Consider the following 57,671-nt stretch of genomic DNA (forward strand, 5'->3'; position numbering starts at 1 on the left):
AGTAGTCACCGGGGTAGCCCAGGGGCTTGTCCACGCAGCGCCGGATGAGGGGGCACTGCAGGAAGAAGGGCTGCACGGCCGAGCGGTGGTGCTCCATCGCCCGCTCCCGCTCCTCCTCCGTCAGCTGCGCGTCCAGCTCGGCGAGCCGCCGGTACCTCGCGTCCAGCCAGGCCGTCACCTCCGGGATGCGCCGCTTGAGCACCTCCTGCTGCTCCTGCTGCATCATGGCCCGCTGCTGGGGGTCTCGCGGAAACCGCGCGAGGCGCTCGGGCAGGCCGTGTTGGAACTCGTTGCTCAGCTCGGTGAGCCCCTTGCGGAGCTCCTCGGCGATATCGATGAAATCGGCGATGGCGGACATTCTGTCAGGGGCCCGGGGCGGTGGGGGAGGACGCACGGGGAACGCCCCATCCTATCAGACAGGTCGGCCGGGAGCAGGGGGCTTGCTTGCTTTCCCGCTTTTTCGGCGAGACGGGGAAGTAAGGTTCAACCCTACATTTCAGGTCAGGCTGGAAAAATCTACGGCTGGCTGCTCGCCGAGGCGACGGACACGGCGTCCAGCTGCTGGGCCAGCGGGGCAATCCTGGTGCGGAAGTCCGGCAGGAGGTTCTTGGGCAGCGGCTCCGTGCGCGGGAAATTCTGGTTGAGCGGGTTGACGTAGCCGCCGTTGCGCTTGAGGGCGTAGTGCAAGTGCGGGCCGGTGCTCCGGCCGGTGTTGCCCGAGTAGGCGATCACCTGCTTCTGGCTGACGCGGGAGCCCGCGCGCACGCCGGAGCCGTACTTGGACAGGTGCAGGTAGCACGTCTCGAAGCCGTTGGTGTGGCGCAGGCACACGGTGTTGCCGCCGGCCCCGGTGTTGTGCGCCACGGTGACGGTGCCGTCGGCCACGGCCCACACCGGCGTGCCGATGGCCGCCGCGTAGTCCACGCCATTGTGCGCCTTCACGTACTTGAGCACCGGGTGCACCCGGCTGCCGAACCGGCTGGTCACGTGCGCGTACTTCAGCGGGCTCTTGAGGAAGGCCTTGCGCGCGCTCGCCCCGTCCTCCTGGAAGAAGCTCGCCCTGCCGTCCGGCAGCTCGTAGCGGAACACCCGCTTGGTGCCCACCGACTCGCCCTCGTACGTGGCCGCCAGCACCTCGCCGTAGCGCAGGATGCGGCCCTTGGACACGAACTTCTCCACCAGCGCCCGCGCCCGGTCTCCCCGCCGCACGTCCCGGTAGAAGTCGATGTCCCAGGCGAACACGTCCGCCAGCACCATGCCGATCACCGGATCCTCGCCCGCCGCCAGCGCCGCCTCGTAGAGCGAGTTGTTGATCTCCAGGGAGACGAGCCCCACCTGCTTCTCCACCTCGATGGAGCGCTTGCTGCCCACGTACTTGTCCCCGTCCCGGCGCACCTGCCACTCGTCCACCGTGCTCTGCCGGTAGTCGAAGAAGTCCAGCTCGCCCTCGCGGATGACCAGGCGGAACTGATCCCCCACCCGCGACTTGCGGAAGTCGAACACGCCCTCGAGCGCCGAAATCAGCGCCGACACCTGCTCCGGCGGCAGTCCCGCCTCCTGCAGCGCCACCGCCATCGGCTGGTTGGGCTCGATGCGGCGGTTCTTCACGGTGTAACGGACGGTCGAGGCTTCGGCGAAGGGCGCGGCCAGCAGCAGGCCCAGGCACACGACGGCAGTGGCGAGTCTCATGGGGCTCGCGCAGTGTAGTGGAGCTACAGGCCTGTGCCTAACTTCTGGCCGGTGTTACGGGCGGCTCGGCCGCCTGGTTGCCCCGGCCGATTCACGGTGACGGTGGTTTTCCGGCACGGGGGGAACCTGGGGGTTACAGGTCGATCTTCTTCTCGGTGTGGTTCTGCCCGTCGAAGCGCAGCAGCACGCCCTTGTTGTCGTAGCGCGTGATGATGCACGTGGGCCGCCGCCACAGGCTCTGCAGGTTGCGCAGCGTCTCCCGCGCATAGTCGCCCTTCAGGTCCTGCCCGTCGTGCTTGTGCGCCAGCAGCAGCTCGCCCCGGTTCTCGTAGTTGCCGTCCACCACCTCGATGATCGGCTGCCCGAAGTTCGTCAGCCCCTGCAACAGCTTGTTCTTCACCTTCCGGAACTCACGGTCCAGGATCTCCCACGAGTTCCTCTTCTCGTTGAAGCCGTACACGAACAGCTTCTGCTCGATCGCGAACTCCGGCGTCAGGAACGTGTCGATGAAGGTGATGTCGTTGTAGTGCTTGCGCACCTCGAAGATCTTCTCGCGCCCCACGCCCAGCTTCTTGTCCCACGAGCGGCGCGCCCGCAGATCATCGCACTCGTCCCACTCCTTGCCGAAGCGGCCCTTGTTCCAGCGCTCTTCGATGTCCCGCCACAGCTCGATGCCCAGCTTGTAGGGGTTGAGCGCCCCGGGCCTCGTCCCCATCGTGCCCGAGTGCCGGTCCGCGTAGTCGATGACCTCGTCATCCTTCAGCGCGCGCCGGGTCATGATGGTGGAGTGCCAGTAGCTGGCCCACCCCTCGTTCATGATCTTCGTCTGGCCCTGCGGCGCGAAGTAGTAGGCCTCGTCGCGGATGATGGACAGGATGTCCGACTCCCACGGCTCCAGCGGCGCGTGCTCCAGCAGGAAGTGCAGCACGTCGCGTTGCGGGCGCTCGGGGAACTTCTTGGCCTTGATCTTCTCGTCCTCGACCTTCTTGCGCTGGCTGTCGAGGAACTCGGCGGGGTTGATGAAGCCGCGCATGTACTCGCGCTCCACCTTGAAGCCCTCCACCCGCTCGTTGGACTTCATCTCGTCCTCGGCCCGCTTGGGGTCCGGGTTGCGGCGGATGTGCGGCGCGTGCTGGTCGATGAGGTTCTCCAGCGACAGCGTCCGGTCGATGAAGTCCTCCACCTTCTCCACGCCCATCTTGTCCACCCACCGGCGCACGCGCGTGGCGTGGTTCGCCATGTCGTCGATCATCCGGCGGTTGGTGTGGCGGAAGCTGAAGTTGTTCTTGAAGAAGTCGCAGTGGCCGTACACGTGCGCCATCACGAGCTTCTGATCCACGTCCGAGTTGCTCTCCAGCAGGTACGCGTAGCAGGGGTCGTTGTTGATGACGAGCTCGTAGATTTTACTGAGCCCGTACTCGTACCCCTTCGACAACTGCTCGTACTCCATGCCCCAGCGCCAGTGCGGGTAGCGCGTGGGGAAGCCGCCGTAGGCGGCCACCATGTTGAGCTCGTCGTAGGTGAGCACCTCGAAGATGGTCTCGAAGAAGTCGAGACCGAACTGGCGGGCGTAGCCCTCGATCTCCTCCTTCAGCTTGCTGAGTCCGGGGGTGAGGCTCTTGGGCATCGCGAGCTCCGAAGGTCCGCCGTCAGCGGCCCTTGCCAAGGAAGTCCTTGATGGAAGTGTAGATGGCGTCCTTGTCCGCGATCTCACTCAGGGCCACGTTGGTGGAGTCGCCGATGGCCTCGCGCAAGTCCTTGATGAACTGGCCGCTGCCGTAGGGGCTCTCCACCTGTCCGTAGGCGAACTGGTTGACGCTGGGGAGGATGTCCTCGCGGAGCATCTCGATGCACTGGCGCGTGTCGTCCGCGCTCCAGTTGTCTCCGTCCGAGAAGTGGAACGGGTAGATGTTCCACGCGCTCTTCGGGTAGTCCGCCTTGATGATGTCCCGGCACAGCTTGTAGGCGCTGGAGATCATCGTGCCGCCGGACTCGCGGGTGTGGAAGAAGGTGTCCCGGTCCACCTCGCGCGCCACGGCGTCGTGGATGATGTAGCGCGCCTCCAGGCCCTTGTACTGGTGGCGCAGCCACGTATCGAGCCAGAAGCTCTCGATGCGGACGATCTCCTTCTGCTCGTCACCCATCGAGCCGGACACGTCCATCATGTAGATGATGACCGCGTTCGTCTCTGGCAGCTCCTGCAGCTTGTAGCTGCGGTAGCGCCGGTCCTCGCGCGTGGGCACGATGATGGGCCGCGCCGGGTCATACGTGCCCATGGCGATCTGCCGCTTCAGCGCCTGTTTGTAGGTGCGCTTGAAGTGGCGCAACGACTCGGGGCCGGTGGTGTTGACCCCGGTGTACTTGATCTTCTGGGTGACGATCTTCTCGTTGTGCCGGCGCTCGATGTGGGGGAGCTGCAGCTCCTCCCCGAGGATCTGCGCCAGCTCGTCGAGCGTGACGTCGACCTCCAGGGAGTGGTCCCCCTCTCCCTGGCCGGCCTGGTGCCCATCCCCGGGCTGCACCGAGCCCGGGGACAGCTGCTGACCCACCTCGCCCTCTCCCTGTCCGACGCCCCCCTGCTCCTTGTGGCCGTACTTGAAGTGGGGAATGTCGATGAAGGGGATGGGGATGGCGATGGTGTCCTTCCCCTTCTTCCCGATCATCTCCCCCTTCTGCACGTACTTGCGCAGGTTGGATTTGATCTTCCCGCGGACGATCTGTTTGAAGCGCGAGTGGTCCTGGTGGATCCGCAGTGACACGACAACCCCCTTCTTGGGTGGCTACTCCTTGGCGTCACCGCGGGCGAAGATGCTCGCCACGAAGTTCAGCACGTCGGTGGAGCAGATCTCGCAGTACCCGTAGTTCTTCATCAGCCGGTCCTTGACCAGGTCGATCTTCTCCTGGGTCTCCTTGTCCACCACGCTGGACACGAGGTTCTTGAGCTTGATGCTGTCCTTCTGATCCTCGAACAGCTTGAGCTCCAGCGACTTGTGGAGCCGCTCGTTGGTCCGGTAGTTGAAGGTCTTGCCCTCCACGGCGAGCGCGCCGATGTAGTTCATGATCTCCCGGCGGAAGTCATCCTTGCGGCTGTCCGGGATGTCGATCTTCTCTTCGATCGACCGCATCAGGCGCTCGTCCGGCTCCTCATAGAGGCCGGTGTACTTGTTCTTGACCTTCTCCTTCTGGGTGTAGGCCTTGATGTTGTCGATGTAGTTGCCGCACAGCTTGCTGATGGCGTCCTCATCGGCGCTGATGGCGCGCTGGACCTCGTTCTTGACGATGTCCTCGTACTCCTGCTTCACGGAGGTGAGCATCTCCTTGAAGCGCTTGCGCGCGTCCTCGCTGTTGATGAGCGAGTGGCCCTTGAGACCGGCCTCCAGCTCGTTGAGCACCATGAAGGGGTTGATGCACCCCTCGCCCTTGTCGCTCACCAGGGCGTTGGAGATCTTGTCCTGGATGTAGCGGGCGCTGATGCCCTCGAGGCCCTCGCGCATGGCCTCCTTGCGCAGCTCCTTGATGTTGTCCTCGGTGAAGTTGGGGAGCGTCTTGCCGTTGTAGAGCTTGAGCTTCTGCAAGAGCGAGAGGTTGTGCTTCTTGGGCTCCTCCAGGCGCGTGAGGACGGCCCACATCGCCGCCATCTCCAGCGTGTGCGGCGCGATGTGCTTGCCCTTGATGGCGCGGGAGTTGAAGTCCTTCTCGTAGATCTTCACCTCCTCGCTCAGCTTGGTGATGTACGGGATGTCAATCTTCACCGTACGGTCACGCAAGGCTTCCATGAACTCGTTGTTCTCGAGCTTCTTGTACTCGGGCTCGTTGGTGTGCCCGATGATGACCTCGTCGATGTCCGTCTGGGGGAACTTCTTGGGCTTGATCTTGTGCTCCTGCGAAGCCCCGAGGAGATCGTAGAGGAAGGCCACGTCGAGCTTGAGCACCTCGACGAACTCGATGAGGCCGCGGTTGGCGATGTTGAACTCGCCGTCGAAGTTGAAGGCGCGCGGGTCGGAGTCGGAGCCGTACTCGGCGATCTTCCGGTAGTTGATGTCACCGGTGAGCTCGGTGGAGTCCTGGTTCTTCTCGTCCTTGGGCTGGAAGGTGCCGATGCCGACGCGGTCCTTCTCGCTGAAGACGAGGCGGTTGACCCGGATGTGCTCCATGACCTTGGCGAAGTCGCCCTTGTACTGCGTCATCAGCTCCTTGAAGACGAAGCGGCAGGCGGGGCACAGCTCGCTGCCATCCGGGATGGTGTAGCCGGACTCGGGAGGGCTCAGCTCGGCGAGCACCTTGGGACGCCACTCGCGAGGGATGAGGTTGAGCGGCTCCTCGTTCATCGGGCACTTCATCTTCTCGCGGACGGTGACGCCGTCCAGGCCCTTCTTGTCGGTGAGCCAGGAGAAGGTGTAGGCGGCGCCCTCGGGCGTCTTGGAGTACTCCTCCAGGCCCTTCTTGAGCAGACGGGCGATGGTGGACTTGGACGAGCCGACGGGGCCGTGCAGGAGGATGACGCGCTTCTCGGTGCCGTAGCCCTGGGCCGCGGACTTGAAGACGTTGACCAGCTTCATCAGCGGGACGTCCAGGCCGAAGATGGCGTCGCGGCCGCCGAACTTCTCGTCACTGAAGAAGTGGTAGCGGATGAGCTTCTTCTTGTTGTCGATGTACTCCGTCTTCCCGTGGGAGAGGATCATGTCGTAGATCCTCTGGAAGGCGGTGCGGGTGACCTTGGGGTTCTTGCGGACGATCTCGAGGTAGTCCTCGAAGGAGCCCTCCCAGTGGAGCTCCGCGTAGGTCTTCGCGTCTTGCAACGCGGCGATCTTCGCGATCCACGAACCCTTGCTCTCTACGTCCTTCATGACGCTCCCTCGGGCCACCCGAAAGCGCGGGATTTCGCGCCTTTGGAGGGCCAAAAAGTGAACCTGGGGGGGTAATGGGCCATTCCAATCCCACCCACGACGGGTCCCAGACGACACGAACGTCCGACCTGCCCTTTCGGGACCCCGCCGCGGGGTGGGACCGCGTGGCCAGCTCGTGTCGGAAGGGCTCGTCGCCGATGCGGCGGGCCCTGCCTCCACGGGGTGAAAAGGCACACTCCATTATAAGGGTGGACGGTCTTTCGGGGAGGTGGGGATTCGATTTCTCCGTCCACGGCGAACGACGGTACGAGAGGAAGGGTGGAAATCGGACGTTCAGCTGTGGGGCAGGGTCCCCGCCTGCTCTACATGTCGGCGCGCGGCGGACAGGGCCACGGCGGCCAGGGGCCAGAGCACGACGCAGAAGATGGACAGCAGGGCCCAGGTGTGCAGCAGCTCGCGGGGCGGGGCGCCGCGCAGGGCGGACTCGCGCAGGCCGTGCAGGGCATGGGTCGCGGGGAGCAGGCGGCCCATCGTGCGCAGCAGCGGGGGCAGCACGTCTGTCGGGTAGAGGACGCCGGCGAAGAGGTAGCTGAGCGCGTCCAGGGCGTAGGTGAAGGGATCGCCCCGCTTGAAGACGAGCACGAAGGCGGCCGACAGCAGGCCGAGCGCGCAGAAGGTGAGGGCGCTCAGCAAGAGAGTCAGGACGAAGGAGACGGGGTGGAGCTGCAACCGGGCGCCGAAGAGGAGCGCACCGAGGGCGAGCAGTCCCACCGCGCGCAGCAGGGCGTTGGCCACGGGCCAGGCGCCCATGAGCGTCACCACGTGCACGGTGGACAGGGGCGCGCCCAGCAGCGGCTCCAGCGAGCCGTCGTTCTGCGCCGTGCGGACCGCGCTGGAGAAGCCCGTCTGCAGCGCGCGCAGCAGGGCCGCGGTGGCCAGCCCCACCAGCGCGAAGGAGAAATAGTCCGCGCCGTAGCGGCCGCGCACCACCGGGGACTCGCCCACCGTGCGGGCGAGGAAATAGAAGAGGGTGAGGGTGAAGAGGCCCCCGGACACGAGCAGCAGCCCGTTGAGCCGGTAGGCCATGAGGGTTTGCAGGTCGCGCCGCAGGAAGGCGAGCAGCAGCCGCATCACGCCTCCTCCCGGGGCACGGTGGCGAAGACGGCCTCGGCGGCGGGCCGTACCTCGGAGAAGGGGCCCGCGGCGGCGATGCGGCCTCCGTCCAGCAGCAGCACCCGGTGGGCCACGGCCTCCACCTCGGCCAGGTCGTGGCTGGCGAAGAGCACGGCCGCTCCCCGTGCGGCCACGTCCGACAGCAGCCGCGTGCGCAGCCGGCGCGCGGCCCCCGGGTCCAACGAGCGCGTCACCTCGTCCAGCAGCAGCACCCGTGGCCGGTGGAGCAGGGCGCGCGTCAGCACCACCCGCGCCTTCTCCCCCGTGGACAGCGTGCGCACCTCCCGCTCCAGCAGCCGCCGGGCCTCGAGCAGCCCGGACAACTCCTCGATGCGCGCCTCCACCTCGCGCGCGGGCACGCCGTAGAGCGCGGCGTAGAAGCGCAGGTTCTGGCGCGCGGTGAGGCGTGGCGACAGGCCCCGGTCATCGGCGAGCGCGGCCCCCACCTCGCGGCGGCACCCGGGCCGCTCGCGCACCACGTCGCGCCCGGCCACCCGCGCCGTGCCCGCGCCCGGCAGCAGCAGGCCCGAGAGGATGCGCAACAGCGTGCTCTTCCCCGCGCCGTTGGGTCCGATGAGGGCCACCACCTCGCCCGCCCGCACCTCGAAGGAGACACCGCGCAGGGCCGTCCGGGGAGCGTCCCGCCCGCGCGCCCGGGGCCACCAGGGCCGTGGGTATGTCTTCTCCAGCGCGAGGGCCTCGATCTCCGGGGGCATCCCCCCATCTCAACCCGAAAACCCCTCGCGGGTGAATGCGCGAGCTCGCCTGGAGGGGGTGGAGGGGATGCGTCACCCGGACTCCTGGCTCCCCGGCGAGAGCACCACGAGGTTGGAGAGGACGGACAGCAGCTCGGCGGGCTCCACGGGCTTGGCCACGTGCATGTTGAAGCCCGCCGTCAGGGCGCGCGTTCTGTCTTCCACCCGGGCATAGGCCGTGAGGGCCACCGCGGGCACTCCGCCGCCCTCCTCGGCCGGGAGCGCGCGCACCTGGGAGATGAGCCGGTAGCCGTCCTCGCCCGGCATGCCGATGTCCGAGACGAGCAGATCCGGCCTTCCCTCGCGCACGGCGCGGAGGGCCTCGGACGCGGAGGCGGCGGTGACGACGTGCGCCCCGTACTCCTCCAGCATCACCTTCAACACCTCGCGGTTGTCCTCCTCGTCGTCCACCACGATGATGCGCCGCCGCGCGAGCACCGCGTGGGCGGGGAGGACGGCGGGCGGCGCGGGGCGCTCGGGTTGCGTCTGCCGGGGCTGGGCGGGGGGCAGGAGGACCGTGAAGGTGGCTCCCCGGCCCGCTCCCTCGCTCGCGGCGTGCACCGTGCCTCCGTGCAGCTCCACGAGGTGGCGGACGATGGCGAGCCCCAGGCCCAGGCCTCCATGTCTCCGGGTGGTGCCGCCCTCGAGCTGGCGGAAGCGCTCGAAGATGTGGGGCAGGAAGTCCGCTGGAATCCCCGGCCCCTCGTCCGCGACCGTCACCTCCACCGAGGCCTCCAGGCGCCGCAGCCGCACCTGGACGCGGCTGCCCCCGGGGGAGAACTTCACCGCGTTGGAGAGCAGGTTCCACACCACCTGCTGCAGCCGGCCCGCGTCCCCCATCACCACGTCCTCGCCCGGCTCCAGCTCCGCCAGGAGCTGGATGCTCCGGGCGTCCGCCGCGGGACGCACCGACTCCAGCGCCGCCTGGATGACGTCCACCAGGTGCACCGGCTGCGTCTCCATCCGCAGCTTGCCGGAGATGATGCGGCTCACGTCCAGCAGGTCCTCGATGAGCTGGGCCTGCGCCTGGGTGTTGCGGTCCACCGTCTCCAGCGCCCGGGCGTGCTTGTCGGGCGGCAGCCGGCCGGTGCGCAGCATCTTCACCCAGCCGATCATCGCCGTGAGGGGCGTGCGCAGCTCGTGGCTGACGGTGGCCAGGAAGTCGTCCTTGAGCCGGTTGGCCTCCTCGGCGCGCTGGCGCTCCTCCTGCGCCAGGGCGAAGAGCCGCGCGTTGTCGAGCGCCATCGCCACCCGGCGCGCCACCTCCTCCATCCGCAGCACGTCCTCCTGCCCATAGCGGCGGCCGGAGGCCTCCGTGGTGAAGAACGTCAGCACGCCGAGCGTCCGTCCCCGCGCCAGCAGGGGCACGGACATCATGGAGCGGCACTTCATCTCCCGGATGGCCACCAGGTGCTCGGCGCCCTGGGCCGAGCGCTCCTCGACGGCGCCGGTCACCTCCGCCACGAGGATGGTCTGGTCCTGGCGCATGGCCCGGGCGGAGGGGTGCTCGGGGTTCTGCACGGGCGGGAAGCGGCGCAACCGGTCCGCCAGCTCCGCCAGGGCGGGGTCCGCGTGGGCCACCTCGACGCGCTCGACGTGGCCGTCCTCTCCCACCAGGTCCACCATGCACCAGTCCGCCAGCACCGGCACGGCCAGCCGGGCCACCTGCGCGAGCGTGGCCGCCTGGTCCAACGAGGCCGCCAACGCCGCGCTCGCCTCCGAGAGGAAGCGCAGCGTCTCCGCCCCGCGCTTCTGGTCATCGATGTCCGTGCAGGTGCCGAACCAGTGCGTGATGCGGCCCGTCCCCTCCCTCAGGGGCAGCCCCCGCGCGATGAACCAGCGGTACGCGCCGTCCGCGGCCCGGCGCAGGCGGTACTCGACGGAGTAGGGCGCGCCCGTGGAGACGGCGTGCCGCCAGGCCTTCTCCGTGTGCGCGAGGTCCTCCGGGTGGACGGCCTGGAGCCAGCCGTCCCCCCGGGCCTGCTCCAGCGTCTGGCCCGTGTACTCGAACCAACCCGGGTTGAAGTACTCGGTGTACCCATCCGCCCGCGTCCTCCAGATGAGCTGGGGGAGTGCCTCCGCGAGCAGCTGGAAGCGTGCCTCGGACTCGCGCTGCTGCTGCTCGGCCTCCTTGCGCGAGGTGATGTCCATCACCACGCCGGCCAGCTTCGTGGGCCGTCCCCGCTCGTCGAACAGGACCCGGCCGCGGCTCTCCTGCCAGCGCACGCCGCCGTCGGCGCGCAGGACGCGGTACTCCAGCTGGTGCTCGCTCTCGCCCTGCTCCCGCGCCGACTGCCCCAGCGTGCGCGCCACGCGCTCGCGATCCTCCGGGTGGATGAGCGCCAGGGCGGCTTCCGCGGTCCCCAGGAAGGTGCCGGGCGCCATGCCGAACATGGGCTCGACGTTGGGCGTCCACACCATGCGCTGGTTGCCCAGGTCCCACTCCCAGGCCCCCACCTCGGCCGCCTTGAGGGTCCGGCGCAGGTGGGCCTCGCTCTGGCGCAGCGCGGCCTCCGCCCGCTGACGGTACGACAGGGCCTCCTCCGCCGCCTGCCGGGCCCGCACCTGCTCCGTCACCTCCACCGCGAAGAGCAGCACGGCCTCCACCTGGCCCGCCTCGTCCAGCAGGGGCTGGTAGGTGAAGTTGAAGTAGCCCTCCACGAGCTGGCCATCGCCGTTCTGGTCCAGCATCAACCGGCGCCCGGCGGCCGAGTAGGGCTGGCCGGTGCGGAAGACATCGTCGAAGACGTCGAAGAGGCTGGTGCCCACGAGCTCGGGGTGGGCCTCGCGCACCGTCCGGCCCAGCAAGGTCCGGCCTCCGTGCAGCCGCTGGAGGGCCGGGTTGGCCAGCTCGCACCGCTGAGCCGGCGCCCGGTAGACGCCCACCGCGGCGGGCACCTGCGAGAGGATGCTCTGGAAGCGGGCCCGCTGCCGCTCGGCCTCGGCCCGCAGCTGCTCGGTCTTCTCGCGCTCCCGCGAGCGCATGTCGCGCACGAAGGAGGCGGCGGTGAGCCCGATGAAGGCCAGCAGGAAGCCACTGCCCGAGAGCACGAGGAGCTTCGCGCTCCGGGCGGCCTCCGCGAGCCCGGCGTTCTCCCGCTCCAACCTCCCCTTGGCCTCCTCGCGCAGCTCCCGCTCGAGCACGCGCAGCTCATCCATGAACCGCTGGCCCTCGCCGGATTGGACCGTCTCTCGCGCGGCGGCGGACTGGCCCTCCTGCTCGAGCCGCACGGTCCGTTCGATCAGCGCGAGCTTGCGTTGGATGCGCGACTCCATCGCCTCCAGCCGCCGCCGCTGGTGGGGCTCGTCCGCGGTGAGGGCGCGCAGGCGCTCCAGCGAGGGGTGGATGCGGCTCCGGGCTTCCTCATAGGGGGCGAGGAAGTGCCGCTCGCCGGTGAGCAGGTAGCCGCGCTGGCCCGTCTCCGCGTCCTTCATCAAGGACAGCAGCAGCTCCGCTTCGTTGATGACGTCCAGCGTGTGCGCCACGCGGCCCGAGCTCCAGGCGAGCTGCCGGGTGGAGCGCAGGAAGAGGGTGGCGATGAGGACCACGGCGAGCCCGGCCGCGAGCAATCCGGCGAGCACCGGCAGGGGCAGCCGGCGGGAGCGCCTGGGGGCGGGAGTGCTCGGGGGGGAGGGATCCATTCAGGCGGCCTGTCGGACACGCTTACCCCATGGCCCGCCTGTACCTCGGGCCATGTGCGAAGGGACAGCGCGTCCGCGTCGGATCGGTAACACATCACCGGAGCCAGTCGTTCGATGGTTCCTGCTCGGGTCTTCAGGTGCGGTGGCGCTCGGCCTCGCGGTAGAGCTGGGTGAGGGAGCAGTCCAGGAGGGACTGGCGCGAGCGCATGTAATGGCGGGCCCGCGCGAAGGGGAACCAGACGCGGTTGCCCACGCGCACCTGGGCCTCCTCGAGGTTCCTGCGGGGTATCCACTGGCCGCCCAGGTGGCGCACCAGCACCTCGCCCAGGTAGGCGCCGATGGAGGGGACCGCGCGCTCCTCGATGACGTCGCGCGGGTACCGGGTGGGGAAGTCCCGGCGCCAGAAGTGGGAGTCGGCGTCCGTGAGGGACTCGGGCGAGGTGTCGAAGATGGAGGGCACCTGGGTGTGCAGCAGGGCCACGAGGAGCTCGGCGAGGTAGCTGTAGTGCTCCCGGGCGCGCTCGATGTCTTCCACGTCCGGAGGCAGGGCGGACTCCGCGGGGCGCCACTCCTCGGGCTCGGGGGGCCGCCAGGTGTTGAGCTCGGCGATTTTGCGCTGACGCTCGTGACTGGGGACCGCCTCCACCACGCGCGAGAGGAGTGGCGCCAGGTCCGGGGGGAAGTGGGGCTCCACGGGGGCGAGCATGGCGCTGCGCTCACGCAGGGTGCGCAGCAGGGTGGAGAAGTCGAGGTCCGGCCGGAGGTGCGCATGCGCGCGGGCCTGGGCGAGGCGTGCCTCCTGGCTGGCGAAGTCCGCGAGCGTGGGCCACGTCACCAGCAGGACACAGCCGTTGGGCAATTCCTCCACCCGCCAGGCGGGCGTGGACAACATGCGCTCGCGGCCCACGGTTTCCACCAGCTTCGGGCCGAAGACGTTGAGCCAGCACACCTCGTACACCTTGTCGAAGCCGTCCCTGTACGAGGTCTCCTTGTCACGGCCGCATTCAGGAAAGTCCGCCAGTACCAGGTCATCACTGCTGTGGGCGACGGCATGGGAGGCCGGGTAATGGGACGCCCACGCACGCACCATCTCCACGAATTGGCGGCAACGCTCTGCGTCCCAGAAGAAGGAGAGGGGTTTCAGGTTGATCGTGATGTCCAGTCTGGGTGGACGGGGGGGGGGAGTGACCTCCAGCATCATGTCCAACGCGGGCCACTGCGTCCGGTAGAATCCAACCGTGTTGTCTCCTTCACGCTCCTCCTCCAAGGCCTTCCAGAATGCGGCGCGGGCGTACTTGCGTTGCCGCTTGCCTTTGACGACGTCCGGCATCCATCCGTCGGCGCATCCCTCGAGCGCCTGGAGCAGGGGCTCCAACTCGTTTTCCCGTGCCGCCCGTGGAGCGAAGGTGCCTTCGAACTCGAACCAGAGACGGTCCTCTTTCTTCAGTTCGCGAAAATGCAGCACCTTCATTGGAATGACACCTCCACTCCCGGAACCTTCTTGTCGGTGTCTTTCACGGCCTTCGTCAACGCTCTGGTGTCTTCAGGCAAGAGGTCACCCCCTTCGTAGACGAGTCGGACCCGTTGGACTGGCACCTCGCTGCCTCCACGAAGAAGAGGCTGGAGGGCGGTGCGGCGGATGTCCAGTGTCCCGCCGTACTTCTGGAGCGCTTCCCTCGCGTCCCTCACGATTTGCGCCTTCCACTCTCTCGCGTCCAGCAACCAGAAATCACGGCTCTTGAAACTGAAGGTCTCGACGCGAGGGGGCCCCGCGGTGGGCCCACCCTCCTCGATGACGAGCACATCCGCGTAGCGCAGGCCGCTCTCCGGCTTCCAGACTCCCACGGAGCGCAGGATACGCGGTTGGATGAAAGCCCCGAGGAAGCGGCGCTGGGTCCGAGGCAGCGCGGCGTCGGCCTCCAGCAACGCCACCATGAAGCGCTCGAAGGCCAGCCCCCGGGTGAACCATCCCCACATCTGCTCGTAGTGGGCCCAGCGCAGAGGCCCCTGGGTGGCCTTGCCCTGCTGGAGCTCTTCGACACGCCTCTCGTAGTAGGCGACGTACTCCCGCCAACGCGGGTTGCCCTCGGCTCCAGGCGGCGGAGCATGGGGGGAGGGCCGCTGCTTCTCCAGCACTGCCACGTCCCGGGGCAGACGCGGACCCGGGGTTTCCAGTTCCACCAGCGTCAGCCGGGCCTCGACCACCTCCCGTGTGAGGCCCGCCGCCTCGTCCACCAGGGAGGCCAGACCCCCGGCGCGCTCCATGGCACTGGCCTCGAGCGTGGCGCGTGCGGCGCCATCCAATAGGGTGGATGCCTGCCCGGGGCTCGTTCGCGCTGTGTTCCTCGCCTCCGCGGAGCCCGTGGCACCGGGCCGCGCCCGGGACATGAGCGCCTGCGCCCGGGCCACATCTCCCCCGGCCTCGCGCAGCGCCAGCGCGGCGTCCACGCCGCCCACCGCCACGAATTCGCCTGCCTCCCGGCTCGCGCGAATGTCCCGGACCAGCTCCTTCAGGCCATTCACCCCCAGCCTGTCCTCCACCTGCCGCGCGAGCTCCCGCAGGCGCACCTCCACCGCCTGGGGCCCCAGCGTGGCCCGAGCCTGGGACAGGGCACGCAGGCCCTTGCCGCCGGCATACAGGGTGCCCAGCAGCAGGACGGGTGCCAGCTCGCGCGTGGCCTGCTCGTAGTGGCCCTGGGACAGAGAGGACACGCCCTGCCCCGTGCCCGCCACCAGGGAGTAGAAGCCCAGCGGCACTCCGAACGACATGGAGTCGAAGGTGCCCAGCGCCACACTGCCTGGCGACAGGTGCCGCAACGCCAGGGCCCGGTGCACCTCGTGGGCGGCGTGCTGGTAGGGCGGGGGCAGGTGCGCCCACCTCTGCGTCAATTCCAGGTAGCGCCCGCCGTCCACCAGGGAGCTGGTGGTGAGTGCGTCCCGGGCGGCACGGCCCAGGCCCCGCAGCACGTCCCCGGACTGCTCGCCCCGCTCCGGGTAGCGGGAGAGGGGCAAGCCGCGCGCCTCCAACTCCTGGAGCACGGCGGGCATGAGGGCCAGCGTCTGCCCCAACTGCTTGTCCCGGGCCAGCAGCCGCAGCACCGCGTCCACTTCATCGTCGTGGGCCGAGTGCAGCACGTAGAGGGCGAACACCTCGGCGTGAAAGGGGCCATAGCGCTCGGTGGTGCTCACCAGGAAGGCGGCGCGCTTGCGTTGCAACAGGGCAGCGGCGTCCTCACGCACCGGGCCCAGCGCGCCCAGCCGCACCGCGCCCCACTCGTCCAGGGCCTCCACCAGCCGGGGCATGTCCACACGCTGTTGCAGGGCGACGTATTCCGCGGGCGAGGTGCACGAGAGGAAGGGCGCCAGCAGCACTTCGCCGCCGGAGGAGAAGTCGGGCCAACCCGGGGGCACGGCCAGGCCTCCGCAGGTGGCGGGGCCCTGGGAGACAGTCCCCCCGCTGGCCACCCCGTGCACCGCCGCCTCGCCCGCGCTCACGCTCGTGTCCGTGTCCAGCCCCCGGGCGCCGCGGCGCCGGTGCAACCGCTCCGGCCCGCCCGCCTCTTGGGGTGCCAGGGACGGCGGCACCAGAGGCGAGCGCAAGAGAGCGCGCACGCGATGGGGGCTACCCCCGCGGAGGAGGTGCGGTGCCCGCGTGGCGCACCCGGTAGTGAGCAGCACGGTCCCCATCAGCAGCACCACCCAGCGGGGAGCGCTCACCGCCGGACGTGGAGCCTCTCGACACTTGCACACGCGGCACCTCCCTCATGCTCCGCGCGGAGTGGGCATGGAGCGCGGCTCGAAGCAGGGGGCCAGTCTACCCGTGCCCCTGCGCCGCCCACGTGTCGCGCGCGGTCATGGCGGGCCTCCCACTTCCCGGGTCGAGTGCGTGGAGGCCGTCGGGCCACGAACGGGCCGTATGAACATGACCGGCGCAGGTGGCCGTGCCCGCTGTCGAAGCAGCCCCCAGTCGACTTCATTACCGGAGAGACGGCGAGGGTTGAACGACAACCGGGCCGCCTCCAGGACGGTGTGCCCTGGGGACGGCCCGGTGGGTGCGTCAGCGGGCGTGGCGGATTACTGCGCCAGGGCCTGCTGATTGGCGAGGCGCTTGGCGCACTCGGCCTTCATGTCGACGTAGTAGTCCTTGGCCGACAGGGAGATGGCCTTGGTGTACAGGTCCAGCGCCTCCTGGTACTTGCCCGAGGCGTCCAGCAGCACCGCGAGGTTGTAGAGCGCCGCCGGGTTCTGCGGATTGCCCTGCACGTAGGACTCCATCTCGGTGATGGCCTGGGGCACGTTGCCCTTCTCGGCCACCTCGATGATGGGCTTCTGCGCCTTGTCGTCCCCGTCCATGCGGATGTACTTGGTCACGTACGTGGGGGTGATGTCGAAGAGGATGCGGCTCACCAGCGCGCGCGCCGCGTTGCCGAGGGCGGTGTCCTTGTCCTCGCCACGGCCCACCATCTCGTACTCCTCCTCGGCCAGCAGCGCCTTGCCCGAGGCGTTGAAGGCGGTGACGCTCACCACCGTCTTCGCCTCGTAGAACTTCACCTCGCGCTCGGTGGTGTTGCCCTTGCTGTCCGTGTCCTTGACGGTCTCCGTCTTCTTCTCGGCGTCCCAGTCGTTGACGTCGATGCGGATGCCAATCTCATCCTGGCCCTGCGCCGGGCCATTGCCGGTGCTGAGGATCTGCACGGAGCGGCCGGCCACCTTCACGACGATGCCCTCGTCGGAGCGGTCCGCCACCTGGAAATAGCCCGCGGTGCGCGCCTGCCGGGTGAGCTCGTCGATGACGAAGTCCCGGGCGCCCTTGCGGCCCTCGGTCTGCACCACCGTCAGCCGCTTGGAGGAACCCAGGTTGACCCGGGCCGGCTGCAGGACATTGACCTTCAAACTTGGCGCACAGCCCACCGCGAGGGTGGCCGCCAACGCCAGCACGACGTGACGCAGAGAACGGGAAGACAGCATGTCGGGTGATTCCCCCTTTGATGCCCGCTTGGATACGGACGGCGCGAAGGCTACACGCCCGCTTGTCCACCCGACAACCCAGGGGTGGGTGCGAAAGGACCCACACCGAGGGCATGGTTGCTTGGCTTTGGGCCGGGCCTGCGTATTCTGCGCGCCCTCATGCCGTCCGCTTCGTCCGTTCCCGCCGCCCCCCCACGCCCCTCGGGCTCCACTCCCCTCCTCTCCGCGGTGCCCGATGTGGCTCCGGAGCCGAGCACCCGGCTGCTGCTGCTGTTGCTGCTGGCCGCGGCGCTGCTGCCGCGCCTGGTGCTGATGCCCTTCAACGAGAACTACTACGGCGACGCGGTGGCGCGCACGGAGCTGGCCGAGCGCTGGGCGCGCGAGCCGCACCTCATCACCTCGTACGGGGATGGGGCCTACCAGTTCGGGCCGCTGCACCTGTACGTGGTGGGGGCCGCGCTGAAGGTGGTGGAGGACAAGGCGCTGGCGGGCCGGCTGGTGAGCCTGCTCTTCGGGGTGCTGTCGGTGGTGCCGCTCTTCGCGCTCACCCGGCGCCTCTTCGACTGGCGCGCCGGGGTGTGGGCCTGCCTGGCCTTCTCCGTCTGGGGCATGCACCTGCAGATGTCCACCACGGCGGCCAGCGAGGCCCTGTCGCTCTTCTTCATGCTGTGGGTGTTCGCGCTCATCGCCGAGGGGCTGGACGAGAACCGCATGGCGCCCTTCTTCGGGGCGGCCCTGGTGCTCAACCTGGCGTGCGCCGTGCGCTACGACGCGTGGATGTTCATGCCGCTCTTGTCCCTGGCGCTGCTCTTCTGGGGCGAGGACCGGGTGGCGGCCATCACCCGCGCGGTGGGCTTCGGCCTGCTGTGCCTGCCCTTCCCGCTGCTGTGGATGCAGGGCAACGAGATGGCGCATGGCGATCCCTTCTTCCCCATCCACGCGGTGGAGCAGTTCCACGCGGACTGGACGCGCGAGGGCGTGGCCCGCGTGGGCGAGTGGCGCTACCGGCTGGAGAGCCTGGGCTTCTGGCCGGGCGTGGCGCTGCTGACGCTCTCGCCGGGCGTGGCGCTGCTGGGCATGGTGGGCATGTGGCGCTCGTGGAAGGAGCGCCCGGACACGCGCTGGCTGGTGCTGGCCGCGCTGGTGCCCGCCGCGTACTTCACCTTCCGCGCCGTGGTGCTGCTCAACTTCCAGCCGCTGGGCCGCTTCACGGTGACGGAGCTGGCCGTGCTGCTGCCCTTCATCGTCCCCGGCCTCGAGGCGGTGCGCGGCGCCGGGGCCCGCAAGGCCGTGGCCGCCGTGTGCTCGGTGCTGGCGGTGGCCGTGCCCCTGGCCATGGGCCTCTACACCTTCCGCGCCGATGGCCGCTGGCAGGACAGCCTCCGTCCGGTGAGCCCCACCTCCACCAACCCGGTGCCCCTCATGCAGGTGGCCCGCTTCCTCAAGGAGGAGGTGGCTCCCAGGGGCGGCGCGGCCGTGGTGGATCAGGACCCCAGCTACATGGATCTCCAACTCGCCTTCTTCTCCGGCCTGCCGGATGAGCGGCTGGCCCGCGTGCGCTGGGAGACCTTCCGCAAGCACCTGCGCGAGGCCCGGCCGGAGTACCTCGTGCGCTTCGACAACGGCTCGCTGGTGCGCGACCCGGCCGTGAAGCTCGAGGGCCGCACGCTCACGCTCGACGGCGTGGCCTACGAGGAGCAGGACGGCTTCTCCGCGCCCCTGCACGTCTACCGGCGCCGCTGAGGCCTCCCCCGGGGGTCGCGCCGCGGCTGTGCTCCCAGGCGCTGGAGCGCGCGCGGCTGTCCGCCCGGGCCCTCCCGTAGTCCTCAGGCCGGGGGCCGCGAGCGGGGCAGGCGCACCGTGAAGGTGGTGCCGTCCTCGGGTGTGGAGTGCACGTGCACGCTGCCCCCGTGCCCGAGGACGATCTGCCGGGTGATGTAGAGGCCCAGGCCCAGGCTGCCCCTGCCCGAGCCCGCATCCGCTCCCTGCCGGTAGGGCTCGAAGAGCGTGGGCAGCAGCTCGGCGGAGATGGCGGGGCCCTCGTTGTGCACCTCCAGCAGGAGGTGCGAGTCCTCGCCCCGGGTGGACACCCGCACGGGTGTGCCCGGAGGGCTGTGCTGCAGGGCGTTGCCCACCAGGTTGGTGACGACCTGCGCCAGCCGGCCTTCATCCGCTTCGCCCCGGCCCTCGCCGCTGGCCTGGAAGCCGATGCGGCGCCCGGGCCACGCCAGCCGCACCTCGTCCACCACGCGCCGCACGTGCTCGTGGAAGTCCAGGGGCTGGGGGTGGATGGGAATGCCGCCCCCCACGCGCGCCTGGGTGAAGTCGAGCAGGTCTCGAATCATTCCGCTGGCCCGGTCCGCCGCCGAGACGATGCGGTGGGCCGTCCGCGTGGTGCGCTCGTTGCCGGCCTCGCGCTCGAGCAGCGCGGCCGACAGGGCGATGGCGTTGAGGGGGTTGCGCAGGTCGTGGCTGACGATGGCCACCACGTCCTCGCGCACGCGGATGGCCTCCTGCGCCTCCTGGAAGAGCCGCGCGTTGTCGATGGCCACGGCCGCCCGGTCCGCCAGGCCCTTGGCCACCTCCAGGTCCTCGGCGAGGCCGTCGGTGCGGGGCCGCGTCCACGCGAGGTTGATGAGGCCGAGCTTGCGGCCCCGGGCCACCAGGGGCACGAGCGCCACCGCCTTCGGGCCGAGCGCCTCCAGCTGGGCCCGGTGCTCCGCGTTCCGGGAGGCCGCATCCAGCCACGCGGGGGTGAGCTCCGGCACGGCCACGGCCTCGCCGCGCTCCAGGGCCCGGGCCATGGGACTGTCGCCCCCCATCACGGGCGGATAGGGCCGCGAGCGCTGGATGATGGTGTCCATCGCCGGGTCGCGCGCCGCCAGCTCCAGGCGGTGCAGCTGCCCGTCCTCCCCCAGCAGATCCACCATGCAGTAGTCGCACAGGTGCCGCACGGCCAGGGAGGAGAGCTTCTTCAGGGTGGTGGCCAGGTCCAGCGACTGCGACAGCAGGGTGCCCGCCTCGAGGAAGAAGGCCTGGTGGCGCTCGGCGCGCTTGCGCACGGTGATGCCGCGCACCACCCCCGTGAAGAGCCGCCCCTGCGGCAGGAGCGTCTCGCTGACGGAGAGATCCAGGGGGAAGACACTGCCGTCCTTGCGCCGGCCCTGCACCTCGCGCCCGATGCCGATGACCCGGCGCTCGCCGGTGCGCAGGTAGTGCTCCATGTAGCCGTCATGCGCGCTGCGGTAGGGCTCGGGCATGAGGACGCTGACGTTCTGTCCGGTGAGCTCCTCGGGCGTGTAGCCGAACAGGTGCGTGGTGGCCGGGTTGACGTGCTGGATGAGGCCCCGCTCGTCGATGGTGATGATGCCGTCCACCGCCGTCTCCAGGATGGCCTGGAGCCGCTGCGTCGTCTCGCGGAGGACCTGCTCGGCGCGCTTGCGCCGGGAGATGTCGCGGGTGAACTTGGAGAAGCCGCGCAGCACGCCGTGCTCGTCGCGCAGCGCGGTGATGACGATCTCCGCCCAGAAGCGGCTGCCGTCCTTGCGCACGCGCTGCCCCTCCATCCGGCAGTGGCCCTGGGTGACCGCGGCCCGGATGCACCGCTCGGGCAGCCCCGCCTCCCGGTCCTCGGGCGTATGGAAGAGGGCGATGTGCTGGCCGAGCACCTCGCGCTGCGTGTAGCCCTTGATGCGCTCGGCGCCCGTGTTCCAGCTGATGACCCGGCCCTCGGTGTCCAGCAGGAACACGGCGTAGTCCTCCACGCCCTCCACCAGCAGGCGGAAGCGCTCCTCGCTCTCGCGCAGGGCCTGCTCGGCCTGTTTGCGCGCGGTGATGTCCAGGGAGATGCCCCCGAGCGCCGAGGGAAGCCCCTCGCCACCGGGCAGGGGGAACTTCGTGGACAGGTACGTGCGCGGGCCCGTGTCGAACTCCACCACCTCCTCGAACGTGCGCGTCTTGCCCTCCAGCACCTGGGCGTCGTGGGCGCGCAGGGACTCCGCCAGGGCCCGGGGAAAGAGCGCCGCGTCGTCCCGGCCCAATATCTCCTCGAGCGGGCGGCCCACCAGCTGCTGCTGGTAGCGGTTGCCGTAGAGGTAACGGCCCTCGGCGTCCTTGGCGAAGATGGCCACGGGCGCCTGGTCCAGCAGGGCCCGGAGCCGCTCCTCGTCCAGGCGCTGCACGGCGTCGCGCTGGCGCAGGTACTCGGCCAGCCCCTCGGCGATGCCCGTGGTGATGAAGGCCGTCAGTGCCCGCACCTCCCCCAGGGTGACGCGCACGTCCGTCTCCTCCACCAGATCCAGGATGCACTCGCGCAGCACGTGGTACTCGCGCACCAGCGCCTGCACGTCGAAGCCGATGCGCAGCCGCTGGCTTCCATGCTCGCGCGCCACCGGCAGCCACTCCGGAATCGGCGCGGCCCCGGAGGCCGTCTGCTGGCGCAGCACCCGGGCCATCTCCCACAGGTACTCGCCGATGTGGTCCTCCAGCTCCGCCTGCGTCCGGGGCGTGGGCGCGAGCCCCTCGCGCAGGCGCCCCGTCCACCGCTGGATGATGTCCTCGTGCCGGCGCTCCAGCAGATCCGCAAGGGTGGGCGGCGGCGACTCCGAGGCGTGCGGGTCGAAATTCACGGCGCCCCCTCGACGGGTGGCCCCAGGGGCAGCTCCCACGAAGCCGCGGACCGCGCGGGCGCGAGCGTGTCCCCTCCGCCCCGGGGCGAGTCCTCGGAGATGGGCTCGAAGGTGCCGGTACGGGGTGGAGGTGGGCTCATGGGTGAAGTTCTGGTGTCCGGCTCATGCGTGCAACATGCCGGACTCCCAGACAAGCGCATGGAGGCGAAGGGCCGTCATTCAGGGGACATCCGCGGGGACCCGGGAAGAGCGGGCGGCCCCTCGATTTCCCGCCCGCCTGATCGCACACCTCCTCCTGCGGCGGACTGAAAATCTTTCCGCTTCGTGCTTGTAAAGACTTCAGCCCGCCTCTCGACCCTCGGGATAAGTATTGAAGAGGACAGACAGGTGAGTTGGCGCGATTCCTGCTCGATGCGCCAACGGAATGCGTAGACCCGAGAGTCTCTCCAGATACACCGTGGAAGTGAGTCCGAACGCCTGGAGGCAGATCGCCCATCTGCCCCTGGAGACGTACCAGCGCATTCGCGAGGAATTGGACGCGGTGGCGGCCCGCATGAGGCCGGAGACGCCCGCACCGCTGCCCCAGAGGTTCGTCCGGCCCGTCGAGATCCGCTCCATCCTGTTGGAGGACCATATCGCGCTCTATGAGGTGGACCCGTCGCGCAAGCGCCTCACGCTGAGGGAGATCGCGAACCGCTCGAAGCAGGGCGCGTAGGCCGCCAGGCGGGCTCGCTGCCCGGGGCTCGGGGTTCCCGCCGGCGGACATGGCGGGCCAGGCCGACACATCCTTGAAGGTATGGCTGAACACGAGGTCCCAGGCGTGGAGGGTCGGATCCGTCTCTGCGACTTCATCCGGGAGAACACGGCCCGCATCCTGGAGTTATGGGAGCGCGAGGTGCGTCTGCTGCCGGTGCTCCAGGACTTCTCCCGCCCCCGGTTGCTCAACCACCTGCCCGAGTTCCTGGAGCGGGTGGCCGCGGTGGTGGAGACGGTGCACACCGGGGAGGAGAAGACGCTCGGTGGGTTCCCCGAGGAGCATGCGCTCGAGCGGTTGAACGTGGGGCTGGACGTGGAGCAGGTGGCCCAGGAGTACGCGCTGCTGCGGGCCTGCGTCCTCGAGCTCTACGCGGGGCACCTCGGGGCGATGGGGGCATGGGCCTCGGGCGTGATGATGCACGAGGTGGTGTACTTCAACCGGACGTTCGACGAGGCGGTGACCACCTCCGTCTCGCGCTATGCGCGGGCGCGCACGCGGACGCTGGTGGCGTTGGATCGGCTGTCCGAGGCGGCGCTGGGCACGGAGGACCTGGACACCTTCCTGCCGAGGCTGCTGCGCGTCATCCTGGAGACGACCGAGCCGGTGGACACCGTCACGCTGCTGCTGCGCGAGGGGGACGTGCTCCGGGTGCGCGCCTCGGTGGGGCTGGAGGAGCTGGTGACGTCCGGCTTCAGCCTGCGGGTGGGTGAGGGCTTCTCCGGGACGATCGCCGCCGAGCGGCGCCCGCGGGAGGTGCGCTCGGCGTCGACGGACCCGCTGGTGAGGAGCCAGGTGCCGCGGGACCATGGGCTTCGCGCCCTCTATGGCGTGCCCCTGTTGCAGGGCGGCGAGGTGCTGGGCGTGGCGCACATGGGCAGCCGCACGGCCTTCGAGTTCTCCCACGAGGACAAGCTGCTCTTCCGGGCCATGGTGACGCGGGCCACGGGCCTGCTCGTCCAGGCCCGGCTCGTCGCCCGCGAACGCGCGGCGCGCGAGGAGGCGGAGGAGCGCAAGCAGTTGCTGCGCATGGTCATCGAGCAGAGCGGGGACGCCATCATCATGGCGGACGAGCGGGGTGAGGTGCGCATCTTCAACGCCGAGGCCGAGCGGCTGCATGGGGTGGGCCGCGAGGAGGTGACGGCGCTCGAGGGGCCGCTGGCCTCCAGCCTGCTCACCGTGGAGGGCCGTCCCATGTCGCGGGAGGAGGCGCCCCTGTTCCGGGCCCTGAGGGGAGTGCCGGTGATGGGCGCCCACTGGGTGGTGCGCCGGCCGGACGGCTCGGTGCGCACGCTCTGCGGCAGCGCCCTGCCCATCCGCCGGCCGGATGGCTCGCTGGCCGGGGCGGTGCTCTCCGCCCGCGACGAGACGGAGCGGCTGCTGCGCGAGGTGGGCAACGCCGAGGCGCTGGCCCTGCTCGACACGGTGCTGGCCACCGCTCCCGTGGGCCTGTCCTTCGTGGACCGGGACCTGCGGTATGTCCGCATCAACCACGCGCTCGCCGCCATCAATGGCGTCCCGGTGGGGAGCACGCTGGGGCGCACCGTGCACGAGGTGCTCCCGGAGCTGGCGCCCTCCGTGGAGCCGCTCTACCGGCACGTGCTCGACACCGGGGAGCCGCTGTTGGAGCTCGAGGTGACGGGCACCACGCCGGGCCTCGCGGGGAGCCAGGGCCACTGGCTGGTGAGCTACTACCCCGTGTGGAACCGCCGGGGCCAGGTCTTCATGGTGGGCTCGGTGGTGGTGGACATCACCGAGCGCAAGCGGGCCGAGGAGCGGATGGCGCAGCTGGACGCGCTGGTGGCCGCCGCGCCCGTGGGCCTGGCGCTGCTCGACACGGAGCTGCGCTATGTGCACCTCAACGAGGCGCTGGCCCGGGCCAACGGCCTGTCCGTGAAGGAGCACGTGGGGCGGTCGGTGACCGAGCTGCTGCCGGAGTACGCTCCCCAGGTGGAGCCGATGCTGCGGCGGGTGCTGGAGACGGGCGAGCCGGTGCGAGGGCTCGAGAGCCGGGGCATGGCGGCGAATGATCCGGGAATCGTCCATCACTGGGTGTCGGACTACTTCCCGGTGCGTGCGCCGGATGGGCGGGTGATGGGACTGGGCGCGGTGGTGGTGGACGTCACCGAGGCCCGGCGCAAGGAGGAGGAGCTGCACCGGGCGGCGGAGTTCCGCGAGCGCTTCCTGGGCATCGTCTCGCATGACCTGCGCAACCCGCTCAACGCCATCCTCCTGAGCGCCAATGCGTTGATGCGCTCGGATTGCGTGGTGAAGCAGCACCTGAAGGCCGTGCGCCGCATCACCACCAGTACCGAGCGCATGGTGCGGATGATCAGCGAGCTGCTCGACTTCACGCGGGGGCGGTTGGGGGGAGGCATCCCCATCACGCCGAGGCCGGCCAACCTCCGCCACCTCTGCCGGCACGTGCTGGAGGAGCTGGAGGCCGTCCACCTGGATCGCGAGCTGCGGCTGCGCGCGCAGGGAGACTTCCAGGGCGCGTGGGACCCGGATCGGCTGGCGCAGCTGTTGGGCAACCTGGGCAAGAACGCGCTGGACTACAGCCCGGCGGACACACCGGTGGACTTCTCGCTGCACGACGAGGGCGGCACGTTGCGCGTGGAGGTGCACAACGCGGGGCCGCCCATCCCCCGGGAGCTGCTGGCGGGCATCTTCGAGCCCTTCCGGCGCGCGGTGAGGGGAGATGCCCACCCGACCTCGGGGCTGGGACTGGGCCTGTTCATCGTGCGGGAGATCGCCCGGGCTCACGGGGGCTCCGTGGAGGTACGCTCCAGCGAGAACGATGGCACCACCTTCACCGTGCGGTTGCCGCGCCATGGCCAGCGAGCACGGGAATCCGCCGGGGCCGTGCACTGAAATCCACTCCCTCTCCCCCCGGAAGAGGGGAGAGGGGAAATGGCCGCGGACTTAGCGGCGCAGGAGCGGATCGTCGTCGGGGGTGAGGTTCAGCGAGCGCTTGCTGTGGAGATCCTCATCGGGCGTGCTGATCTCCACCTCCTCGCGGCGGACCGACTCGGCCACGCGGCGCTCCTCCTCGATGGCGTCCTTGTGGATGACCACCTCTTCATCCACCACCGCGCGCTTGTGGACGTCCACTTCCTCGGCGCGCAGGGGTACCACCACCGTCTCCTCCTTGAAGGAGGCGTTCATGGCGGGCCGGTCCGGATTGACGTCGCGGCGCTCCACGCGGACGCGCTCGCGGCGGACGGGCACCTCCACCGTCTTCACCTCTTCCACCACGTCCTTGTGGACGCGGACCTCACCGGCCGAGACGTCGCGCTTGGTGACCTCCAGCTCCTCCTTGTGTACCGGGATGGCCACCTCCTCGGTGCGGCGAGCCTCCCACGAGCGATCCTTGATGCCCGCGTCCGCCCTCAGGCTCGTGTCCGAGGCCAGGCCGGTCGTGCCGAGACCCGCGTTCGTGCCGAGACCCGCGCTCGTGCCGAGGCCGGTGCTGGCCGTGCCGTACTTGTCCGTGCCCGACAGGCTCCGGAGACTGTCCTTGCCGTGCATGAGGATGATCTCCCCGTCCCGGATGTCACTGATGTCCGCGTATCGGACTAGGTAGTCCTTCGGGAAGAAGAGGCCCTTCTCGATATGGAACGCGTCATCGCCGAGAGAGAAGACCCTGCCGAGCTTCTCGCCGTCGATGCTGCGAACCGTCATGCCTTCCCTCAACTGCGTGCGCTGGAACATGGCTGCCTCCTGGTGAGTGGTTCCAGGCCTCACGATGGGGGTTGCTGGCGGGAGCGGCACAGCGCGTCAACACGGACGCCCGGCCGCATTGCTGTCCAGGCTTCGTGCAGGAACCCGGGCCTCTCCCGGTATCCCGCTTGCGAACGGGCCCGGCACCTGGGGAGGTACCGGACCCGCGGACGGCAGGGACTTGCGCGGAACGCCTACGGATACACCTCGCGGCGCGGAGGCGGCAGTCCACCCTCGGGCGGAGTCGTCACCACCACGCCCTCGGAGGCGATGCGCTGGCGCTTGTTCACGCCCACGGTGCCTCCGAGGATGGCGGAGATGAGCCCCAGGAAGAGCGCGCCGAAGACGCCCCAGAAGGCCTTGCCCGTGACGTCCGCCGCCTGGAGCGCGCCCGTCTCGACCTGCTGCACCGCCTGTCCCGCCTTGCCCTGAGCGGCGTTGAACTGGGCCTCGACACGGTTCGCCACGTCCTCGGCGTCCGCGCGCGAGAGGGCCGTCTTCTCCGCGATGGAGCTCACCAGCACCTGCCGGTCGAGCCGTCCCTGCTGCACCGCCGTCCGCACCACGTCCTTCGTCGCGGCCTCGAGCTGCGCCGCCGTCACCTCCGGCTTGCCCTGTGCGCGCAGGCGCTCGTTGACGGGGCGCAGGGCATCATTGGCATCCAACCCGAAGCTCTTCGCCACCTGGCCCAGGCTCCCGGACTGCGAGGCTCCCGCGGAGACCGCCGCGCCCGTTGCCTGCGCGGCCGACTTGCCGACCGAGAACAGCCCGCCCGCCAGGGCGGAGACCAGGTTGCCGAGCAGCCACAGTCCCACCAGCGTGGTGAGCCCCCACATCACGAGCCCGTGGATGCCACCGCTCGACTTCGTCTGCACGCCCGCGCACCGGCCGGCCACGATGCCGCCCACGAAGAGGGCGATGAGCGGGGAGACGAGGCCCCAGATGCCCGTGAAGATGCCGGAGGACTTCGCGCTGCCCACGTCCTGCGGGTTGATGGTGGACAACCCCAGGGCCAGGCCGAAGGCGTAGAGCAGGATCCACAGCCCGAGCGCCGTCACCACACCCGCGAAGATGGAGCCCCAGCTCACCTTCACCGGAGGTCCCGCGAGGAATCCAACGCCTGCTCTCTGCTGCGTCGCCGTTGCCATGCTCCACCTCTCTGAAGGAAGGGAGGAGTCCCTTCACCTTGGAAAAGTGGACACCCTGGCTCGACGGGGGAGCGGGCCCGTGCGGAGGACCTGCCCATCCTCCCTGGCTCGGTGGCCGAGCGGGGACCGAGTGGAGGGGTCATGGGTCCATCACGAATCGGCGCCATGGGCTCTGCCGCTTTTGACCCCGCGTCCCCGCTCGCCTTCCGCACCCGGTGAGCGGGGCCTGGGGAGGCTGCGAGCGTACGGGCGTTACAGGGCTCGCGCTCATGCGGGAAAGGGGATGTCCTGGATGCGGACCGTGATTTCGGTCAAGGCGGCGGAGGCGGGGTGGACGGTGGAGATCGAGGGGCTCGAGGCGCGGCGGATCCGCCGCTCGCCGCAAGGGTTTCCCCTGCCACCCGAGCAGGAGGTAGCGGACGAGCGGGAGGGGGGCGTCCGCTGCCTCCAGGCGTCGCCCGAGGAGATCCGCGAGGTCTACGCGCGCATCGTCGGGCGGAGCCCCGCGGACGGGGACATGGACGCGTTCGGACGCTACCTCTTCGATACCCTGCTCGGGGAGGCGCACTGGAACCAGCTCGTGGCGCGTGCCGGGGATGGGGCGCTCGAGCTTCTGCTCCGCTGGGAAGCGGATGCCTGGTCATTGGCGGGATTGCCCTGGGAGATGATGCGGGGGCCGGAGGGCTTCCTGGCCGCGCATCGCGACCCACGGGTCTCGTTCGTGCGGCTCGCCCCGACAGGCGCCGAGGGACCGAGGGCGCCCTCCGCCATCCCCTTCCGGGTGTTGTTCGTCATCAACATCAACTCGCAGCAGCCGCGCTCCCCCACGGGGGGCAGGCACCTGAAGCCTGGCGCCGAGTACCTGGCGGTGCTCAGCGAGCTGCGCCGGGTCGTCGAGGTGACGCTGAACAGCCGCATCCTCCTGGATGCCACGCCGGAGATGCTGGAGCGAGCGGTCGAGGAGTTCCAGCCCACCATCGTCCACTTCATCTGCCATGGCGAGTGGAAGGGCCTCCACCTGCGTTCGGATGGCACCAGCGAGGGCAGCAGATACGCGGGAGTCGAGCGGTGCGATGCGCGGAGGCTCATCGACATCTTCCGGAAGAAGAGCCAGCAACTCCCCAGCATCGTGCTCCTCAACGCGTGTGATTCGTCGGGGATGCCCATCTCCTCCCGGGCTCCGGAGCCACGGCCTCCCGAGCTTCCCCTGGCGGTGCAGCTCGCCCAGTTGGGCATTCCCATGGTCATCGGCATGGCGGGGCGGATCGCCGACCATGCGTGCCGTCTCTTCAGCCTCCACTTCTATGGTGCGTTCCTCCGGGAGTTCGAGCAGGAGTCCGAGCAGGAGAAGGCGGTCTGGTTGGACGCGTCCCGGGCCGTGGCGGAGGGCCGGCGGGCCGCGCTCGTCCACTTCGAGGGTTATTCGAGCCGGAGTGACTGGTGTTTCCCCCACCTGGTCGTCCGGGAGGATTCGCCGCCGGTGGTGGAGATCTCGGACGCGGCGAAGCTCTACCAGCTTCAGCAGAAGGTCCGGACCCTCAAGACGAACAATCCGTTCTGTGACCGGCTCGGAGCCCGGCGGAAGTTCGAGCAGTGGCTGGACTCCGGTGCGTGGCGGAAGACCCTTTTCGCCATCCTGGGTCCCGTGGAGTCCGATTCACTGGTCATCCACAAGAAGGACCAGTTCGGGTTGACCTCCCTGCTCGAGGAGTTCGCCGTCCTCGCGCTCTACTCCGGCTTCCTCCCGTGTGTGCCCACCATCAAGCGGATCAAACGGGCTCGCGCGGCCAACAAGGACGCTGTCTTCTTGCGCAAGCAACGGGAGGCCGAGGAGCCTCCTGCCTCCATCTGGGGGCTCGCCCAGGAGCTCAGCCAGAGCATCCTGGATGTGCGCGCCGAGTTCGATCTCGAGTCCAAGGAGCCCCTGGAGTTCGATCTCCTGCAGGCGCGCCGGGAAGATCCCCTCGCGCCGCTGCATCCGGAGGTCGAGCGGAGGCTCAGGACGGCGCGCAAGGTGAGTGATCCCCGGGTGGTGAGGGCCGCGCTCGCCGAGGACCTGGCGCGGCTCTCCCAAGACGCCATGAAGCCCAAGGAGAACAAGGACGAGATGGTGTTCAAGGGCGTGATGGTGTTCCTGGATGAGATCCATCAGTTCGGGCCCGACATCTCCGATCTCCGGACCCTGCTGACGTCCTACGGTCTGGGCTCGGCGAAGTTCCCGGTCCCGGTCGTCTTCACCACGCACCGGGCCGCGCGCTCCGGGTTGTCGGACGAGTCGCTCAAGAAGCTGTACGAGCGGCTGAACGTGGAGAGCCACAAGCTCGGTCCGTTCTCCGAGGACCAGGGGCTCGTGCCCTATGAGCAGTTCCTGTTGTTCAAGAAGCTGGTCTTCAAGCCCGAGATCGACGCGGAGATGGCCAATTTCGCCTTGGATCAGATGCACCTCAAGGTGATGGGCATCCCCTCGCGCCTCTACTCCGATGAGGTCGAGGCGGTGGTCCGCACGGCGGTGAATCGCAAGCTGCTCGAGCCCGCGGATGATGAGCGGATCTGGATGGCCGAGCGGGAGGAGGGCCGGTCGTGATCCAATCCGACATGCGCGAGGCGTTCTTGCGTGGGCAGCAGGAGCAACTGGCCAGCATCCGGAACACGCGCAAGGCGTGGCTGGAGAGCCTTGCGAAGGACGCCATCGAGTGGCTCCTGGTCGTCCCCTCGTGGACGGTGGAGCTGGCGAGGGCCTGTGGCTTTCCCTCGGGGCTCCAGGATGTGGGGGAGCTGCTGCGGGAGATGCGCGACAGGGGCTTGTGCGAATCCAGACCCGCGGAAGATCCCGAGGGCGAGTTGTTCTGGATGCCCGAGTCGGTGAGGGCCGAGCAGCTCGAGCGCCTGGGGGTGGTGGAGCGCCGCTTCCGTCCGGCGATCGTCGCGGCGGGGCGGGCGATCGATGCACAGGCCCGCGACGGGGGACGTGTCCCGAGCGCGGTGCGCCGCTGGGCCGCGCTGGCCTCGAAGGCGACGAGTGTGAAGGCGCTCGAGGCGGCGCTGAATGGTCATCTGGAGATACTGCTCCCGAGGCCGGTCCCCGCCGCGGGCACTCCCTGGCGGGAGACGACGGATGAGGCGCTCGGGGAGGCGCTGAGATGGGTGGAGGCCGCCAGGCGCCTGGAGCCCTTCTTCGGCCTGGAGGGGGTCGCCGCCATCGCGAAGGCCTGGCGGTGGCTCGAGTTGATCCACCTGCGCGCCACGGACATGCAGCACCTGCACGACTTCGTCGCCCGCGAGGAGCAACTCCGTGCCTTCGATCGCCTGCTGGAGGGAGAGGACGGGTGCTGGGCGCTGCACTACATCGGCCAGGCCGGAGTGGGAAAGACCATGCTGGCCCGCCACATCGTCACCCGCCTGGTTCCCGAGCGCGGAGGATGCGCGGCCCGGATCGACTTCGATCGCCTGGCCCCGGACTATCCCTCGCGGGCCCCGTGGTTGCTGGTGGAGAGACTCGCCGAGCAGCTCCGCCTGCAGGATCGGACGGGGCTGGGCAACCGCCTGTTCAAGGAGCTGGACAACAACATCCTCCGCCTCCGGGAGCGCGTGATACGCAAGGACTGGAGCATCGAGGTGTCGGATGCGGTCCTGACGCAGCAGCTCGCGTACCCCTTCGCCGCCGCGCTGGCGCAACTGCCCCAGCCCACCGTGCTGGTGCTCGACACGTGCGAGGAGCTCGTCCGGGTGGGGGGATGGTTGTCCGAGAAGCTTCGCGTCACCTTCCTCCTGCTCGAGCAGATGCATGCGTGTCACCCCGGGCTGCGAGTCGTCTTCTGTGGCCGGCGTGGACTCGCCTCGGCGGGGGCGGGCTGGTGGGCGAAGAGCTCGCTCCCGGAGTTCCCCCCGCGCCCGTACCTGCGGCTCCATGAGATCCGCGGCTTCACCCACCCGGAGGCCAGGACCTTCTTCGGACTCGCCTTCGAGCACTCCGGGAGGACGGATGCGGTCCAGGCGCGGGCGCTGCTGCCGCCCATCCTGGAGCAGAGCCGGGAGGAGGGCCGTCTCCTGAAGCACGGCTGGGTGGGGGGCCGCTCCTCGCGCTTCATCTGGGCGGATCCCTCCGAGGCGCCTCGCGTGGACGTCGAGCGTTTCAACCCCTACAGGCTCGGGCTCTATGTGAACTGGGTGCTTCGCTCGCCCCAGCTCACCCCCGAGGAGATCCGGGCGGAGAAACAGGTCAAGTACGTCCAGTTCCGCATCCTCGAGCGCATCGGCCACGAGGGGCTCGAGTCGCTGCTGCCCACCCTCTCGCTGTTGGGCTGTTTCGATCGGGAGCTGTTGGCCTCGACGTGGAAGGAGGGGAGCGAGGCGGAGTTCGAGGAGGCGTTCGAGGAGCTGCTGCGGCAGGAGTGGTTGGATGGGGATGGGCAGATCTACGAGGTGGAGCCGGTGCTGCGCGAGGAACTCTCGCGCTGTCTGCGTCAGTCGCGGGAGAAGGCATGGATCGCCGCCTGGAACCGGGTGGTGGAACACCTCGAGGCCTTCACGACGAGCGCGCCCCTCGAGCAGCTCCAGACGTTCCATGTCCACATCCTCGTCCGTCTGTTGTTGCACCCGGACCGGCCCCGGGCGCGGGACCATTCCCGGCGTGTGCTGGGGTGGTGGCAGGCCATGGAGCGGCGGGTGGCGGAGTTGGGGGAGTTCGACCGGGGACGGGAGCTCTGCGAGCGCCTGCTGGCCAAGCATGGGCCGCTCGCCCCGGAGCACTCGCCGGAGCGCGCCATGGAGCCGCTGGAGGAGGAGCTGCGGACCGCGGTGCTCGCCACGTACGCGGCGGCCCTGGCCCAGGGCTGGCGCAATGCCGAGAGCGTCTGGGATGAGGTCTGGAAGCTCGCCCGGGGCAACAGGCGGCTGAAGTTCCGTGCCACCGCCGGGTTGCTGGTGGCCACTCGCTTCCGCAAGCGCCCGCTCCGGGTGGAGCAGATCGACGAGCTCTGGGAACTGGTGGACGAGAGCTACAAACCCAAGGGCAAACCCCTCCAGTGGGATCCCTCGCTCCGGGATGAGCAACAGCTGGCGTCCTATGTGGCCGCCATCGAGGCCGTGCTGGAGCGCGCGGAGGACACCCGGCAGGTGCGTCTCGCCGGGACGACGCGGCAATTCGACCAGCTCCGCAAGCTCCTGGACGCCGCCGGGGCCTCGCGCGAGCTCCGGGCCTTCGCCCTCGTGCTGTGTGGGCGCAACGCGAGGCTGCGGGGCGAGCCCCACATGGACGGCAAGATGAAGGAGTGGTTCTCCGAGGCGCTGAAGCTCGTCGGGCCCGGGCCCACGCCCCGGCGCTGGCTGGATTGGCGTTCCCCCGAGGACCTGGGTGCACGCATCCGGCTGGAGTACATCCGGGCGATGTATCCGGTCCATGCTTCCGCCCGGGAGGTGCTCGCGCACCTGGGCTGGAAGGATCGGGGCTCCTCGGCCACGGTGTTCCTGCCGGGCGCGAGCAACATCGATCAGGACCGGTTCAATGCCGCCCTGCTCATGCTGGCGGGACGGGTGGAGGCGGACGTGCTCGAGGAGTTGGACTTCCTCGACCCGGCGCCGGTGGACCTGCCGGTGGAGTGCAATGCCCACCGGGCCTTTTCGCCGGCCCTGGTGGTGCTCGCCGAGCTCATGGCGATGCAGGGACAGGTGGAGGAAGCCCAGGACTGCTTCTCCGCGCAGGCCCGTGGCAGCGAGCGCCGCGCCATGTTCGAGCTGGGAGCGGAGAGCGCGGACCACGCCTCGCTGCGCGTGGCCCGGCGGATGCGGAACTTCGGGGAGCTGTCCTCCACCTTCTACGAGCGGCTCCTGCGCAACCCCCCGGCGGAGCTCCCGCCGGAGCGTCTGCTCCTCATGGCGTCGATCCATGGGCAGATGAGGCCGGACTACGTCGAGAGGCTCTTCGGAACGGGGCAGCTCAGGCCTCCGAAGGGAGAAGCGGGCGTGCGCTGGCGCCATGCTTGCTGGCGCTCCGCGCCCGTCCTGGACGAGACCTCGGCGGAGTTGCTGCTGGAATGGGCCTCGAAGCAACTGCTCGCGCCCCTGGGGAGCCTGGAGCGGCTCGACTTCTGGGCCTGCTGCTGCCTGCTGGATGCGGTGGAGGCGGGCCTCCTGGCGGAGCGCTGGTCCCGGACGCGCGACTTCCGTGAGCCGGACCGTCTGCTGTCCCTCGTGGACACGTGGTGCCAGGACCGGCCCGGGCACCCGGAGGAGCTCGTGCGGCTCGGCCTGCGGCTGTGGGTGCTGCGGGAGGAGGCATCCGCGGAGGAGCCGCTGCCCGAGGTGCTGCGCTGGGGTGTGGAGCGGCTCGGGGGGCGCAGGTTCGCGGAGCTGGCGCGGGAGGAGGGGGAGCTGCTCGCGCTGAGGCTGCCCAGGCAGGGCGCGCTGCTGCTCGCGCTGTCCCGTTCCCAGTTCCTGCGCGTGGGCGACACCGTCGGGGCGTTCATCGCCGGGGCCTGCGAGGTTCTCGCCCGCAACCATTTCGCGCCGGACTCGTTGCCCGGCATGCTGGAGGCGCTGTCGCGGGACTACGGGAAGATGGTGGAGAAGGGCCTTCCGCTCCCCGCGTGGCAACGGCTCCAGGAGGCGGCCGCACGGGGCGCCCCGCATGAGCTCATCGACACCCACCTCATGCACACGGGGTGGAAGCCCTGGTTGCTGAGGCTCATGCTCTGCATGGCCCGGAGCGCGGCGCTCCTCGAGGGGAACACCCAGCGGCTGGAGCGGTTGTTCCAGGAGAGCTCGCGGCGATATGGCGGCTACTTCCCGTCGGGGCGCCTGCAGATGTCGACGGAGCTCGAGGCGCTGTGGGCGTTGGCGCGCGGTGGCGTGGAGCGGGAGAGGCGGTGGGGTGAAGGGGAGTCTCCCTCGTCCTCCACGTGCTTGATGGTGCAGCGGGTGCTCGCCGAGCCCACCATGCCCCTCGAGAAGGGCGTGCTGCTCGGGCCGGCGCTACGCGTCGAGGTCTCCCTGGAGTCCTCCCCGCGTGAGCGGGTGTGCACGTTCGACGTCGATCCGCGCGTGTCCTACGAGGAGGTGCGGAGGATGCTGCCCCGTTGGCTGCGGGAGGTGGCGTGCTCTCCGGCCCGGGAAGGCGTCACGCTCCGGGTCACTCCGGAGGCCGCCGAGCCCTGCTGGGAATACATCCTGGGCGTGGAGCATGGGGCGGAGGAGGGGCGCCAGTTCCCGCGGTTCCGCCGGGTCGTGGCGGATGGCCTGCGGGCGGGCGCGCTCCGCGAGGAGCCCCTCCAGTGCGCGCAGCCCTTGTGCGCGGGTCCCCTCCAGCTCTCCCTCGCGCAGCAGGCGTGGGCCTCCTGGGGAGGCTGTACCCGGTTCCCGGACGCGAGCGACAGTGTCCAGTCGAACTGGTGCGTGGACGTGGTGCACCTCATCACGTCGGCGGTTCCCACCTCCCGCGGTGTCCGGCTCCAACTGGTGGGCGAGGAGTATTACGAACAGCAGAGCCGGAGCCGGGAGGAACTGATCGCGGGGAGTGATCTGCTGCGCAACTACCCCAACCTCCGGATGGTCATCCTGCAGGGAGTCCCCCTGGTCTCGAGCCAGTGGCTGGCCTCCGAGCGGTTGCAGGCGGGCCTCTTGCGCTGGTTCGCGGCCAGGCTGGCCCAATCCGGAGAGCTGACGGCGGTGGTGGTGCTTCCGTGCCTCCCGCTCGACATCTCGGCGCTGGTGCTGAAGGAGCTCACGCCCCGGTTGAACGAGCAGGATTGGCCGGGTCTGCTGGACGGCCTCATGCCGGAGCTCCGCTCGCTCGTCCGGGAGCACATCCCCCTGATGACGCCACGGGAAAGGACGGAGGCCGCGATGGACCTCTGCCTGTACCTCCCACCGGAGCTGGTGCGGGATGGCACGGAGCCACTCCTCCAGACAGGAGGGTAGCGCCATGGGGAACGGGGTCCCCCTCGCCAATCGTTGCAGGCGCGAGCGGGTGCGCGAGGAGCTGCGCGCGTTCGGGCACGGCCTGGACGTGTGGCTGAAGGAGCGGCGCGACAGGGACGTGGGGCATCACCACGGGTCCCAGCTCGACTTCGTCGAGGGCTACCTGCGGAGTGCCAGGAGGAATCTGGACGAGCAACTCGAGGGGCTGGATGGCGCGCTGCCGGAAGCGCGCTTCCATGAGGAGTGCCTGGGGATGGAGCTCCGGGCCCTCTGCCTGCGGAGGATGTGGCGGTTCTTCCGGGAGCGATTCGATCAACGGGACGACGCGGTCATGGGGCCCCTCCTGCGTGCCGCGGATCAGGTCGTCTGGAGTACCTGGCAGCCGGTCCACGAGTACGTGAGGCTCCTGGGGCTGCCGTTCCAGGCGATGCCCGTGCCGCTGCCCTTCATCGATCTGGAGCACTCACCGGCCCTCACGCGGACGGTCGAGCCGGTTCCCCGGGAGCTGAAAAGGGACGCGGGGAAGGAGTTGCTGCTCAGCCACCTGAAGAAGCTGCCGGTGCAGGTCATCCATCTGCCGGTGATGTGTCTCCACTCGCCCTGGTGGCTCGTCTTCATCGGTCACGAGGTGGGTCATCAGGTCCAGGGTTTCCTCGGCCTGGAGGACGCCTTCGCGGAGTCCCTGTGCCAGACCGTGCGCACGGAGGCGCAAGCGCGTGGCTCTCCCGATGCGCTGGAGGACTCGCTGCGCTGGAGGGGGTGGGCCCAGGAGATCTTCGCGGACGTGTTCTCCCTCGTCTCCATGGGGACGGCCGCGCTCTGGGCGCTCACGGAGTTCGCGTGGCGGCCATCCGAGCGCATGCGGGAGTCGTACGACAGGAGGTACCCTCCGGCGGTGATTCGCCTGGAGTTGATGGCCCAGGTGGCCGAGGCGTTGGGGTTCGGCGAGGAAGCCCGGCGGCCCCTGCGCGGGATGGAGGCGGCCCGGCTCGTGAAGGGAGACCCGCGGGCGGAACGAGAGCTCGCCCTCGTGCCCCGGGTCGTCGGGCTGGCACTGGGCCGTCTGCCCGGAGTGGACTGCTCCTTCGCGGAGATGCTCGACTTCCGGCACGCACACTTCGAGGTGGACTGGCCGCACGTGCCGGAGCCGATCAACCTCCTGACGTCCCGGCGGCTGGCGAGCGCCGCGCTGCGCGGCTGGCTCCAGACGGAGCGGATCGAAGCGGATGCGCGGCGCGAGGAGGCGCGAAGACGGCTCGCGGAACAGGCGCTCGAACTGTTGGCGGCGCCCTACGTGCTCGAGCTGCGCGGAGAGGACGCCGAGGCCACCGCCTCCGCGGGAGTGCTGGGGAAGGAGCTCGGTGCGTTGCTGGCGGGCATGGGGCCCGAGGCGCTCGAGATGGGAGAGGAGGCGTTCTGAGGCCATGGAGGAGGAGACGCTCGTCCTGAGCGGAGTCGATGCATCGACGGGCCGCTATCTCGTTCCACCCCTCCCGCTCGAGCAGGTGGCGCGCGCGGTCGAAGCGAGGCTCCGGGACTCACTTCCACCGGAGCAGGACGCCGGGCGATTCCACGCCTTGCCGTATGGAATCAGCGAGCCGGACGTCCGCCGGGCGGGGTGGGGAATCGTTCTTCCCGTGGGCACGCCCGAGCCGGTACGCCAGGCCCTCCAGCCGTTGATCGATCACCGGGAGGCGCATGTCGAGGCCGGCTGCTTCCACGTGCTCGACTACCTTCCGGGGGAGAAGGCCGAGGAGTGGCTGGTGCGCCACGGCATGTCGAGCGGGGACGTGATCCCCAGCCTGCTGCCCTATTACCTGCTGCTGGTGGGCGCGCCGACGGAGATTCCCTTCGACTTCCAGTATGTGCTGAGCGGCCAATACGCGGTCGGGCGGCTGTGCTTCGAGTCCGCTGACGGGTATGCGCGGTACGCCCGGAGCGTCATCGACTACGAGCGGGCGTCCTCCGTTCCCACGAAGAAGCGGGTCACCTGGTGGGGCCCCCGGCATCCGGGAGACACGGCGACGGCGTTGAGCGCGGACTACCTGCTCACGCCCCTTTCGGAGCCCTCGGTGGCACGGGCCCATGGGTATGACGGTGTCTCCTTCATTGGCGAGGCGGGGACGAGGGCCCACCTCGCCGAGGTGCTGCACGGGCGTGGCGAGCAGCGTCCCACCCTGCTGTTCACCGCCTCGCATGGGATGGGGATGGCGCCGGGGCATGCGCTTCAGCGCGGACTGCAGGGCGCGCTGCTCTGCCAGGAGTGGACGGGCCCCGGCTCCATCGAGAGCACGCACTACCTGAGCGCGGCGGACATCGCGGACGATGCCCGGCTCCATGGGCTCGTCGCGTTCTTCTTCGCCTGCTTCAGCGCGGGGACACCCCGGAAGGCGGAGTTCGCCTTCCTGCCGGAGCAGATACCGGCCCATCTCTCGCCCCAGCCGTTCGTGGCCGCGCTGCCTCAGCGGCTCCTGTCCCATCCGAATGGGGGGGCCCTGGCCGTGCTGGGCCATGTGGAGCGGACCTGGGCCTACTCGATACGGCCACCGCGGGTGGGGCCACGGCTCCACCCCTTCCGGAACTGCGTCGGGCGCATCCTGAATGGCGAGCCGGTAGGGCATGCGGTCCGGGACTTCCGCGACCGTTTCCTGATGGCGACCCTTCTGCAGCGCGAGCTGCTCGGTTCCCAGAAGTCGGCGGGGCCGTCGCTCGAGCTGGTCTCCCGCTGCTTCGAGGGGACTGACGCGCGGAACTACGTGGTGCTCGGAGACCCGGCCGTCCGGGTGCGTGTCGAGCTCCTGTCCTGAGCCGGGACGTGGCTACGGCGTGCCGTTCATCCGCTGCCGGCGGCGCTTCTCGCGGAAGAACTCCACCTGCCACTTGCGCACCGCCGCCTCGTGACACGCCAGCGTGGGACAGAAGATGTGCGTGCCGTCGTTGCGCGACACGAAGAAGAGATCATCGCAGTCCAGCGGGTGGAGGGCGGCCTGGAGGGCGGCGGCGCCCGGGCTGGCGATGGGCCCCGGTGGCAGCCCCGGGGTGGTGTACGTGTTGTACGGGTGCGGCGTCCTCAAGTCCTTCCGGGTGATGTTCCGCGAGTACACCCCGCGCCGCAGCTTCATGGCGTAGAGGACCGTGGGGTCCGTCTCGAGCTTGATGCCCTGGCGCAGCCGGTTGTGGAAGACGCACGAGATGCGAGGCCGTTCCTGGGGCTGGCCCGTCTCCTTCTCCACGATGGAGGCCAGGGTGAACGTCTCCAGCAGCGAGAGCTTCACCCCGTCCTTCCGCTGCGCGTCCGCCTTCCGGTACTCCTCCAGCGCGCGCTCCACCATCTTCCTCAGCACCTGCTCCGCGGTGGCGTTCCGGGTGAAGGCGTACGTGTCCGGATAGAGGAAGCCCTCGAGCGAAGCCGCGGGCACGCCCGCCTCGCGCGGGAAGCCCGGGTCCGAGGCGAGCCGCTCCAACTCTCCCAGGTCCAGCTTCAACTCCGAGCCGGCGAGGATGGGGAGGATCTCCTCGACGCGCAGGCCCTCGGGGACGGTGAAGCGGTAGAGCTTCACCCTGCCGGAGGCGAGCTGCTCCACCACCTGCGCGGGAGTCAGGGTGCCCTCGAAGAGGTACTCGCCGGCCTTGAGCCGTGTGCCCACCCGCTCGCGGCGGATGTAGAGGTAGAGCAGCTCCGGGTCGGTGACGATGCCCGCGTCCGCCAGCATCTTCGCGATCGTCCTCGGGCCGTTGCCGCCAGGCACGGCGAGGGTGATGCCCTCGGCGGGGAGGGTGACGGGCGTGAGGGCGAACTCGGAGATCCGCCGCTCGCGGCGCAGGTACCAGGCGCCCGCGACGGCCGCCGCGAGCACCCCGAGCACGAGCAGGGCGAGCAGGACCTTCTTCACCTACGGCTCCGGGTCGTAGTCGCCATCGTCGTAGGCGTCGCCCGAGGACGGAGGATGGCGGGCGTCGAGCCAGCCCTGGAGGATGAACTGGGCGGCCATCTGGTCGATGACCTCGCGGCGTTTGGCGCGCGACAGGTCCGCCTCGAGCAGGGTGCGCTGGGCGGCCACGGTGGACAGGCGCTCGTCCCACAGCTCCACGGGCAGGCCGAGCGCCTGGGTGAGGGCGTCCACGAACTTGCGGGTGGCCTCGGCGCGAGGGCCCTCGGTGCCATCCATGTTGAGGGGGAACCCGACGACGAAGCGCTCGACCTCGTACTCTTGCACCAGCTCCTTGAGGGCGGCGAGGTCGGCCTTGAGGCTGGTGCGGCGGAGGGTGGTGACGGTCTGGGCGGTGAGGCCCAGGGCGTCCGAGGCGGCCACGCCAATCGTCTTGGTACCGTAATCGAGGCCCAGGGTGCGCATGCGCGGCGGAATGTAACCGCAATCCCCGGCCGTGGACCGCCCCGTCCGCGAGGCAGGACCGTGCTCGCCCGGTGAGCGGGCCAACCCGCTGAATTCATTGAGCCGGGCGAGGGCCCGGGCCCGGCATCGCCGCTGCAATCCGTCAGGCGCGGAACACGGTGCGGCATCCGGAGGCATGGAGCCCCGGTGCCGCGCGGGAGGCACCATGAGTGACTTCTTGAGGGGTCTGGGCAGTGCACTGGGGGGAGTGACGAGCCTGCTGTCGGGGGGCGCGCTCATCGACGCGGCGGGCAACGCGCTGGGGCTGCCGCCGGCGATTACCAATGCGGCGAAGGTGGCCGTGGGCGCGATGACGGGCAACGTGATGCTGGCGGCCGATGGCGCGATGGGGCTCGCGCAGGAGTTGACGAAGAATCCGCCGGCCACCACCGAGTACAAGCCGCCCGCCGACAGCGCGCGGGCCTGTGAGGGCTACGCGCGCCCTCCGGCGCGGGACTGCTCACCGCCGGGGACGAGCGGCCCGGCGCGGGCGTGTGGTGGCACGCAGGGCAGCCACCTGGATCCGAAGATGAACGACTACTTCCACGCGCTGCAGACGCTCCAGCAGAACTTCCGCTACCTCGACGCGACGGACGGGAAGCTGGACGGCAACCTGTCGCGAGGGGACCTGCAGCGCATCGCCCAGGACGCGCGCGTGTCGCCCGAGCTGCGCCAGGCGGCCCGCTTCCTCGTGGACAACCCGGGCTACTTCGAGCGGCTCGAAACCTCGGGTGGCGTCCACTCGCAGGGGCAGATCTTCCGCGACATGAACAATGACGACCGCGTCAGCCTGAGCAACATCCAGAACGAGATCTTCAAGGTGAAGGCGGACTTCGCCCAGTACGGGCGGCCCGCGGGCACGGGCTGCGTGCCATCCGGGTCCACGGGGGGCACGGCCAGCTCGAGCATGAGGGGCATCATCAACGACCCGAGCATGAGCCTGGAGGAGAAGATCGAGGCCATCCTCATGTCGCTCACGGAGAAGATGGACGGGGAGATCCTCCAGGTGATGGATCAGCTGGCGGCGGCGCAGGACAAGCAGGCCGGCATCAAGAACGGCAAGGGGGACGAGAAGGCGCTCGCGGACTCGCAGCGCGACATCGAGCGCCTCAACCTGCGGCTCCAGAAGCTGGTGGAGAAGCGGAAGATGATGTTCGAGATGATGAGCACGCTGTCCATGAAGTTCAACGAGATGGCGAAGACGGCCCTCTCCAACATGCGGAGCGCGTGAGCGGAGATGGGACGCGTCATCAAGTACGAGGGAGGAACCATGGACACGGCGACGGCGGAGAAGCTGAAGGCGTTCGTGCGCGGGGAGGCGACGTGGGCGGAGGTGGAGGGGATGACGTTCGCGGAGGCGAAGGCGATTGCCCAGGTGGGGTGTGACCTGGCGGCGGCGGGGCGCTACGAGGAGGCGCGCATCCTCTTCGAGGGGCTGGTGGAGGGGAACCCGAAGGACTCGGCGAGCCGCGCGGCGCTGGGCACGGTGTACCAGAAGCTCGGGAGGCTGGAGGACGCGGTCACCGAGTACAGCGCGGCGCTGGAGAGGGACCCCTCCAACCCGGTGGCGCTGGTGAACCGGGGCGAGCTGTACCTGCGGCGGGGCAACCGGCAGGGCTTCACGGACCTGGCCAACGCGGTGGAGGCGGACCCGAGGGGAGAGACGTCGGCGGGCCGGAGGGCGAAGGCGCTGGTGAGGGCCATCACGCTGGCGGCCGCGGAGAAGCTGCAGACGGAGCCGCGGGCGAAGGCGTAGTCCGCGGAGCCGGGAGGGACCGCCGGGCCGCGGAGGGGAGGAGGGGATCGGGCGGCCCGGGGGGAGGGCGTCAGTGGGTGGGCTCGGAGAGGGGCCCGCCCGCTGGCGCCTTTTTTTCTGGAGCGGGAGGAATGGCGGCGAGCCGCTCGCGGATGGGCGGGTGGGTGTGGTTCTTGAGGACGACCCAGCGGGGCGGGTCGGGGTTCATCTTGTTCACCCGGGCGGCCTTCACCAGCATGCGGCGGAAGGCGGCGGGGTCCTGGGTGAGCTGGAGGGCGTAGCGGTCGGCCTCGCGCTCGCGCTCACGGGAGAAGGCGGAGGAGAGGGGCGTGCTCAGGAAGAAGACGAAGAAGGAGAGCAGCCACAGGAGGGGGAAGGTGCGGATGTCCGCGAAGCGCGTGGTGCCGAACCAGCCCCGGGCGGCGGCGTGCCGCAGCATCCGGTCGATGACGTAGAGGAGCCCCACCAGGGCCAGCGAGGCGGCGATGCGCCCCGGCCACTTCGGCTCGTGGACGTGGCCGGCCTCGTGGGCCACGGCGGCGAGGACCTCGTCGGGCTGGAGCTCGCGCAGCATGACGTCGTTGAGCACGATGGTGCGCGTGGGGCCCTGGCCCGCGAAGTACGCCTGGAGGCGCTTGCTGGCCACGGACGTCTTCTCCACCCGCACGTCCTGGAAGGGGACGTTCGCCTGGGCCATGAGCGCGGTGATGCGCTCGCGCAGGGGGCCCTGCTCCAGGGGCGTCTGCTCGAAGAAGACCTGGCTGCGGTACGGGTCGAGCGCGGAGGCCCCCAGCATCAGCAGCGCCGTGGGGATGCCCAGCACCAGCCACCAGCGCTTCATCCGCCGCGCCAGCCCGTACATGCCCAGCGCCAGCGCCGAGACGGCGACTCCTTCCATGGCGATGCCCTTGAGCTCGTCCACCAGGAAGCGCAGCGGCGTGTACGAGGACATGCCGTAGCGGTGCTCCAGCACGTAGTCGAAGTAGATGGTCGCCGGGACGTAGACGAGCTCGATGAAGAGCTCCACCAGTAGCGCGAAGAGCAGCGCCGCGCCCCAGCCCGGCTCGCCCCAGAGCCGATCCAACGCCTGGACCACCACCCGGAGGACCGGTGCCGTGCGCAGGACCGCGAGCCGCTGGGACAGCCAGGCCGCGCTGGACTCGGACCACCGGTAGAAGGGCCGCACCAGGACGCCCAGGATGAGCGCCAGGACTCCCAGGTAGACGAGCGGGCTCACCGCGCTCCGGATGTAGAGCGGCAGGTGGTAGGCCTCGATCTCGGCGAGCTGCTCGGGGGTGAAGATGGGCTCCATGCGTGGAGCCAGAGCCTAGTCCCTTCCCCGGAGCTTCTCCCAGAGGGGGGGGGGCTCGCCGGGGCGGCGGGGTGCTGTCCGGCACCAGCTTCCCGCTGCCCTCGCCGGAGCGCGTTGACGCGTTGAAAGGACAACGCCCTCGCATCGCCGTACTGGCGTGAGCCGTGCGTCCCCAGCACCTTCAGGGGTGCGAGGAATGCCCACGGTATGACGACGGTCGCGGAGTTCATCGAGAGGAACCGGGAACAGCTCATCGAGGGCTACACGCTTCAACCCGTGAGCCCCAGTGGAGACACGGGGTTCAATCCAGGATGCGTGGCACCCTCACCCCGTCCCTCTCCCGGGGGGCGAGGGGAAATGGCCTCGGGGAAATGGCCTCAGGAGTGCGGCTTGGACCGGGTGGGCTCGTCCTCGGGGACGGGGGCCGACTCCGTGTCCGCCAGCAGCAGGGCCTTCATCTTCTCCAGACTCTGGCGCGTCTTGTCCACGAACGTGTTCTGCGAGCCGATGCGCTCAGCCGCCTCCAGCGTGCGCTCGTAGATGTTGATGGACTTGGTGAGGAGGATCCGCACCTTCTTGCGCACCTCCTCGCGGTAGATGGCCGCCTCCTCCGCGTCCAGCTCCGCCGGGGCCGGCGAGCTCACCAGGTGCTCATACAGGTTCTCGTACATCGAGCCGATCTGCGACCCGGCCGCCGTCGCCCAGTGCCCGTTGCCCACCCGGATGGCGCGCAGGTAGTTGCCCTGTGCCGACAGCAGCAGCTCGGCCTTGTAGTTCAAGTCATTGGCCAGCGCGTCGCTGCCCTTGGCCGGGTCCAGCTTCACCTGGTCGTAGTGCTGCCGGTAGATCTCCCCGATGAAGAAGTGCGCCTGCGCGGGGAAGTAGTCCTCGACCTCGTCCTTGTCCGCGAGGGACTCGTACGTGGTGAGCGCCTGGCGCAGCGTCTTCTCCGCCTTCTCGCTCTGCCCCGTCTCCAGCTCGCACACGCCCTGCTGCACCTGGGCCTCCAGGCGCTTGCCCACCGGCAGGTCCGAGCGCGCGGCGATGGTGCCCAGCACCTTCGCGGCCTCCGCGAAGCGCTCCAGGTGGTACTGCGTCTCGGCCAGGCGGAAGGCCGCGTCCAGCGCGTCGCCGGTGCCCTTCTCCGCGTCGGCCAGCTCGGAGAAGCGCAGGTTCGCCTCCCCCCACTGCTCCAGCCGCTCGTGGGCGAGGCCCGCGTTGTAGAGCGCCTCCTCGCGGTGCTTGCTCTGGGGGTGGAAGTCCACCAGCCGTCCGAAGTAGCGCGCCGCCTTGGCGAAGTCGTTGGCCGCGAAGGCCGACGTGCCTCCGGCGAACAGCTCCTCGTCATTGAGCGAGGCCAGCTCCAGGTCCGCCGTCACCGTCACCGGATCGAAGTGCACCTGCTGCCGGGGCGTCTCCGGCGTGTCGCGCACCGCCGTGCCCGTCGTCCGGCACCCCACCAGGCCCAGAACTCCCACCAACACCCACTTGCGCCAGGTGGCCAACATGTATGTCCTCCGCTGCATAGGTCGTCAGGGGCCCCCGGAGGGGCCGTCCAGGTTTCCTGCCTCCAGGACAGCAAGAGCCGTCCCGGAGTTCCCAGGCGGCGCGCAGCTTAACCTCCGCCCGGGTTTCCCGCCCGCATGGCCCGATGCCCGGCTGCCGGGCGGGCAAAGCCGTGGACACTTGGAGGAGCGACGATGTTGGCCCGCCCGCCGAGCCCTACGAGCCCGGCCAGTTCTACCGCCGCGAGCTGCCCCACCTGCTGAAGGTGCTCGGCGGCGTCCAGGAGCCGCTGGAGACGGTGGTCATCGACGGGTACGTGTGGCTGGGCGAGGAGCGGCCCGGGTTGGGCGCGCACCTGTACGAGGCGCTCGGGCGGCGCATGCCGGTCATCGGCGTGGCCAAGACGGCGTTCCACTCCAGCCAGCTCGCGGTGCCAGTGCTGCGCGGGCAGAGCCAGCGTCCCCTGTTCGTCACCGCGGTGGGCGTGGAGGCCCGCGAGGCCGCGGAGCACGTGCGGCGGATGCACGGGGCCTCGCGGATTCCCACGCTGCTCAACCGGGTGGACCGGTTGTGCCGGGATTCGTGAGCGGGGCTCCCGGGGCTCAACCCGGGGGGCTGGAACCCTCACCCCGTCCCTCTCCCGAGGGGAGAGGGGCAGTGGGGCCGGGAATCACTTCGTCGCCGATCAGGTAGCGCCCCGTGCGCCACAGCGCGCTGATCTCATGCACGTCCAGCTCGAAGCGCGGCACCTGGATGAGCGGCGTGTTGCCGACCGCCGCCTGCAGCTCGGCGATGCCCCGCGCGTCCTGCTCCGCCAGCATCGTCAGCTCTCGCAGCGTCTGCTCCACCTTCGCGCGCCGCGCCGGGATGAGCCCCTGCATCTCCTCCCACAGCTGCGCGCCCGGCATCGGGTGCACGCGGTTGACCACCACCGCCACCACGTCCATCTCGTTCTGCTTCAGCAGCCGGTGGAAGTGCATCACCTCGTCCAGCCGCTCGCGGCCCGGGCTCGTCACCAGCACGAAGCCCGTCTGCTCCGCCTCCAGCAGCTCGCGCACCCCGCGCGCCCGCTCCCGGAAGCTCTCGTTCATCGGCGCGATGGCCATCATGAAGGCGGCCAGCTCCTGCAGCGTCTCCGTGCCGGTGAACTTGGAGATCGTCTTCGCCGCGTAGCTGCTGCCCAGGCTGAACAGGGACAGGCCAATCCGGCCCGCCGCCAGCGCGGGCGTGAGCAGCCACTTGGCCGCCTCGTTGTCGAGGAAGTCCAGCACCCGGTTGGGCGCCTCGAGGAAGTCCAGCGCGTGCGCCGTGGGCGGCGTGTCGAGCACGATGAGCTCGTAGTCGCGCTTCGTGCGCAGCTCCCACAGCTTCTCCATCGCGATGTACTCCTGGCTGCCCGCGAGCGCGCTGGAGAGCGACTGGTAGAAGCGGTTGGAGAGGATCTTCTCGCGCTTGTCCGGTGGGGCGTACTTGACGATGAGGTCGTCCCACGTCTGCTTCATGTCCAGCATCATCGCGTGGAGCCGGGCCCGGGGCTTCACCCCCAGGGGCTCCAGGGCGGAGGCGGGGACCTCGGCCTCCACGTTGCCCAGGGCGTGGAGCCCCAGCGAGTTGGCCAGCCGCTTGGCCGGGTCGATGGTGCACACCAGGCTGCTGCGCCCATCCACCGCCGAGCGCAGCGCCAGCGTCGCGGAGATGGTCGTCTTGCCCACGCCTCCCGAGCCGACGCACACCAGCACGCGCTTTTGCTTCAGGGCCTCGGAGAGCGCGTTCATGCCCCCGCCTTCCCCGTCACCATCGGCTCCAGGTATCCCATCACCTGCTCGATGGCCGAGCGGTCGAAGTCCGGCGTGAAGATGCGGGGCACCTGGTGCACCGGCACGTGCAGGTTGCGCTCCAGCTTCATCTCCGCGAGCACCGTCTGCGCCGCCCGGTCATGGTGCGAGCGCGCCACCCGCAGCAACTCGGGCTGGTCCACCAGCGCCTCCAGGTCGTCCTCGGTGAAGCGCTCGAGGAAGGCCGCGTTCAGCACCGCCGCGTGCGTGCGCACCTTCACCTGGTCTCGCAGGGCCGCGTGCAGCTCCAGCGTCTCGTTCACCGGCAGCTCCTCGGGCAGCGACACCAGCACGGCCACCGTCACCGCGGGGTCCTCCAGGATGTCGCGCATCTTCAGGGCCTCGCGGGTCATGGGCCCGGGCGGCAGCGTCTGCAGCAGCACCTGCGGCACGCGCAGGAAGGTGATGGCGTGGCCCGTGGCCGGCGCGTCCATCACGAGGGTGTCCCACAACGGCTTGCCATCCGGCCGCTTCTCCTGGGCGTGGTAGAGGATCTTCCCCAGCAGCACCAGCTCCTGCAGCGAGGGGATGAAGCGCAGGAAGTAACGCACCACCTTGTTCTCGAAGACCGTCTTGTAGAGGGTCTCGAAGCGCAGGACCATGAGCGCGTACTCGCGCATGGCCTCCTGGGGGCGCACGTCCACCGCCCAGAGGTTGTCCTCCAATTTCGTCACTTCAGGGCCCACGGGCGGGTGCCCGAGCAGGCGGCTGATGCGCTCCTGGGTGTTGATTTCGCACACCAGGGTACGCCTGCCGGCGCGCGCCGAGCGCAACGCCAGCGCCGCGGCGATGGTGCTCTTGCCCACGCCACCCTTGCCAGAGACGATCCACACCCTCTTGTCGAGCAGGCCGGCCATCGGGAGCGGCGAACCGTAGGGACGCCCCTCCCCCCTGTCAACGCGCTCTGTCATCTGGATTCCATCGCTTGACACGTCGCGTCGCGTCCTTCCAGAGTTCGCGCGTTTTCTCCAGAACCTTCCGCGTCCCCCTCGTCGAATCCCCGCGGACTGATGGACACCCCCATGCTCAAAGACAACCCCGTGGTGAAGAAGCTCGTCGAGACCGGCGAGGAGCGCGCCGGCAAGCTGGCGCAGCAGCTGATGTCCAACGAGAAGTTCGTGGCGGCGGTGCAGACGGTGGTGTCGCGCACGCTGGCGGCCAAGGGCACGCTGGATGGAGCGCTGCGCTCGGCGCTGTCGGCCATGAACCTGCCCTCCAGCGCGGACGTGGAGCAGCTGCGCAACAAGGTGGATGACCTGGAGCGGCTGCTGTCCTCGGTGGAGTCCAAGCTGGACACGCTGACGGCCGCGGCCCAGAAGAAGAAGTAGAGGGCCCTCCATGCGGCGCATCGCCTTCATCAACGAGAAGGGTGGCACCTGCAAGACGACGCTGGCGGTCAACACCGCGGCGTGGCTCGCGAAAGAGCGCGGGCTGAAGGTCCTGCTGGTGGACCTGGACACGCAGGGGCACGCGGGCAAGTCGCTCGGACTGGACGTGCGCACGCTGCCGCGCAACGTCTTCCACCTGCTCACCGATCCGGCCGTGCGCCTGGAGGACGTGGTCCAGCCCTCGGCCGTCGAGGGCCTGTCCGTGCTGCCCGCATACAAGGAGATGGCGGACTTCCCCCTGGTGGTGGCCCAGGACGAGCGCCGGGCACACCGGCTCGCCGGGCGGCTCGAGGCGGCGGAGGCCGCTGGCTTCGACGTCATCGTCTTCGACGCGCCGCCGTCCATGGGCATCACCACGCGCAACATCCTCGTGGCCGCCACCGAGGTGGTGGTGCCCGTGGCCCTCACGTACTTCGCGCTCGACGGGTGCGCCGAGGTGGCCGACACCGTCCGTCAGGTCGCCGAGACCGAGGGCCGCCCCGGCTTGCGCATCACCAAGGTGGTGCCCACCCTGTACCGCCGCACCGCGCTCGCCACCGCCATCCTCGAGCGCCTCAAGGCCTACTTCCCTGAGACCCTCGCCGCCACGCCGCTCGGCTACAACGTCAAGGTGGACGAGGCGCAGAGCCACGGGAAGACCATCTGGGAGTACGCCCCGAGCAGCACCGGCGCCCGGATGCTCGCCGCCATCGCCACGGAGATCTTCGACGGGGCGCCCGCCCGGGCCACGAAGCGCGGGAAGAAGGACTCCCGCGTGGCGTAACTTCGGGGTCTCTCGCATCCGGGGTATCGGCTCGCTGTACTATCTCTTCTATGCGCTCGGGCACGGCCTGGAGGAGTCGCTGGCGCGCCGGCTCGTGCCCTTCGTGCTCACCGTGGTGGCCATCTCCATCGTGGTACATGGCATCTCGGTGACGCCCCTGATGCAGCGCTACGAGCGCCGCCACCCCCAGGAAGGTGCCCAGGCATGACTCCCAACGACGTCCGCAAGCTGGCGCTGTCCCTGCCCGAGGCCGAGGAACAGGCGCACTTCGACAAGCCGTCGTTCCGGGTGCGCGGGAAGATCTTCGCGACGCTCTGGGAGAAGGAGAAGTGCGCCGTCCTCAAGCTGTCCCTCGAGGAGCAGGACGCCTTCGTGAAGATGCAGCCGGAGGTCTTCGCCGTCACACCGTGGGGACACCAGGGATGGACGAGCGTCGAGCTCGCGCGCATGGACCGGGCGCTTTTCGGGAAGCTGCTCGTCGAAGCCTGGCGGCGGATTGCTCCCAAGCGCGTGGTGGCGGCGTGGGACGCGGCCCACCCTCGCGCACCGGCGAAGTGACACGGGGGCAACCCACGAGCCTCGATACCCTCACCCCGTCCCTCTCCCGGAGGGAGAGGGGAGATTGGCGGTGAGGGGAGGCAGGCGGGGCGGGGTGGGCAGTGCGGCGGTTACTGCTGCTTGTTCTTCTCGAGCTCGTCCAGCTTCTTCTCGAGCTCTTCCAGCCGCTGCGTCAGCACCGCCATGTCGCGGCCCAGCGCCGGCAGGTTGCCCGCCAGGTTCTCCACGGCGTGCTTCACCCGCTCGTCGATCTTCCGCTGCCAGTCCTCCAGCGCCCGCTGGCTCGCCTTGAGCAGCTCCGCCGGGCCTCCCGGCGTGTTGTCCTCCTGCTGCTCGGCCGGCTGCTCGGCGGGCGGGGGAGCGCCCTCCTGCATGCCTTCCTCTTTCTCGCGCCTCAGCAGCTTGTCCAGCCGCGACTCGGCCTCCTCGCGAATGGAGGCCACACGGGGAGTGACTTCCTTCTGGATGAAGCCCGTCAGCGACTCGCCCGGGTGGCGGATGATCTCCCGGAGCACCGTCAGCGGCATCCGGTTCCGCTTCTTCTCCTCCTCGAAGATGATCTGCGCCAGCGTGACCGAGGTGAGGTCCTCCTTCGTCCGATTGTCGACGATCTGGACCTCCACCCCTTCCTTGATCATTGCGGCGATCTCATCCAGGGTCACATAGCGGCTCTCGACGGTGTCGTAGAGCTTGCGGTTGGTATACCGCTTGATGACCTTGGGCTCCTTGCCCGGCACGCCTGCCTGCTCTGGCTCGCTCATAATCTCGTTCCCCGCCCACTGCGGATGCTTGCGCACACGGTGTGGGACGAAAGCCTGTAGCAGAGGGGTGGGGGGCGGGCAAGCCGGGTGGAGGCATGCTCGCGATGCCGCCCCTCTGCGCCTATACTCCCGGACCGGCCGAGCCCTGAATGATCGTCAAGTGTGAGCGGTGTCAGACGCGGTTCAAGATCCCCGACGAGAAGGTGACGGACAAGGGGGTCAAGGTCCGCTGCACGAAGTGTCAGCACACCTTCAAGGTCGCGCGAGAGGACTCTGCGTCCGCCGCGCCGGCCCCGGGTGTGCCTTCTCCAGATCCGGCCGCGAAGCCGCCGGCCACTCCTCGTGCGGGCACGCCCCTGGCCGCCCCGCCCACGGGAAAGGCCCCGGCTCGCCCCGCGGGTCTGGGCAACCTTTTCGATGGGCCCGTGAGCGCCGCCGCGTCGGTGCCCGGTGTCGCCGCGCCTCGTGGCGGTGTTCCTCCCGCCATGCTGCCGCGTGCCGGCGCGATGGAGCCACCGAAGACTCCGGCGACCATCGACCTGGACCCCTTGATGGAGTTCATGGGGGAGAACACCCCCACGCCCGCCGAGGCGCTCAAGCTCGCCGCCAAGGCGCCCATTCCGAACAAGCCCGCGGGTGCGCTCGCGACCGGTCCGGCCCAGGCGCCCAGGCCCGCGGCTCCGGCGCCCAAGCCCGCCCAGGCCGCCGCGCCCGTGCCCTTGCAGGTACCGGCGAAGAGCCCGCCCGTGCAGGTGCCGGCGAAGAGCCCCGCGCTCGCGCCCGTGAGCAGCGCCCCCTTCTCCTTCGACGAGAATGATCCGTTCGGCTCGACCGATACGGAGGCGACGCTCCCGGCCCCGGTGCCCACGCTGCCGCCCCGGCCGGTGCCCACGCCCGTGCCCGCCCGGAGCGCTCCACCGGCGCCCAAGCCGGCCGCCGCCGCGCCCGTGCCCGTGCAGGTCCCGGCCCGCAGCCCCGCGCCCGCGCCGCGCGCCGCCGCGCCCGTGTCCTTCGAGGAGCCGGATCCATTCTCCCTGCCTTCCGAGGACGCGCCGACGGTTCCGGCCACGCCCACGCTGCCGCCTCGGGGTGCCGCGCCCGCGCCGCGCGCCGCCGCGCCCGTGTCCTTCGAGGAGCCGGATCCGTTCTCCCTGCCTCCCGAGGACGCGCCGACGATGCAGGCGCCCACGCTGCCCGGCGCCTCGGCCGCTCCGGTCTACGAGGAGATGGAGGGCCTCGAGGGCAACAACCCGTTCGTCTCGTTCGAGCCTCCGCCGCCCGCTCCGGCTCCCAAGCCGGCCCGCGCCGCGCCCGTCCCGGTTCCCGCCGCGTCGGCGGGTGGGATGGAGAGCAACCCGTTCGCCGCGTTCGATCCCGTGGCGGCACTGCCTCCGGCCTCCGCGCAGGCTCCCGCGCCGGCTTCCGGTGGGGACAACCCGTTCGCCGCGTTCGACCCGGTGGCGGCGCTGCCTCCGGCCGCGAAGGCTCCGGCGCCCGCTCCGAGCCCCGCGCCCGCCGCGCCCTCGGCCATCCCGGACTGGGGTGCGCCACAGCAGGGGGCACCCTCGGGCATTCCGGACTGGGGGGCTCCGCAGCAGGGGGCGCCTTCGGGCATTCCGGACTGGGGTGCGCCGCAGACGGTCGCGGCCACGCCCACCGCCAAGGCGAATGCGCCCACCGAGCGCAACCCGTTCCCGGACTTCCCGGGGCCCGGTGAGGGCGCGCCGGGCCGCGAGGTGCTCGCGGATCTGCCGCCCGCGCCTCCGCCTCCGGTGATCGCCGCGCCTCCTCCTCCGAAGGTGGAGCAGGCGCCTGGCGGGAGCGCGGGTTCAGGCATCGCGCGGCGGCTGGCCTCGCTGGCCGCCCAGTTCATGGTGGCGGCGGTGCTGGTGGTCGGCCTGCTCGCCATGGCCATGGCCTGGCTCAACGATGGGCGGGTGGAGCTGTCACCCGAGCGCATGCGCGAGCTGGTGTCGCCCACGCGGCCCCTGGTGGCGAAGGACCTGTCCAACGGTCTCTACGAGACGGGGGCTGGGCACAGCCTCTTCTTCGTCCGCGGCGAGGTGGAGAACCGTGGCACCTCCGCCGTCCGGGTGAAGGCGGGCGTCGCGCTGTACGAAGGGGAGCAGCGGGTGAAGTCCGCGGAAGGCATCGCGGGCGCGGTGCCCACGCCCGAGGAGCTCTTCCAGCTCACGAGCCCGGCGGACGCCGAGACGCTGCGGGCCCGTCTGGACGCCGCCGCCAAGGAAGTGGCTCCCGGGGCCCGGGCGCCCTTCGTCGTCTTCTTCTACGAATACCCCTCGGATCTGGCGAACTTCCGGCTCGAGGTGACGCTCGAGCAGCAGACGGCGGTGGCCAGCGGAGGGTCGAAGGAGGGAAGCGCCGGCGATGCCAAGCCGTGAGGAGACCAGGTCCGTCATCCAGAAGCTCCACGCCCTGAGCGGGAGCGCGGAGATCGTCCGGAAGGCCGCCGCGCGGGAGCTCGCGCGGCGGGATCCGCTCGACGCGAACGAGCTGCTCCACGAGGTCATCCTGCTGGCCCGGGGAGGCTGGGAGCCGGCCACCTGCGTGCTCTCGGCCTTCGTGACGGCACTGGGCCGGGAGGCGGCGAGCATCCCCTACGCGGACTCCATGCGGCGCATGGCCGAGGTGCAGTCACTGGAGTCGGTGGCGGACCTCTTCGAGACGGGGCCGGCCCAGAAGGAGTTCGACGAGGGCGCGGCGGCCAAGGCGGACGCGAAGCTGCTCACCCAGTCCTTGGGGCACCTCAAGCAGCAGGCGCGGCTCACGAGGGATCCGGACGTGCTCGCGCGGCTGGTGACGGCGAGCAACCCGGCGGTGGTGCGCAACGCGCTCCTCAATCCCCGCCTCACCGAGCCGCTGGTGGTGCGCATGGCGGCGCGCCGTCCGGCCCGGCCGGAGCCGCTGGTGGAGATCTGGAAGTCCCCGCGCTGGTCCACGCGTCACGGGGTGCGCCGGGCGCTCGTCTTCAACCCGTACCTGCCGCCCGAGGTGGGGGTGAAGATCGTCCCGCTGCTCAACACGAACGATCTGGAGGAACTGGCGCGGGACATGTCCGTGCACCCCTCGCTGCGCGAGCAGGCCGAGCGCCTGCTGGCTGGAGGGATGGCGCCCGGCTCGAACTAGCCGCGCTTGGGGCCGGAGTCGGTGTAGTCGGCGTCGGACACGTCCTGGCCGCGCTTGGAGCGGGGCAGCGTCTTCACGTCCACGAGGTCCTCACCCTTCGAGGCCTTCTTGAACGAGTAGACGAACTTGCCCACGGCATTGCCGAGCTGACCCATCCGGGCGGCGGAGAACACCACCACCAGGATGAACCCAATGAAAAGAATCTCCCCGGTCCGCAGCCCCAGCATGCCGCGCACAGTGCAGCAAAGCCGGGGGTGAGGCAAGCCGCCTGTCGCCCCCTGGACGGCGGGGGGCGTCAGGACGCTCGCCCTGGGGGCCGGGCTGTTGCACATTGCGCGGCATGCTCCTGCTCGCCCACCGAGGTGCCAGCGCCGATGCCCCGGAGAACACCCTCGACGCCTTCCAGGAGGCCGTGGCCCAGGGGGCCGATGGCGTGGAGCTGGACGCCATGGTGTGCGGCTCCGGCGAGGTGGTGGTGTGTCACGACGAGCGCCTGGATCGGCTGGCCGGTCTGCCCTGGGAGGTGCGCACCACGTCCTACTGGAAGCTGAAGGGCGCGGACGTGGGCAGCCGGCTCGGCTTCGAGCCCGCCCGGATTCCGCTGCTGGAGGAGGTGCTGGACGCGCTGCCCTCGCACTTCCTCATCAACATCGAGCTCAAGTGCGACCAGGCGGATGACGGGGGCCTGTCCCAGAAGGTGGCGGAGCTGGTGACCCGCCGCGAGCTGGCCGAGCGGGTGGTGATCTCCAGCTTCAACCCGCTGTGCCTCTTCCGGACGGCGGCGGCCGCGCCCTCGCTGCGCCGGGGCTTCCTGATCGATCCGGACAAGCGTTGGGGGCCACAGGCGTACGTGGTGACGCCGCTCGTGTCGTCGCACTCGGTGCACCCGTACCACGAGCAGTGCACGCCGGAGCGGGTGGAGGAGTGGCGCCGCCGGGGCCTGCGCGTGGCGGTGTGGACGGTGGATGACCCCACGCGTGCCCGGCAGCTGGAGCAGATGGGCGTCTCCTACCTCATCACCAACAAGCCCCGCGTCATTCGCGAGGCCCTGCGCGGCCGGGCGGCCTGAAGGGCCTGGAGCCCCAACACCTACGTCTTCGGAAGGCCCAACTCTGTCTGCTCCAGCCAGGTCAGATCGATCCCCCGCTCCTGGTGGTGCTGGAGAAGGGCCCCCGCCATTCGCAAGCTGAGCATGAGGGCCTGGATGGCGTCTACACCGCATGCTTCACGTATCTGCTCATCACCCAACCCCTGTATCTGGAAAGGGCATGTCCAGTCGCTATCCGGTTCCGCCATGCGGCGGGGGCGGCCAATCACCAGCCGGACCTGCTGGGACTGCCCACCCTGAAGGAGTTCGTATTCCCTCTCCGCGATGACGTCGCCGATATTCGTTGGTTGGCTCATGGGACCCTTCCGCCGCTCATTTCTTGTCGAGACACCTGGAATACTCTTCCATGCACTGTGAGTAGCAGAGGGTGCGATCCTTCAGCTTCTTCTTTCGCTTGCAGCCTTCGGTACAGCGCTTGTATTGGTCGTCACAATAGCTGGAAGCGCAGGGCTGCACTGGGTCCGGCTCCGAGGGTTTGCTCTGTGCATGGGCCGCGGAGAGCAGGCTGACTGTCAGGAGCATCAATGCGTATCGGTTCATCTGCTTGCCTTCATTTCAGGTTGAACATTCATGCGCTTCGCAAGTCTCAAGACCCCGTTGCCGCGCTGTTCACCGGTGGGATACTCAGTTCATGGAGCAGGCTCTCGAGCGACTTGCCCCAGGAAATCTCGTTTTGCAAGTGACTCCGCAGCGACGTACCCGTGGGAATGACGCACTGCGGTCCCGCAGAATGAAAACGATCTCGCCGGCCCACTTGCGTGCCATTCCGTCACCCTCCTCGTGCATCTGAACCACGTGGTGGCTGGCATCTTGTGGAGCTAGGCTGTTGATGAGCTCCGCGAGCCCGCTTCGATTGCTCAGCAGCACTGGCACACCTGCGGAAATAGCCTCCAAGCCCACCAGACCGAAGCCCTCGCTCCTTGAGGGCATCAGCACCAGTGACGACTGCTGCATGTCCGAGAGGATATGCTCCGCGTTGGCGGAGTACGGCTTTACCCGCAGGTCGAATGCAGTGCTCCCTGAGGCGCCATACAAGTCCTTGCGGAGTTGCTCTCCCGTTCTGGCAGGGGCTCCGCGCACCAGCAGTATCAGCTTCTCGTTGACGAACTGTGTCGACTTCGAAGCCAGTGCCACGGCACGTGTGGCAATGTCCAAGCCCTTGAGTGTCGCGTCCTCTGCTCGGCCGGGCAGCAGGATCTGGACGTCACGCGGGGGGCCGTCGAGCGGCTCGACCGCACTGAGGCCAGGGACGAACGCATGGACCTTACGGCTCCGTGGGTGCAAGAGCCTCTCGTATTCACGCTGCAGGCGGGGGCCCACGGCCACGAGCAGTTGGGCGGCTCCCGCCAGTTCGAGTTCGAACTGCTCCCGGGCGTCCGCTGTTTCCGCCGCATCCTTCGAGACGTCTTGCTCCGTGAACCATTCGATTCGACCCGGAGCGGCGTGCAGGAAATGGATGCGCTGGCTGTTGGGGAAGTGGTCAGCAACGAGGCTCAACGCCGCATGTCCGGTGATCCGGCCATGGCCGATGATGAAGTCTGGCTTGGTCCCCGCGGGTAACGGCGGGCGTCTGAGGAGCCGCTCCCGCTCGCTCCCGGGCCCGGGGGCCACGACAAGCTTCACCCCCTCTCGCTGGCTGTCTTCCTTCTCCGTCTGGCTGGCTGACGGGACGTAGCAGTAGACCTCATCGGCAAGGGACGCTCCCCATCGGGAAGCGGGCGGCCTAGAAATCCAGGCCGAGTGTGGTGCTGAAAGCCAGCACGGCGGGTACGGCGCGATCCCTGTACTTCTCGCCCGTCTGGGCGTTGGCCACCTCGATGAAGCCCTGGTTGCTGAGGGACACCTCAGCGCCGAGCTGCAGTGCGCCGCCGATGAAGCGCACGCCCCCGTAGAGGCGGCTGTTGACGTTCTCCATCAGCTTGACCTCCCGGTACACGCCGGTGTTGTCCAGGCCCGCGTAGGGGTTGGCCGGAGGGGTCGTGCTGTCACGCGTCCGGGTCTGATCGAAATCGAGCGTGTCCGTGCTGGCCGCCACGCCCGTCAGGTCGAGGCCGCCGTACGGGGTGAGCGTCACCATGCCCCCGAGCGGGAACTGCTTGCCCACGCCGAAGTCGAGGCCGGCCGCCGTCAGATCGAAGTCCTTGTTGCCCATCAGCCGCGTCACGTGCGCGCGCACGGCGATGTCCGGTAGCCAGGTGAAGCCCTCGTTGACGGCCCACTTCAGCTCGCCGGTGGCGGTGAACATGTCGCTGCGGTCGATCCACCCCACGCGGGCGCCCAGCTCGAAGGAGAAGGGCAGGCCCTTGCGCACATGCACCGAGGGCAGCAGCAGCGGATTGGTCGGCGTGCCCTCCGTGGGCATCGTCACCTGGCCATCCTCATTGCCCGGAGTGGGCAGGCCGATGACGCTCAGCTCCGCGTTGAGCGAGAAGCCCGCGTGCCCCAGCGTCTCCGGCGGCATCAGGTTCGCCGACGTCATCACCGCGGCGAAGGTGCGTGCGAAGGCACGGAATCTTCCGTTGACCTCCGCGACGGTTACCGGGTCCGTGCCCGGATTGCCGAGATTCGTAATCTTGATGTCATTGCGGTCCGCGTACGCGGCGGAGCCGCACACCAGAACCGCGAGGGCCATCCCACGGCTGAACGTCCGCATCCTCAGTACCGCCTCCCAGGCGCGCGTCCGGCGGCGGCGCCAATCGGAGGGACGCTAGCGTGCGTTCGAGGAAAGCGTCAATAAAACGGGCGGCTTCCGAGGGGGCCAGGTGCCCCGACGAAAGCCGCCCGGAATGCGGACGATCAGCCCGTCTACCCGTTACGGCTTGCCCGGCTTGGTGGCCGTGGCCGGAGTCACCACCTTCTGGGCCACCTCGGCCGGACGGCGGCGGATGACCAGGGTGCGGCGGCTGGCGAAGTCGGTGCTCTCGCGGGCCACCACCAGCACGCTGTTGTTGCCCTCCTTCAGGGAGAACTCGGTGCTGAACTTCAGCTTCTGCGGCTCGCCCGCCTTGGCCTTGGTGTCCACGCCCTGGAAGTAGACCTTCTGGTCGTTCACCAGCACGTACATGTCCAGCAGGCCCTGGGCGTCGTCCACCTCACCGGAGAGGGTGTACTTGTCGCCGTTGGCCACCAGGCCCCCCTGGGCCAGGTCCACGTCGAGCTTGATCTCCGGCGGCGAGCGGCGCGCCACGTACGCCATTCCCTGGGGCGCCATCGTCTTGCCACGCGTCTCCCGGGCCTCCTCGGCGCTCACGAAGGCGAAGCGATCCTTGTCCAGCTCCACCCGGTAGAAGCCCTTGGTGGCCGCGTCCGTGTTGAGCACCGCCGTGCGCGACAGCCGCGCCAGCACCGGGGCACCCTGCTCCGGCGACGCCAGCAGCTGCGCCTTCTCCGACACCTTCAGCTGGCCCTTCTTCGGCTCCATCTTCGCCACCGGCGCGTCCGTCACGGGCAGCTCCAGCTTCTCCATGGCGAACTCCTCCAGCGGCTCGTCCACGATGGCCAGGCGCAGCGGGAAGGTCTTCCCGTCGTAGCCCTTCTTCACCTCCAGCTGGAAGCGCGCCGTCTTCGTCTCGCCCGGGGCCAGCTCGCCAATCTTGAAGCGGCCCTTCTCGATGAAGATGTCCGGATCCCCCAGGTTCTTGATCTGCGCGAACGAGTCGAGCGCCTTGCCCTTGCCCGTGTTCGTCACGTCCATCACCAGGGTGATGTCCTCGCCGCGCTGGGCGGTGCCGTCGCCGTTGCACGTCTCGCAGTTGTCGATGACCTGCCAGTTGAAGGCGAAGGCGGGACGCGGCAGCTCGGAGAAGTTGAGCTCGCTCACCAGCGTGGTGGGCAGGGCTCCGTGATCGTCGTGGAACTTCACCGTCACCTCGTCCCGGCGGGACGTCAGGTCCTTGGGCAGC

Annotated in this window: 43 protein-coding genes (2 of these 43 running past the window's edge); 16 read left to right on the plus strand and 27 right to left on the minus strand. The window is 69.6% G+C overall.

The window, feature by feature from the left end; translation table 11 throughout:
- The 11 genes from VFZ09_RS07035 to VFZ09_RS07085 all read right to left on the minus strand — a co-directional run.
- Window positions 1-358: the 5' portion of a class I SAM-dependent methyltransferase gene (locus VFZ09_RS07035; protein WP_329726709.1), read on the minus strand. 719 nt of this gene lie to the left of the window's left edge; the window shows 358 of its 1,077 coding nt (coding positions 1-358); the start codon lies at window positions 356-358; its stop codon lies beyond the left edge, outside the window.
- Window positions 359-516: 158 nt separating this feature from the next.
- A complete protein-coding gene (locus VFZ09_RS07040; protein ID WP_329726710.1) occupies window positions 517-1,689 on the minus strand; it encodes a peptidoglycan DD-metalloendopeptidase family protein in 1,173 nt (390 codons plus the stop codon).
- 133 nt (window positions 1,690-1,822) lie between these two features.
- Window positions 1,823-3,316, minus strand: a complete 1,494-nt coding sequence (locus VFZ09_RS07045; protein ID WP_329726711.1) for a SpoVR family protein — start codon at window positions 3,314-3,316, stop codon at window positions 1,823-1,825.
- A 22-nt stretch (window positions 3,317-3,338) separates the two neighbouring features.
- On the minus strand, window positions 3,339-4,448 hold the full coding sequence (locus VFZ09_RS07050; protein WP_329726712.1) for a DUF444 family protein: 1,110 nt from the start codon (window positions 4,446-4,448) through the stop codon (window positions 3,339-3,341).
- A gap of 21 nt (window positions 4,449-4,469) precedes the next feature.
- Window positions 4,470-6,536 carry a serine protein kinase gene (locus VFZ09_RS07055; protein WP_329726713.1) on the minus strand — a complete coding sequence of 689 codons (2,067 nt, stop codon included), beginning with the start codon at window positions 6,534-6,536 and terminating at the stop codon, window positions 4,470-4,472.
- A 333-nt stretch (window positions 6,537-6,869) separates the two neighbouring features.
- Window positions 6,870-7,667: an ABC transporter permease gene (locus VFZ09_RS07060; RefSeq protein ID WP_329726714.1), complete on the minus strand. Its 798-nt coding sequence runs from the start codon at window positions 7,665-7,667 to the stop codon at window positions 6,870-6,872.
- Window positions 7,667-8,425, minus strand: a complete 759-nt coding sequence (locus VFZ09_RS07065; protein ID WP_329726715.1) for an ABC transporter ATP-binding protein — start codon at window positions 8,423-8,425, stop codon at window positions 7,667-7,669. The genes VFZ09_RS07060 and VFZ09_RS07065 overlap by 1 nt, the downstream gene beginning before the upstream one ends.
- 72 nt (window positions 8,426-8,497) lie before the next feature.
- The gene (locus VFZ09_RS07070; protein WP_329726716.1) at window positions 8,498-12,106 is read right to left on the minus strand and encodes a PAS domain-containing protein; all 3,609 of its coding nucleotides are present in this window, start codon (window positions 12,104-12,106) and stop codon (window positions 8,498-8,500) included.
- A gap of 133 nt (window positions 12,107-12,239) precedes the next feature.
- The gene (locus tag VFZ09_RS07075; RefSeq protein WP_329726717.1) at window positions 12,240-13,577 is read right to left on the minus strand and encodes a hypothetical protein; all 1,338 of its coding nucleotides are present in this window, start codon (window positions 13,575-13,577) and stop codon (window positions 12,240-12,242) included.
- Window positions 13,574-15,718, minus strand: coding sequence for a hypothetical protein (locus VFZ09_RS07080; protein WP_329726718.1), 2,145 nt, complete (start codon window positions 15,716-15,718; stop codon window positions 13,574-13,576). Before VFZ09_RS07080 ends, VFZ09_RS07075 begins: the two co-directional genes overlap by 4 nt.
- Window positions 15,719-16,180: 462 nt before the next feature.
- Window positions 16,181-17,074: a tetratricopeptide repeat protein gene (locus VFZ09_RS07085; RefSeq protein WP_329726719.1), complete on the minus strand. Its 894-nt coding sequence runs from the start codon at window positions 17,072-17,074 to the stop codon at window positions 16,181-16,183.
- A gap of 159 nt (window positions 17,075-17,233) precedes the next feature.
- On the opposite strand from VFZ09_RS07085, the gene VFZ09_RS07090 reads away from it, so the two are divergent.
- Window positions 17,234-18,817 carry an ArnT family glycosyltransferase gene (locus VFZ09_RS07090; RefSeq protein ID WP_329726720.1) on the plus strand — a complete coding sequence of 528 codons (1,584 nt, stop codon included), beginning with the start codon at window positions 17,234-17,236 and terminating at the stop codon, window positions 18,815-18,817.
- Between the two features lie 83 nt (window positions 18,818-18,900).
- Here the strand turns inward: VFZ09_RS07090 and VFZ09_RS07095 are convergent, their stop codons facing one another.
- Both VFZ09_RS07095 and VFZ09_RS07100 read right to left on the minus strand, forming a co-directional pair.
- Entirely contained in the window at window positions 18,901-21,702 is a 2,802-nt protein-coding gene (locus tag VFZ09_RS07095; protein WP_329726721.1) for a PAS domain S-box protein, read from the minus strand.
- Window positions 21,699-21,842, minus strand: coding sequence for a hypothetical protein (locus VFZ09_RS07100; protein ID WP_329726722.1), 144 nt, complete (start codon window positions 21,840-21,842; stop codon window positions 21,699-21,701). Before VFZ09_RS07100 ends, VFZ09_RS07095 begins: the two co-directional genes overlap by 4 nt.
- A gap of 317 nt (window positions 21,843-22,159) precedes the next feature.
- On the opposite strand from VFZ09_RS07100, the gene VFZ09_RS07105 reads away from it, so the two are divergent.
- A complete protein-coding gene (locus VFZ09_RS07105) occupies window positions 22,160-22,417 on the plus strand; it encodes a hypothetical protein (RefSeq protein ID WP_329726723.1) in 258 nt (85 codons plus the stop codon).
- A gap of 105 nt (window positions 22,418-22,522) precedes the next feature.
- Window positions 22,523-25,330 (plus strand): PAS domain-containing protein, encoded by a 2,808-nt coding sequence (locus tag VFZ09_RS07110; protein WP_329726724.1) that lies wholly within the window; start codon window positions 22,523-22,525, stop codon window positions 25,328-25,330.
- A gap of 51 nt (window positions 25,331-25,381) precedes the next feature.
- Here the strand turns inward: VFZ09_RS07110 and VFZ09_RS07115 are convergent, their stop codons facing one another.
- Both VFZ09_RS07115 and VFZ09_RS07120 read right to left on the minus strand, forming a co-directional pair.
- The gene (locus VFZ09_RS07115) at window positions 25,382-26,170 is read right to left on the minus strand and encodes a YsnF/AvaK domain-containing protein (RefSeq protein WP_329726725.1); all 789 of its coding nucleotides are present in this window, start codon (window positions 26,168-26,170) and stop codon (window positions 25,382-25,384) included.
- Window positions 26,171-26,373: 203 nt separating this feature from the next.
- A complete protein-coding gene (locus VFZ09_RS07120) occupies window positions 26,374-27,327 on the minus strand; it encodes a hypothetical protein (protein ID WP_329726726.1) in 954 nt (317 codons plus the stop codon).
- A 301-nt stretch (window positions 27,328-27,628) separates the two neighbouring features.
- Here VFZ09_RS07120 and VFZ09_RS07125 point away from each other — a divergent pair, with 301 nt between their 5' ends.
- Genes VFZ09_RS07125 through VFZ09_RS07140 form a run of 4 tightly spaced genes read left to right on the plus strand, consistent with a single transcriptional unit; the run spans window position 27,629 to window position 38,048 of the window.
- Window positions 27,629-29,911, plus strand: coding sequence for a CHAT domain-containing protein (locus tag VFZ09_RS07125; RefSeq protein ID WP_329726727.1), 2,283 nt, complete (start codon window positions 27,629-27,631; stop codon window positions 29,909-29,911).
- The gene (locus VFZ09_RS07130) at window positions 29,908-35,241 is read left to right on the plus strand and encodes an ATP-binding protein (protein WP_329726728.1); all 5,334 of its coding nucleotides are present in this window, start codon (window positions 29,908-29,910) and stop codon (window positions 35,239-35,241) included. Before VFZ09_RS07125 ends, VFZ09_RS07130 begins: the two co-directional genes overlap by 4 nt.
- A 4-nt stretch (window positions 35,242-35,245) precedes the next feature.
- Window positions 35,246-36,661 (plus strand): hypothetical protein, encoded by a 1,416-nt coding sequence (locus VFZ09_RS07135; RefSeq protein ID WP_329726729.1) that lies wholly within the window; start codon window positions 35,246-35,248, stop codon window positions 36,659-36,661.
- Window positions 36,662-36,665: 4 nt separating this feature from the next.
- Window positions 36,666-38,048 (plus strand): C25 family cysteine peptidase, encoded by a 1,383-nt coding sequence (locus VFZ09_RS07140; protein ID WP_329726730.1) that lies wholly within the window; start codon window positions 36,666-36,668, stop codon window positions 38,046-38,048.
- 12 nt (window positions 38,049-38,060) lie between these two features.
- On the opposite strand, the gene mltG is transcribed toward VFZ09_RS07140, so the two are convergent.
- Both mltG and ruvX read right to left on the minus strand, forming a co-directional pair.
- Window positions 38,061-39,134 carry an endolytic transglycosylase MltG gene (gene mltG / locus VFZ09_RS07145; protein ID WP_329726731.1) on the minus strand — a complete coding sequence of 358 codons (1,074 nt, stop codon included), beginning with the start codon at window positions 39,132-39,134 and terminating at the stop codon, window positions 38,061-38,063.
- Complete coding sequence (gene ruvX / locus VFZ09_RS07150) at window positions 39,135-39,596, minus strand: Holliday junction resolvase RuvX (protein ID WP_329726732.1); 462 nt, start codon at window positions 39,594-39,596, stop codon at window positions 39,135-39,137.
- 205 nt (window positions 39,597-39,801) lie between these two features.
- Here ruvX and VFZ09_RS07155 point away from each other — a divergent pair, with 205 nt between their 5' ends.
- Both VFZ09_RS07155 and VFZ09_RS07160 read left to right on the plus strand, forming a co-directional pair.
- Window positions 39,802-40,866, plus strand: coding sequence for a hypothetical protein (locus VFZ09_RS07155; protein WP_329726733.1), 1,065 nt, complete (start codon window positions 39,802-39,804; stop codon window positions 40,864-40,866).
- Between the two features lie 6 nt (window positions 40,867-40,872).
- Window positions 40,873-41,391: a tetratricopeptide repeat protein gene (locus VFZ09_RS07160; protein WP_329726734.1), complete on the plus strand. Its 519-nt coding sequence runs from the start codon at window positions 40,873-40,875 to the stop codon at window positions 41,389-41,391.
- Window positions 41,392-41,461: 70 nt separating this feature from the next.
- Here the strand turns inward: VFZ09_RS07160 and VFZ09_RS07165 are convergent, their stop codons facing one another.
- Window positions 41,462-42,703, minus strand: coding sequence for a M48 family metalloprotease (locus VFZ09_RS07165; RefSeq protein WP_329726735.1), 1,242 nt, complete (start codon window positions 42,701-42,703; stop codon window positions 41,462-41,464).
- Between the two features lie 377 nt (window positions 42,704-43,080).
- Entirely contained in the window at window positions 43,081-44,211 is a 1,131-nt protein-coding gene (locus VFZ09_RS07170) for a tetratricopeptide repeat protein (protein WP_329726736.1), read from the minus strand.
- Window positions 44,212-44,381: 170 nt separating this feature from the next.
- Between VFZ09_RS07170 and VFZ09_RS07175 the strand changes: the two genes are divergently transcribed.
- The gene (locus tag VFZ09_RS07175; RefSeq protein WP_329726737.1) at window positions 44,382-44,795 is read left to right on the plus strand and encodes an endonuclease V; all 414 of its coding nucleotides are present in this window, start codon (window positions 44,382-44,384) and stop codon (window positions 44,793-44,795) included.
- A gap of 16 nt (window positions 44,796-44,811) precedes the next feature.
- Here VFZ09_RS07175 and VFZ09_RS07180 read toward each other — a convergent pair whose 3' ends face one another.
- Both VFZ09_RS07180 and VFZ09_RS07185 read right to left on the minus strand, forming a co-directional pair.
- Window positions 44,812-45,984 (minus strand): ArsA family ATPase, encoded by a 1,173-nt coding sequence (locus VFZ09_RS07180; protein ID WP_329726738.1) that lies wholly within the window; start codon window positions 45,982-45,984, stop codon window positions 44,812-44,814.
- Window positions 45,981-46,901 (minus strand): ArsA family ATPase, encoded by a 921-nt coding sequence (locus tag VFZ09_RS07185; protein WP_329726755.1) that lies wholly within the window; start codon window positions 46,899-46,901, stop codon window positions 45,981-45,983. The genes VFZ09_RS07180 and VFZ09_RS07185 overlap by 4 nt, the downstream gene beginning before the upstream one ends.
- A 165-nt stretch (window positions 46,902-47,066) precedes the next feature.
- Here VFZ09_RS07185 and VFZ09_RS07190 point away from each other — a divergent pair, with 165 nt between their 5' ends.
- From VFZ09_RS07190 to VFZ09_RS07200, 3 genes are all read left to right on the plus strand, one after another.
- Window positions 47,067-47,372 (plus strand): hypothetical protein, encoded by a 306-nt coding sequence (locus tag VFZ09_RS07190; RefSeq protein ID WP_329726739.1) that lies wholly within the window; start codon window positions 47,067-47,069, stop codon window positions 47,370-47,372.
- A 10-nt stretch (window positions 47,373-47,382) separates the two neighbouring features.
- Window positions 47,383-48,195: a ParA family protein gene (locus VFZ09_RS07195; RefSeq protein ID WP_329726740.1), complete on the plus strand. Its 813-nt coding sequence runs from the start codon at window positions 47,383-47,385 to the stop codon at window positions 48,193-48,195.
- A gap of 204 nt (window positions 48,196-48,399) precedes the next feature.
- Window positions 48,400-48,753: an MmcQ/YjbR family DNA-binding protein gene (locus VFZ09_RS07200; protein ID WP_329726741.1), complete on the plus strand. Its 354-nt coding sequence runs from the start codon at window positions 48,400-48,402 to the stop codon at window positions 48,751-48,753.
- A gap of 110 nt (window positions 48,754-48,863) precedes the next feature.
- On the opposite strand, the gene VFZ09_RS07205 is transcribed toward VFZ09_RS07200, so the two are convergent.
- The gene (locus VFZ09_RS07205; RefSeq protein ID WP_329726742.1) at window positions 48,864-49,514 is read right to left on the minus strand and encodes a polyhydroxyalkanoate synthesis regulator DNA-binding domain-containing protein; all 651 of its coding nucleotides are present in this window, start codon (window positions 49,512-49,514) and stop codon (window positions 48,864-48,866) included.
- Between the two features lie 149 nt (window positions 49,515-49,663).
- Between VFZ09_RS07205 and VFZ09_RS07210 the strand changes: the two genes are divergently transcribed.
- Window positions 49,664-51,916 (plus strand): zinc-ribbon domain-containing protein, encoded by a 2,253-nt coding sequence (locus tag VFZ09_RS07210; protein ID WP_329726743.1) that lies wholly within the window; start codon window positions 49,664-49,666, stop codon window positions 51,914-51,916.
- Window positions 51,903-52,661 carry a hypothetical protein gene (locus VFZ09_RS07215; protein ID WP_329726744.1) on the plus strand — a complete coding sequence of 253 codons (759 nt, stop codon included), beginning with the start codon at window positions 51,903-51,905 and terminating at the stop codon, window positions 52,659-52,661. The genes VFZ09_RS07210 and VFZ09_RS07215 overlap by 14 nt, the downstream gene beginning before the upstream one ends.
- Here the strand turns inward: VFZ09_RS07215 and VFZ09_RS07220 are convergent.
- Window positions 52,658-52,888, minus strand: coding sequence for a twin-arginine translocase TatA/TatE family subunit (locus VFZ09_RS07220; RefSeq protein WP_047862949.1), 231 nt, complete (start codon window positions 52,886-52,888; stop codon window positions 52,658-52,660). The genes VFZ09_RS07215 and VFZ09_RS07220 overlap by 4 nt on opposite strands.
- Before the next feature lie 113 nt (window positions 52,889-53,001).
- Here VFZ09_RS07220 and VFZ09_RS07225 point away from each other — a divergent pair, with 113 nt between their 5' ends.
- Entirely contained in the window at window positions 53,002-53,730 is a 729-nt protein-coding gene (locus VFZ09_RS07225) for a glycerophosphodiester phosphodiesterase (protein ID WP_329726745.1), read from the plus strand.
- A gap of 20 nt (window positions 53,731-53,750) precedes the next feature.
- Here the strand turns inward: VFZ09_RS07225 and VFZ09_RS07230 are convergent, their stop codons facing one another.
- The 4 genes from VFZ09_RS07230 to VFZ09_RS07245 all read right to left on the minus strand — a co-directional run.
- Complete coding sequence (locus VFZ09_RS07230) at window positions 53,751-54,065, minus strand: DUF6968 family protein (protein ID WP_329726746.1); 315 nt, start codon at window positions 54,063-54,065, stop codon at window positions 53,751-53,753.
- 328 nt (window positions 54,066-54,393) lie between these two features.
- Window positions 54,394-55,548, minus strand: a complete 1,155-nt coding sequence (locus tag VFZ09_RS07235) for a glycosyltransferase (protein ID WP_329726756.1) — start codon at window positions 55,546-55,548, stop codon at window positions 54,394-54,396.
- Window positions 55,493-56,401 carry a hypothetical protein gene (locus VFZ09_RS07240; RefSeq protein ID WP_329726747.1) on the minus strand — a complete coding sequence of 303 codons (909 nt, stop codon included), beginning with the start codon at window positions 56,399-56,401 and terminating at the stop codon, window positions 55,493-55,495. Before VFZ09_RS07240 ends, VFZ09_RS07235 begins: the two co-directional genes overlap by 56 nt.
- Window positions 56,402-56,581: 180 nt before the next feature.
- Window positions 56,582-57,671: the 3' portion of an MXAN_5808 family serine peptidase gene (locus VFZ09_RS07245; protein WP_329726748.1), read on the minus strand. Its footprint extends 2,120 nt past the window's final position; only the last 1,090 of its 3,210 coding nucleotides appear in the window; its start codon lies off the right edge, out of view; its stop codon occupies window positions 56,582-56,584.

Origin of the sequence: Archangium sp. (assembly GCF_036277355.1) — a bacterium.
In the GTDB taxonomy this organism is placed as follows: Bacteria; Myxococcota; Myxococcia; order Myxococcales; family Myxococcaceae; genus Archangium.

What these genes read in the sequence shown, in the direction of transcription:
- VFZ09_RS07240 (WP_329726747.1), bottom strand. Translation starts at nt 56,401, where the DNA reads ATGGCCCTCGCGGTTCTGGTGTGCGGCTCCGCCGCGTACGCGGACCGC.
- VFZ09_RS07100 (WP_329726722.1), bottom strand. Translation starts at nt 21,842, where the DNA reads ATGAGCCCACCTCCACCCCGTACCGGCACCTTCGAGCCCATCTCCGAG.
- VFZ09_RS07155 (WP_329726733.1), top strand. Translation starts at nt 39,802, where the DNA reads ATGAGTGACTTCTTGAGGGGTCTGGGCAGTGCACTGGGGGGAGTGACG.
- VFZ09_RS07040 (WP_329726710.1), bottom strand. Translation starts at nt 1,689, where the DNA reads ATGAGACTCGCCACTGCCGTCGTGTGCCTGGGCCTGCTGCTGGCCGCG.
- VFZ09_RS07205 (WP_329726742.1), bottom strand. Translation starts at nt 49,514, where the DNA reads ATGAGCGAGCCAGAGCAGGCAGGCGTGCCGGGCAAGGAGCCCAAGGTC.
- VFZ09_RS07055 (WP_329726713.1), bottom strand. Translation starts at nt 6,536, where the DNA reads ATGAAGGACGTAGAGAGCAAGGGTTCGTGGATCGCGAAGATCGCCGCG.
- VFZ09_RS07090 (WP_329726720.1), top strand. Translation starts at nt 17,234, where the DNA reads ATGCCGTCCGCTTCGTCCGTTCCCGCCGCCCCCCCACGCCCCTCGGGC.
- VFZ09_RS07210 (WP_329726743.1), top strand. Translation starts at nt 49,664, where the DNA reads ATGATCGTCAAGTGTGAGCGGTGTCAGACGCGGTTCAAGATCCCCGAC.
- VFZ09_RS07190 (WP_329726739.1), top strand. Translation starts at nt 47,067, where the DNA reads ATGCTCAAAGACAACCCCGTGGTGAAGAAGCTCGTCGAGACCGGCGAG.
- VFZ09_RS07120 (WP_329726726.1), bottom strand. Translation starts at nt 27,327, where the DNA reads ATGGCAACGGCGACGCAGCAGAGAGCAGGCGTTGGATTCCTCGCGGGA.
- VFZ09_RS07215 (WP_329726744.1), top strand. Translation starts at nt 51,903, where the DNA reads ATGCCAAGCCGTGAGGAGACCAGGTCCGTCATCCAGAAGCTCCACGCC.
- VFZ09_RS07225 (WP_329726745.1), top strand. Translation starts at nt 53,002, where the DNA reads ATGCTCCTGCTCGCCCACCGAGGTGCCAGCGCCGATGCCCCGGAGAAC.
- VFZ09_RS07160 (WP_329726734.1), top strand. Translation starts at nt 40,873, where the DNA reads ATGGGACGCGTCATCAAGTACGAGGGAGGAACCATGGACACGGCGACG.
- VFZ09_RS07085 (WP_329726719.1), bottom strand. Translation starts at nt 17,074, where the DNA reads ATGCTGTCTTCCCGTTCTCTGCGTCACGTCGTGCTGGCGTTGGCGGCC.
- VFZ09_RS07070 (WP_329726716.1), bottom strand. Translation starts at nt 12,106, where the DNA reads ATGGATCCCTCCCCCCCGAGCACTCCCGCCCCCAGGCGCTCCCGCCGG.
- ruvX (WP_329726732.1), bottom strand. Translation starts at nt 39,596, where the DNA reads ATGCGCACCCTGGGCCTCGATTACGGTACCAAGACGATTGGCGTGGCC.
- VFZ09_RS07185 (WP_329726755.1), bottom strand. Translation starts at nt 46,901, where the DNA reads ATGGCCGGCCTGCTCGACAAGAGGGTGTGGATCGTCTCTGGCAAGGGT.
- VFZ09_RS07135 (WP_329726729.1), top strand. Translation starts at nt 35,246, where the DNA reads ATGGGGAACGGGGTCCCCCTCGCCAATCGTTGCAGGCGCGAGCGGGTG.
- VFZ09_RS07200 (WP_329726741.1), top strand. Translation starts at nt 48,400, where the DNA reads ATGACTCCCAACGACGTCCGCAAGCTGGCGCTGTCCCTGCCCGAGGCC.
- VFZ09_RS07115 (WP_329726725.1), bottom strand. Translation starts at nt 26,170, where the DNA reads ATGTTCCAGCGCACGCAGTTGAGGGAAGGCATGACGGTTCGCAGCATC.
- VFZ09_RS07195 (WP_329726740.1), top strand. Translation starts at nt 47,383, where the DNA reads ATGCGGCGCATCGCCTTCATCAACGAGAAGGGTGGCACCTGCAAGACG.
- VFZ09_RS07075 (WP_329726717.1), bottom strand. Translation starts at nt 13,577, where the DNA reads ATGAAGGTGCTGCATTTTCGCGAACTGAAGAAAGAGGACCGTCTCTGG.
- VFZ09_RS07230 (WP_329726746.1), bottom strand. Translation starts at nt 54,065, where the DNA reads ATGAGCCAACCAACGAATATCGGCGACGTCATCGCGGAGAGGGAATAC.
- VFZ09_RS07140 (WP_329726730.1), top strand. Translation starts at nt 36,666, where the DNA reads ATGGAGGAGGAGACGCTCGTCCTGAGCGGAGTCGATGCATCGACGGGC.
- VFZ09_RS07165 (WP_329726735.1), bottom strand. Translation starts at nt 42,703, where the DNA reads ATGGAGCCCATCTTCACCCCCGAGCAGCTCGCCGAGATCGAGGCCTAC.
- VFZ09_RS07065 (WP_329726715.1), bottom strand. Translation starts at nt 8,425, where the DNA reads ATGCCCCCGGAGATCGAGGCCCTCGCGCTGGAGAAGACATACCCACGG.
- VFZ09_RS07220 (WP_047862949.1), bottom strand. Translation starts at nt 52,888, where the DNA reads ATGCTGGGGCTGCGGACCGGGGAGATTCTTTTCATTGGGTTCATCCTG.
- VFZ09_RS07170 (WP_329726736.1), bottom strand. Translation starts at nt 44,211, where the DNA reads ATGTTGGCCACCTGGCGCAAGTGGGTGTTGGTGGGAGTTCTGGGCCTG.
- VFZ09_RS07060 (WP_329726714.1), bottom strand. Translation starts at nt 7,667, where the DNA reads ATGCGGCTGCTGCTCGCCTTCCTGCGGCGCGACCTGCAAACCCTCATG.
- VFZ09_RS07045 (WP_329726711.1), bottom strand. Translation starts at nt 3,316, where the DNA reads ATGCCCAAGAGCCTCACCCCCGGACTCAGCAAGCTGAAGGAGGAGATC.
- VFZ09_RS07180 (WP_329726738.1), bottom strand. Translation starts at nt 45,984, where the DNA reads ATGAACGCGCTCTCCGAGGCCCTGAAGCAAAAGCGCGTGCTGGTGTGC.